The 57,671-nt window shown below is 63.4% G+C and carries 49 protein-coding genes, 1 other RNA gene, 1 pseudogene and 1 riboswitch (3 of these 52 running past the window's edge); of the genes and pseudogenes, 9 read left to right on the plus strand and 42 right to left on the minus strand.

Annotated features, from left to right (window positions below; all coding sequences use genetic code 11):
• A protein-coding gene (locus B9N72_RS11350; RefSeq protein ID WP_327078292.1) for a cytochrome D1 domain-containing protein crosses the window boundary here: on the minus strand, positions 1-23 show its 5' end (the start). 1,213 nt of this gene lie to the left of the window's left edge; the window shows 23 of its 1,236 coding nt (coding positions 1-23); the start codon lies at positions 21-23; its stop codon lies beyond the left edge, outside the window.
• On the minus strand, positions 1-346 hold the 5' portion of the coding sequence (locus tag B9N72_RS11355) for a c-type cytochrome (RefSeq protein WP_234985956.1). 5 nt of this gene lie to the left of the window's left edge; the window shows 346 of its 351 coding nt (coding positions 1-346); the start codon lies at positions 344-346; its stop codon lies off the left edge, out of view. The genes B9N72_RS11350 and B9N72_RS11355 overlap by 28 nt, the downstream gene beginning before the upstream one ends.
• A complete protein-coding gene (locus tag B9N72_RS11360; RefSeq protein ID WP_085276513.1) occupies positions 328-639 on the minus strand; it encodes a c-type cytochrome in 312 nt (103 codons plus the stop codon). Before B9N72_RS11360 ends, B9N72_RS11355 begins: the two co-directional genes overlap by 19 nt.
• 62 nt (positions 640-701) lie before the next feature.
• Complete coding sequence (locus B9N72_RS11365) at positions 702-2,429, minus strand: nitrite reductase (protein ID WP_085276514.1); 1,728 nt, start codon at positions 2,427-2,429, stop codon at positions 702-704.
• A gap of 269 nt (positions 2,430-2,698) precedes the next feature.
• On the minus strand, positions 2,699-4,534 hold the full coding sequence (locus tag B9N72_RS11370; RefSeq protein ID WP_085276515.1) for a nitric oxide reductase activation protein NorD: 1,836 nt from the start codon (positions 4,532-4,534) through the stop codon (positions 2,699-2,701).
• 2 nt (positions 4,535-4,536) lie between these two features.
• The gene (locus tag B9N72_RS11375) at positions 4,537-4,932 is read right to left on the minus strand and encodes a hypothetical protein (protein WP_085276516.1); all 396 of its coding nucleotides are present in this window, start codon (positions 4,930-4,932) and stop codon (positions 4,537-4,539) included.
• A 1-nt stretch (position 4,933) separates the two neighbouring features.
• A complete protein-coding gene (locus tag B9N72_RS11380) occupies positions 4,934-5,740 on the minus strand; it encodes a CbbQ/NirQ/NorQ/GpvN family protein (protein ID WP_085276517.1) in 807 nt (268 codons plus the stop codon).
• A 9-nt stretch (positions 5,741-5,749) separates the two neighbouring features.
• The gene (locus tag B9N72_RS11385; RefSeq protein WP_014086629.1) at positions 5,750-6,010 is read right to left on the minus strand and encodes a cytochrome C oxidase subunit IV family protein; all 261 of its coding nucleotides are present in this window, start codon (positions 6,008-6,010) and stop codon (positions 5,750-5,752) included.
• A gap of 157 nt (positions 6,011-6,167) precedes the next feature.
• Positions 6,168-6,758 carry a cytochrome c oxidase subunit 3 family protein gene (locus B9N72_RS11390; RefSeq protein WP_085276518.1) on the minus strand — a complete coding sequence of 197 codons (591 nt, stop codon included), beginning with the start codon at positions 6,756-6,758 and terminating at the stop codon, positions 6,168-6,170.
• Positions 6,759-6,871: 113 nt separating this feature from the next.
• Positions 6,872-8,317 carry a cbb3-type cytochrome c oxidase subunit I gene (locus B9N72_RS11395; protein ID WP_085276519.1) on the minus strand — a complete coding sequence of 482 codons (1,446 nt, stop codon included), beginning with the start codon at positions 8,315-8,317 and terminating at the stop codon, positions 6,872-6,874.
• Between the two features lie 45 nt (positions 8,318-8,362).
• A complete protein-coding gene (locus B9N72_RS11400) occupies positions 8,363-8,788 on the minus strand; it encodes a c-type cytochrome (protein WP_008953030.1) in 426 nt (141 codons plus the stop codon).
• Positions 8,789-8,941: 153 nt separating this feature from the next.
• On the opposite strand from B9N72_RS11400, the gene cobA reads away from it, so the two are divergent.
• The 3 genes from cobA to B9N72_RS11415 all read left to right on the plus strand — a co-directional run bounded on the left by cobA (position 8,942) and on the right by B9N72_RS11415 (position 13,248).
• Positions 8,942-9,781 (plus strand): uroporphyrinogen-III C-methyltransferase, encoded by an 840-nt coding sequence (gene cobA / locus B9N72_RS11405; protein ID WP_085276520.1) that lies wholly within the window; start codon positions 8,942-8,944, stop codon positions 9,779-9,781.
• A 263-nt stretch (positions 9,782-10,044) separates the two neighbouring features.
• A riboswitch (glycine riboswitch) is annotated at positions 10,045-10,133 on the plus strand.
• A 253-nt stretch (positions 10,134-10,386) separates the two neighbouring features.
• Positions 10,387-11,643, plus strand: coding sequence for a serine hydroxymethyltransferase (gene glyA, locus B9N72_RS11410; RefSeq protein ID WP_085276521.1), 1,257 nt, complete (start codon positions 10,387-10,389; stop codon positions 11,641-11,643).
• 204 nt (positions 11,644-11,847) lie between these two features.
• Positions 11,848-13,248 (plus strand): L-serine ammonia-lyase, encoded by a 1,401-nt coding sequence (locus B9N72_RS11415; protein ID WP_085276522.1) that lies wholly within the window; start codon positions 11,848-11,850, stop codon positions 13,246-13,248.
• 74 nt (positions 13,249-13,322) lie between these two features.
• Here B9N72_RS11415 and msrA read toward each other — a convergent pair whose 3' ends face one another.
• The 23 genes from msrA to B9N72_RS11530 all read right to left on the minus strand — a co-directional run bounded on the left by msrA (position 13,323) and on the right by B9N72_RS11530 (position 41,862).
• Positions 13,323-13,967: a peptide-methionine (S)-S-oxide reductase MsrA gene (gene msrA / locus B9N72_RS11420; protein ID WP_085276523.1), complete on the minus strand. Its 645-nt coding sequence runs from the start codon at positions 13,965-13,967 to the stop codon at positions 13,323-13,325.
• A gap of 207 nt (positions 13,968-14,174) precedes the next feature.
• Positions 14,175-15,914 carry a cytochrome c biogenesis protein DipZ gene (locus tag B9N72_RS11425; protein WP_234985957.1) on the minus strand — a complete coding sequence of 580 codons (1,740 nt, stop codon included), beginning with the start codon at positions 15,912-15,914 and terminating at the stop codon, positions 14,175-14,177.
• Positions 15,915-15,942: 28 nt separating this feature from the next.
• On the minus strand, positions 15,943-16,500 hold the full coding sequence (gene msrB / locus B9N72_RS11430; protein WP_085276525.1) for a peptide-methionine (R)-S-oxide reductase MsrB: 558 nt from the start codon (positions 16,498-16,500) through the stop codon (positions 15,943-15,945).
• A 178-nt stretch (positions 16,501-16,678) separates the two neighbouring features.
• Positions 16,679-18,037 carry an MFS transporter gene (locus B9N72_RS11435; protein WP_085276526.1) on the minus strand — a complete coding sequence of 453 codons (1,359 nt, stop codon included), beginning with the start codon at positions 18,035-18,037 and terminating at the stop codon, positions 16,679-16,681.
• 851 nt (positions 18,038-18,888) lie between these two features.
• Positions 18,889-19,827, minus strand: coding sequence for a choline ABC transporter substrate-binding protein (locus tag B9N72_RS11440; RefSeq protein ID WP_085276527.1), 939 nt, complete (start codon positions 19,825-19,827; stop codon positions 18,889-18,891).
• Positions 19,828-20,039: 212 nt separating this feature from the next.
• Positions 20,040-21,023 carry a GlxA family transcriptional regulator gene (locus B9N72_RS11445; RefSeq protein ID WP_085276528.1) on the minus strand — a complete coding sequence of 328 codons (984 nt, stop codon included), beginning with the start codon at positions 21,021-21,023 and terminating at the stop codon, positions 20,040-20,042.
• 147 nt (positions 21,024-21,170) lie between these two features.
• Positions 21,171-22,043 (minus strand): ABC transporter permease, encoded by an 873-nt coding sequence (locus tag B9N72_RS11450; RefSeq protein ID WP_085276529.1) that lies wholly within the window; start codon positions 22,041-22,043, stop codon positions 21,171-21,173.
• Between the two features lie 64 nt (positions 22,044-22,107).
• Positions 22,108-23,286, minus strand: a complete 1,179-nt coding sequence (locus B9N72_RS11455; RefSeq protein WP_085276530.1) for a quaternary amine ABC transporter ATP-binding protein — start codon at positions 23,284-23,286, stop codon at positions 22,108-22,110.
• Between the two features lie 369 nt (positions 23,287-23,655).
• Positions 23,656-24,759, minus strand: a complete 1,104-nt coding sequence (locus B9N72_RS11460) for an FAD-binding oxidoreductase (RefSeq protein WP_085276531.1) — start codon at positions 24,757-24,759, stop codon at positions 23,656-23,658.
• Positions 24,760-24,905: 146 nt separating this feature from the next.
• Positions 24,906-26,165 (minus strand): aromatic ring-hydroxylating oxygenase subunit alpha, encoded by a 1,260-nt coding sequence (locus tag B9N72_RS11465; protein ID WP_085276532.1) that lies wholly within the window; start codon positions 26,163-26,165, stop codon positions 24,906-24,908.
• Positions 26,166-26,244: 79 nt separating this feature from the next.
• The gene (locus B9N72_RS11470; RefSeq protein ID WP_085276533.1) at positions 26,245-27,018 is read right to left on the minus strand and encodes an electron transfer flavoprotein subunit beta; all 774 of its coding nucleotides are present in this window, start codon (positions 27,016-27,018) and stop codon (positions 26,245-26,247) included.
• On the minus strand, positions 27,015-28,142 hold the full coding sequence (locus B9N72_RS11475; protein ID WP_085276534.1) for an electron transfer flavoprotein subunit alpha/FixB family protein: 1,128 nt from the start codon (positions 28,140-28,142) through the stop codon (positions 27,015-27,017). Before B9N72_RS11475 ends, B9N72_RS11470 begins: the two co-directional genes overlap by 4 nt.
• A gap of 155 nt (positions 28,143-28,297) precedes the next feature.
• Positions 28,298-30,199 carry a DUF3483 domain-containing protein gene (locus B9N72_RS11480; protein WP_085276535.1) on the minus strand — a complete coding sequence of 634 codons (1,902 nt, stop codon included), beginning with the start codon at positions 30,197-30,199 and terminating at the stop codon, positions 28,298-28,300.
• A gap of 1 nt (position 30,200) precedes the next feature.
• Positions 30,201-32,261, minus strand: coding sequence for an NADH:flavin oxidoreductase (locus B9N72_RS11485; RefSeq protein ID WP_085276536.1), 2,061 nt, complete (start codon positions 32,259-32,261; stop codon positions 30,201-30,203).
• A 9-nt stretch (positions 32,262-32,270) separates the two neighbouring features.
• Complete coding sequence (locus B9N72_RS11490; protein ID WP_085276537.1) at positions 32,271-32,804, minus strand: DUF5943 domain-containing protein; 534 nt, start codon at positions 32,802-32,804, stop codon at positions 32,271-32,273.
• Positions 32,805-33,101: 297 nt separating this feature from the next.
• Complete coding sequence (locus tag B9N72_RS20790) at positions 33,102-33,593, minus strand: hypothetical protein (RefSeq protein ID WP_143477813.1); 492 nt, start codon at positions 33,591-33,593, stop codon at positions 33,102-33,104.
• Positions 33,594-33,749: 156 nt separating this feature from the next.
• A complete protein-coding gene (locus B9N72_RS20795) occupies positions 33,750-34,334 on the minus strand; it encodes a hypothetical protein (protein ID WP_143477814.1) in 585 nt (194 codons plus the stop codon).
• Complete coding sequence (locus tag B9N72_RS11510; RefSeq protein ID WP_143477815.1) at positions 34,331-34,858, minus strand: hypothetical protein; 528 nt, start codon at positions 34,856-34,858, stop codon at positions 34,331-34,333. The genes B9N72_RS20795 and B9N72_RS11510 overlap by 4 nt, the downstream gene beginning before the upstream one ends.
• A gap of 107 nt (positions 34,859-34,965) precedes the next feature.
• Positions 34,966-35,463, minus strand: a complete 498-nt coding sequence (locus B9N72_RS20800) for a hypothetical protein (protein ID WP_143477816.1) — start codon at positions 35,461-35,463, stop codon at positions 34,966-34,968.
• An 8-nt stretch (positions 35,464-35,471) separates the two neighbouring features.
• Positions 35,472-36,374: a glycoside hydrolase family 19 protein gene (locus tag B9N72_RS11515; RefSeq protein WP_085276542.1), complete on the minus strand. Its 903-nt coding sequence runs from the start codon at positions 36,372-36,374 to the stop codon at positions 35,472-35,474.
• Positions 36,361-39,240: a type VI secretion system Vgr family protein gene (locus B9N72_RS11520; RefSeq protein ID WP_085276543.1), complete on the minus strand. Its 2,880-nt coding sequence runs from the start codon at positions 39,238-39,240 to the stop codon at positions 36,361-36,363. The genes B9N72_RS11515 and B9N72_RS11520 overlap by 14 nt, the downstream gene beginning before the upstream one ends.
• A gap of 520 nt (positions 39,241-39,760) precedes the next feature.
• Entirely contained in the window at positions 39,761-40,609 is an 849-nt protein-coding gene (locus B9N72_RS11525) for a glycine betaine ABC transporter substrate-binding protein (RefSeq protein ID WP_085276544.1), read from the minus strand.
• Between the two features lie 197 nt (positions 40,610-40,806).
• Positions 40,807-41,862: an HAD family hydrolase gene (locus B9N72_RS11530; RefSeq protein ID WP_085276545.1), complete on the minus strand. Its 1,056-nt coding sequence runs from the start codon at positions 41,860-41,862 to the stop codon at positions 40,807-40,809.
• A 448-nt stretch (positions 41,863-42,310) separates the two neighbouring features.
• Between B9N72_RS11530 and B9N72_RS11535 the strand changes: the two genes are divergently transcribed.
• Entirely contained in the window at positions 42,311-42,964 is a 654-nt protein-coding gene (locus B9N72_RS11535) for a peroxiredoxin (protein WP_085276546.1), read from the plus strand.
• A gap of 245 nt (positions 42,965-43,209) precedes the next feature.
• Entirely contained in the window at positions 43,210-43,758 is a 549-nt protein-coding gene (locus B9N72_RS11540) for a ComEA family DNA-binding protein (protein ID WP_234985958.1), read from the plus strand.
• Positions 43,759-43,996: 238 nt separating this feature from the next.
• Here B9N72_RS11540 and B9N72_RS11545 read toward each other — a convergent pair whose 3' ends face one another.
• A complete protein-coding gene (locus B9N72_RS11545; protein ID WP_085276548.1) occupies positions 43,997-44,965 on the minus strand; it encodes a dipeptidase in 969 nt (322 codons plus the stop codon).
• A gap of 273 nt (positions 44,966-45,238) precedes the next feature.
• On the opposite strand from B9N72_RS11545, the gene B9N72_RS11550 reads away from it, so the two are divergent.
• Positions 45,239-45,324, plus strand: a non-coding RNA gene (locus B9N72_RS11550) — sX9 sRNA.
• Here the strand turns inward: B9N72_RS11550 and B9N72_RS11555 are convergent.
• From B9N72_RS11555 to B9N72_RS11570, 4 genes are read right to left on the minus strand one after another with little or no spacing between them, the layout of a single operon-like run.
• Complete coding sequence (locus B9N72_RS11555) at positions 45,319-45,993, minus strand: sarcosine oxidase subunit gamma (RefSeq protein ID WP_085276549.1); 675 nt, start codon at positions 45,991-45,993, stop codon at positions 45,319-45,321. The two genes, B9N72_RS11550 and B9N72_RS11555, sit on opposite strands and share 6 nt — an antisense overlap.
• Positions 45,986-49,003 (minus strand): sarcosine oxidase subunit alpha family protein, encoded by a 3,018-nt coding sequence (locus B9N72_RS11560; RefSeq protein ID WP_085276550.1) that lies wholly within the window; start codon positions 49,001-49,003, stop codon positions 45,986-45,988. Before B9N72_RS11560 ends, B9N72_RS11555 begins: the two co-directional genes overlap by 8 nt.
• A complete protein-coding gene (locus B9N72_RS11565; RefSeq protein WP_024302089.1) occupies positions 49,000-49,296 on the minus strand; it encodes a sarcosine oxidase subunit delta in 297 nt (98 codons plus the stop codon). Before B9N72_RS11565 ends, B9N72_RS11560 begins: the two co-directional genes overlap by 4 nt.
• 10 nt (positions 49,297-49,306) lie before the next feature.
• On the minus strand, positions 49,307-50,560 hold the full coding sequence (locus tag B9N72_RS11570) for a sarcosine oxidase subunit beta family protein (RefSeq protein WP_085276551.1): 1,254 nt from the start codon (positions 50,558-50,560) through the stop codon (positions 49,307-49,309).
• Positions 50,561-50,934: 374 nt separating this feature from the next.
• Here B9N72_RS11570 and purU point away from each other — a divergent pair, with 374 nt between their 5' ends.
• Together purU and B9N72_RS11580 are read left to right on the plus strand one after the other, a co-directional pair.
• A complete protein-coding gene (gene purU / locus B9N72_RS11575; protein WP_085276552.1) occupies positions 50,935-51,798 on the plus strand; it encodes a formyltetrahydrofolate deformylase in 864 nt (287 codons plus the stop codon).
• A 131-nt stretch (positions 51,799-51,929) separates the two neighbouring features.
• Entirely contained in the window at positions 51,930-53,906 is a 1,977-nt protein-coding gene (locus B9N72_RS11580; RefSeq protein ID WP_085276572.1) for a helicase-related protein, read from the plus strand.
• A 110-nt stretch (positions 53,907-54,016) separates the two neighbouring features.
• Here the strand turns inward: B9N72_RS11580 and B9N72_RS11585 are convergent, their stop codons facing one another.
• Together B9N72_RS11585 and B9N72_RS11590 are read right to left on the minus strand one after the other, a co-directional pair.
• Positions 54,017-54,793, minus strand: a complete 777-nt coding sequence (locus B9N72_RS11585; RefSeq protein ID WP_200810954.1) for an ABC transporter substrate-binding protein — start codon at positions 54,791-54,793, stop codon at positions 54,017-54,019.
• A 31-nt stretch (positions 54,794-54,824) separates the two neighbouring features.
• Positions 54,825-56,060, minus strand: a complete 1,236-nt coding sequence (locus B9N72_RS11590; RefSeq protein ID WP_085276554.1) for a M20 aminoacylase family protein — start codon at positions 56,058-56,060, stop codon at positions 54,825-54,827.
• 144 nt (positions 56,061-56,204) lie between these two features.
• On the opposite strand from B9N72_RS11590, the gene B9N72_RS11595 reads away from it, so the two are divergent.
• Positions 56,205-57,158, plus strand: coding sequence for a LysR family transcriptional regulator (locus B9N72_RS11595; RefSeq protein ID WP_085276555.1), 954 nt, complete (start codon positions 56,205-56,207; stop codon positions 57,156-57,158).
• A gap of 90 nt (positions 57,159-57,248) precedes the next feature.
• Here B9N72_RS11595 and B9N72_RS11600 read toward each other — a convergent pair.
• Positions 57,249-57,671 (minus strand): annotated as a pseudogene (locus B9N72_RS11600) (transposase) (its annotated part continues 54 nt past the right edge of the window); the annotation flags it as partial.

Genomic DNA, 57,671 nt, shown 5'->3' on the forward strand with positions numbered 1-57,671 from the left:
CGGGAGCGCCGTTTCTCAGCCATTGAATCACCCATTTGGCTTCTTCTTCCGTCAAAAACGGCCGCCATGGCGGCATCGCGGTACCGGGGCGACCGTTCAATATCGTGGCCAGCAGCGCCTCGTCCGAGCGGCTGGCCAGGGCCTCGGCGGTGAGCGGGCTGCCCAGCCCGCCCTTGAGCGTGAGGCCGTGGCAGGAGCCGCAATCCTGGCGCACCAGATGGCGGATCACCGCCGCGCGCTCCGGCGACGGCGACGGCGCCGAGACCGGCGCCGCCGCCATCGCCAGGTTGGCCGAAACCAGCAGCGCCAGCCCGGCCAGGACGTGTCTTACTGGCTGAGTACCCACTTCACCAGTACCTTCAGGTCAGCATCGGGCACGCTGGGGTTGGGCGACATCGGGATCGGTCCGAAACTGCCGGAGCCGCCCTTCTTCACCTTGTCCATCAGCTTGGCTTCGACGTTCTGCCCCTTGTACTTGGCGGAGACGTCCTTGAAGGCCGGACCGACCACTTTCTTGTCGACGCTATGGCAGGCCAGGCAGTTGTACTGCTTGGCCATGTCCTGCGGGGTGGCGGCCAACACGTTGGCCGAAGCCAGACCGGCCAGCACGGCGGCCATAATCCATTGATTGGTTTTCATGTTGTGACTCCTTCTGCCGTGGCCAGCGGTGAACGCCGGCCACTGATCAATAATTGCTGCGCTCAGTAAATATCGTGCTGGGTGTTAAACACGTTGAACTTGCCGGTCGGCGTCACCAGGCGCGGGTCCTTGATCACGGCCTTCAGCTTGCGCGTCTTGTCGTCCACCACCACGATGGCCGACTGCTTGTCCTTGGCGCTCCACACCGAGAACCACACCTCGTCGCCGGCCTTGTTGTACTCCGGCTGCACCACGCGCTTGGCGCCGTCGCCGAGGCCCGCCCACTCGCCCACCGGCAGGCGCACGAGGCCCTTGTCGAGGTGGTCGATGTCGTACACCGCGACCGACTGGCTCACCGCCGGGTCCGGGTTCAGCGTGGTGTCGACCCACAGGTTCTTCGACTTGGGATGGGTCTTGATGAACAAGGAACCGCCGCCCTGGCCCTGGATGCTGGCGACCATCTTCCAGGCGTATTGCTTGTGCTTGACCGGGTCGGAGCCGATCAGCGCGATGCTGTCGTCGCCGAGGTGGCCGGTGGCCCAGACCGGACCGAATTTAGGATGCACGAAGTTCGCGCCGCGGCCCGGGTGCGGGGTCTTGCCGACGTCGACCAGGCCCGCCAGCTTGTCTTCCTTGGTGTCGACCACGGCGATCTTGTTGGAGGCGTTGGCGGCGACGAAGAAGTAGCGGCCTGTGCGATCGAAACCGCCGTCGTGCAGGAACTTGGCGGCGTTGATGGTGGAGGTCTTGAGGTTGTTGAGGTCGGAGTAGTTGACCATCATGATCTTGCCGGTTTCCTTGGCGTTGATCAGGAACTCCGGCTTGTAGTGGCTGGCCGCGATCGAGGCCACGCGCGGCTCGGGATGGTACTCGTTGTCTACCGTCATGCCGCGCGTCGACACCACTTTCTGCGGCTTGAGGGTGTCGCCGTCCATGATCACGTACTGCGGCGGCCAGTAGGTGCCGGCCACGGCGATCTTGTCTTCCCAGCCCTTGAACTTGGAGGTCTCGACCGAGCGCGCTTCCAGCCCGACCTTGACCTCGACCACGGTGTCCGGGTGCTCCATCCACAGGTCGATCAGGTTGATCTTGGCGTCACGGCCGATCACGTAGAGGTAGCGGCCGGAGGCCGACACGCGCGAGATGTGCACCGCGTAGCCGGTCTTGATGATGCTGATGATCTGCTTGCTGTCACCGTCGATCAGCGCGATCTCGCCGCTGTCGCGCAGCGTCACCGAGAACAGGTTGTCGAGGTTGTACTTGTTCATCTTCTTGGTCGGACGCTTGTCGACCGGGATCAGCACCTTGCGCGTCTTCTCGATGTCGGCCAGCGAGTATTCCGGCGGGGTCGGCGGTTCCTGCTGCACGTAGCGCGCCATCAGGTCGACCTGGGCATCGGACAGCTCGCCCGAGGTGCCCCAGTTCGGCATGCCGGCGGGCGAGCCGTACTTGATGAAGGTCTTCAGGTACTCAGTGCCGCGCTCCAGCGTGATGTCGGTGGTCAGCGGCTTACCGGTCGCCCCCTTGCGCAGCACACCATGACAGCCGGCGCAGCGCTCGAAGTAAATCTGGCGTGCCTGCGCGAATTCCGCCTTGGTCATCGGCGGGGCCTTGGGATTGATGTTCTGGTGCATCTCCTCGCCGGCCAGGGGTGAGCCGCCGGCCTGGTAGGCCAGCTCCGGCGCGCTGCTGCTGGCGCCGGGCGGGGCGGCGAACGCCGCTGTCACCGCCAGCGGCAGCGCCGCCATAACGGCTCTTTTGACCAGTACGGACATCCTCGGTGTGCTCATGGTGCATACTCCTTTGAAGGGTAAGGAATTGACACCGGCATCATCTGCCTGCCGCCCCTCCCCCTCCTTGATGCGCGTCAACGCTTGCTCAGGCAAATATGCAAAAAGGGTGAACCTTTACGAACTCAGAACCTGTTCACGATCTGTCGCGAGCCGCCCTCAGCGGGGTGAAGAGCAGCGCAGGAACCGGAATGTACTGGAGTACATGAGGATTCCGAGCAGCACATGAGCCCCGATCAGGGAGGCGCAGCAAGATCGGGAACAGGTTCTCAGCGCGTCAGCTGCGCGTACAGCGTAGTCAGCACCTGCGGCAGGGTCTCGGCACGCTGCACCACCACGTAGCCGCGGCTGCCGAACAGGTGCGGCAGGTAGTCGCCGGCCTCGCGGTCGATGGTGACGCAGAACGGCGTCACGCCGTCGCGGCGCGCCTCGAGGATGGCCTGGCGCGTGTCCTCGATGCCGTAGCGTCCCTCGTAGTGATCCATGTCGTTGGGCTTGCCGTCGGAGACGATCAAGAGCAGGCGCCGCTGCGCCGGCTGCTGCGCCAGGATGCGCGCCGACTGGCGGATGGCCGCGCCCATGCGCGTGTAGTAACCGGGACGTAGCGCCAGGATGCGGCCGCGCGCGGCGTCGTCGAAGGCGTCGGCGAAGTCCTTCAAGAGCAGGTAACGCACTTCGTGGCGCTTGAGCGAGGAGAAGCCGTAGAGGCCGAAGGCGTCGCCGCTGGCCGAGAGCGCCTCGGCGAACAGCAGCAGGCTGTCCTTGATGACGTCGATCACCCGTCCCGCCTCCCCCACCCAGCTCTCGGTGGAGAGCGACAGGTCGGCCAGCAGCAGGCAGGCCAGGTTGCGCTCGCCCGGCGGCCAGGCCTGGTACAGCCCCGGTTCGCCCTGCGCCACGCCGCTCTGGCGTTCGGCCATGAAACGGATGACGCGGTCGAGGTCGATGTCGGGCCCGTTGGTTTCGCCGCTCTTGCGCGTGCGTTCCGGCGCCAGCGCCTGGAACTGGCGGCGCAGCCGCCGTGCCAGCGGCAGCAGTCGATCCGGCAGCGGCGCCGGGCTGGCGTCGCGCGGGTGCATCGGCAGCAGACGGCAGTGGTCGTCGATCAGGCGTTGCCGTTTCCAGTCCCATTCCGGCAGCAGCAGGCCGGGGCCGAGCGGGGTGTCGTCGTATTCGGCGGAGGGCAGGTCGAGGTCGAACTTGAGGCGGCTGCCGCGCGTCTTGCCGTCGGCGGCGATGCTGAGTTTGTTCATGTCCTCGGCGGCGGCGGCGTTGTCCTCGTCTTCATCCTCGTCGTTGTGACGGTTGACCTTGACGTACTCGTCCCAGGTGAACAGGCTCTCGGCGCGGAACACCATCAGCATGCCGTCCTTCTTGTCCTCCGGCACGATACGCTGGGCGCGGTAGCGGCGGCGCTTCTGCGCGCTCTCACGCGCCTTGTGCTCGCTGTCGTCGTCGGCCGGGGAATCCCCCGCGGCACCGCCGTTCTCGGCACCGGTGGGCGGTGCCGGGTGCAGCCACAGCGGTACCGGCTGCGGCGGTCGCTTGACCTCGGGCAGTGTCACCTCGCGTTCGGGGTGCTGCAGCGCCTGGCGGATAGCCTGCTCCACCGCGGCCTCGGGTGCCGCCAGCCGCGCCGGGTCGGGGCGCAGGGCCAGCAAGGCGCCCACCAGCTGGTGGTAGCTGGCGGCGAGCCCGGGCATGCGCTCCAGGCAACGCTGCGTCGCCAGGCGGTTGCGTGTCAGCCAGTCGCCGCGTGGCGCCGGTTCGGCGGCCAGCGCCATCAGCCAGAAGTACAGCGCGCGGTTGAGCGTGGCGGACGGGAACAGATCGAGTTTCTCCGGCAGATACAGCGCCTGGCGGTCGCTCCAGGCCAGCTCCACCTTCTCGCCGATGCCGGCCACGCGCTCGAGCAGCGAGCGGCGCGCGCCGTGCTCGGTGCCGACGGTGGAGCGCAGCACCAGCGCCGGGTCGCCGCCCATGGCGCGGAAAAACGGCGGCGCCAGCCGGGTCACGCCGGCCAGCGTCACGGCCGCCTGCGGGTGGCCGCGGTAGGCGGCGCGGGTGATCAGCCGGTCCCACCAGCCTCCGACAATATCTTCCATCGTCAATGCTCCTGACGGTGCCGCCACAAGCCGGGCAGCGGGTAGCAGAAAGGCTGGTCGGCCAGCACCCGGGCCAGCGCCGCGATCCCCATCAGCGCCAGCACGGCGTGCAACGCAAGGAAGGAGAGGATCAGCGGCAGCCAGCCGGCGGCCCGGGACGGGTCCAGCAGCAGGCCGCTCAGGGCCAGCGGGACCAGCAGCAGGCCGGCGCGCCAGGAGGCGCCCCAGGACTGGTGCAGGGCTTCGGCCAACCTGGGCGTGGCCTGGCCGTGCCAGCGCCGGCGGCACCAGCACAGCAGCAGGAAGGCGATGCCGGGGGCCAAGAGCAGGTTGGCGAGATACAGCGCGTGGGCCAGCACCACCTTGTGCTGTTCGTCCTGCCGTTCGTCGTCGCCCATGTCAGGCGGCGAACTGGGTGTCGATGACGGTCAGCAGCGCCGCCAGGGTGTCGGCGTCGTCGGTCAGCGGCTCGGCCAGCGCGGTGCGGCAGGCGGTGAGCGGCGCCATGCCGGCGGCCATCAGCTTGGCGGCGTAGACCAGCAGGCGGGTGCTGACCGATTCGTCCAGGTCGTAGCCGGTGAGGCGGCGCAGCTGGCCCGCCAGCGTCACCAGCTGCTTGGCGCGCCCGGCGTCGATGCCGCTCTCGCGCACCACCACGGCGTGCTCCACTTCGGGCTGCGGGAAGTCGAACGACATCGCCACGAAGCGCTGCCGCGTCGACGGCTTGAGGGTCTTCAGCACGTGCTGGTAGCCAGGGTTGTACGACACCACCAGCATGAAGTCGGGCGAGGCCTCCAGCACCTCGCCGGTGCGCTCGATCGGCAGGATGCGGCGGTCGTCGGTGAGCGGGTGCAGCACCACGGTGGTGTCCTTGCGCGCCTCAACCACTTCGTCGAGGTAGCAGATGCCGCCCTCGCGCACGGCGCGGGTGAGCGGACCGTCGCTCCAGTAGGTGGCGCCGTCGCCGATCAGGTGGCGGCCAACCAGGTCGGCGGCGGTCAGGTCGTCGTGGCAGGACACGGTGATCAGCGGCAGGCCGAGGCGCGCCGCCATGTGGGCGACGAAGCGGGTCTTGCCGCAGCCGGTGGGGCCCTTGATCAGCACCGGCAGCTGCTGGCGCCAGGCGGCCTCGAACAGCTCGCATTCGGAGCCGACCGGCTGGTAGAAAGGAACATCAAGTTGGGCCGAAACGGTGGGTGCGTTCATGGCGTTCTCTCACAGGAAACTGAAAATCAACACGGCGCTCACCAGCGCCAGCCAGCCGTGCACCGTCAGCCGCAGCCAGGCCGGGGCGTGGCGCAGGGCCATGTAGTGCTCGACGATGGCCAGGCCCTTGAGCCAGGCCACCGACAACGCCGCCAGCGCGAGGTGGCCGGGGGTGAGGTGAGCGTCGGCAAGAAAAGCCGCCAGCAGGGTCAGCGCGGTCAACCACAGCCACACCCGCCAGACGGTAGGAAAATCTCTCAAAGCGTTCATAGTCATCAACTTACGCGTCGGGCCCCGGCCTCACCTTGACCGAGGGCAAGCAATAAAAATCACTCAGAACCGGTTCAGGATGTGTCGCGGGCGGCCCTCGGCAGGGCGACGCCATGACGTCCCGATCAGGGACGTGCAACACGATCGTGGACAGGCTCTAACGTGCCACGTACACCAGCGCGAACAGCACCACCCACACCAGGTCCACCATGTGCCAGTAGGCGGCGGCGGTCTCCACGCCGGCGAGCTGGCCCGGCCGGTAGCGCCCGTCGCGGGCGTACACTGCCACGGCGCCGACGATCACCATGCCGAGGATGACGTGCAGGAAGTGGAAGAAGGTGAGCGACAGGTAGAACATCCAGAAGGTGTCGCTCGACAGCGTGATGCCGGCGGCGAGTTTGCCGGCAAACTCGCCGCACTTGAGCACCACGAAGCCCATCCCCAGCGCCACGGTCAGCCACAGCAGACGCCGGGCGGTGCGCTGGCGATCGAGCGCGAAGGCCCGCACCGCCGCCGCCACGCTGGCGCTGCCGGCAATCAGCAGCAAGGTGTTGACGGTGGGCACGCCCAGCGCCAGTTGGCGCTGGCCGGCGGCGAAGGTGGCGGGGTCGTGCGCCCGGGCGTAGCCGTAGGCGAGAAAGAACACCCCGAACACCAGCAACTCGGCGAGGATGAAGAACCACATCGCCAGATCGCCCGGCACTTCGCGCGGGTTGGTCGAAGCCGACAGGGTTACGCTCTGGTTCATGTTTGCCTCCCTGGACCCGGCCCGGCACCGCAGCGCCCACGCGGCGGGCCAAACCGGCTTCCGATAAAAAAAGGCGACCCGAATCCTCCCGGGCCGCCTTCAGCTACACACACTCAGTGGGCGGCTTCGTCGGTCTTGCCCTTGACGAAGAAGCTGATGATGTAGAGTGCGAGACCGATGAAGAACACCACACCGCTGGCTTCACGCAGCCAGTAGTAGGTCGCAGCCTGGTCCTGGGCGGCCATGAACGGCATCGGCGTGGTACCCATGCGCTGCAGCGATACCTGCACGTAGCCAGCGGCGGTCAGGAACAGCGTGATGGCCACCATGGCGAGGGTCATCAGCCAGAACGACACCATCTCCAGCTTCTGGGCGCCGCGGCTGTTGGCCTCGCGACCGCGCAGCTTGGGCATGGTGTAGGAGATCATCGTGATCACCACCATGGCGTAGGCACCGTAGAAGGCCATGTGACCGTGCGCGGCGGTGAGCTGGGTGCCGTGCGTCAGGTAGTTCACCGGAGCCAGCGTGTGCAGGAAGCCCCACACCCCGGCGCCGAGGAAGGCCATTACGCCGGTCCCCAGGGCCCACAGCACGGCGGCCTTGTTCGGGTGTTCGCGACGGCGACGGTTGACCATGTTGAAGGCGAACAGCGTCATCATGAAGAACGGGATCGGTTCGATCGCCGAGAAGATCGAGCCCCACCACTGCCAGTACCCCGGGGTACCGATCCAGTAGTAGTGGTGACCGGTGCCGATGATGCCGGAGATCAGCGTCATGGCGATGATCACATACAGCCACTTCTCCACCACCTCGCGGTCGACGCCGGTCACCTTGATCAGCACGAAGGCCAGCATGGCGCCCATGATCAGTTCCCACACGCCTTCCACCCACAGGTGCACCACGTACCACCAGAAGTACTTGTCCAGCACCAGGTTGGTCGGGTTGTAGAACGAGAACAGGAAGAAGATCGCCAGGCCCCACAGCCCCAGCATCATCACCAGGCTGACGCTGGTCTTGCGGCCGGACAGCACGGTCATCGACAGGTTGTAGAGGAAGGACAGCGCCACCAGCACGATCCCCACCTTGGTGATGGTGGGCTGCTCCAGGAACTCGCGTCCCATGGTCGGCAGGATCTCGTTGTGGGTCAGCTTGGCCAGCGTGGCGTACGGTACCGACAGGTAGCCGACGATGGTCAGGGCGCCTGCCACCAGAAACACCCAGAAGGTGATGATGGCAAGTTTAGGACTGTGCAGCTCCCGTTCCGATTCTTCCGGAATCAGGTAGTAACCGGCGCCCATGAAGCCGAACAGCAGCCACACGATCAACAGGTTGGTGTGCACCATGCGCGCCACGTTGAACGGAATTTCCGGGAACAGGAAATCGCCGATCACGTACTGCAGGCCCATGATCAGGCCGAACACGATCTGGCCGAAGAACAGCCCGATGGCGGCAATGAAGTAAGGCTTGGCTACCGCTTGCGAGCGGTATTTCAGCCGGGTGGCGGCGTGTTCCTCCACACCCCGAGGGGTGTCGAGAACCGCCGTGGTCGAGGTACTCATGCGAATCTCCCTAAATCTGACAAGAATTCATCCCGCTCGGCAGCCTTAGCCTTCGATGTTGGGCGGCCAGTTGTTGGTATTGATCTCGGAGCTGTACTTGAGGAAGGCGACCAGGTCGTCCAGTTCGCCGTCGGTCAGATGGAACTGCGGCATCTGGCGACGACCCGGGGCGCCGGTCGGCTGACCCTTGATCCAGGCCTTGATGAACTCCGGCCCGCGGCGCTGGTAGACGTTGCCCAGTTCCGGCGCAAAGTAGGCGCCCTCACCCAAGAGGGTGTGGCAGCCGATACAGTTGCGCGTCTCCCAGATGTTCTTGCCGCGCGCGACCTGCTCGGTCAGGTTGACGCGGTTGTCGCGCTTGGGCAGCGCCTGGGTGGTATCGAACGTCAATGCAAGAAACAACAGAAAGAAAAACACCGCCCCACCATAGAAAATATTGCGGGCGGTCGACTTGGTGAAGCTGGCGCTCATACGGCCTCCTATCACATATCACCGGAAACACCCGGTGCCTGGGCTAAACTGTATGGGCGATACATGTTTACGACATTGATGCGAATCAACGATTTCCGGGCCGCGTCATTCCTACACTTGCGCCATTGTCATCGCCTTGCTGCAGGAGTTCGCATGAACCACCCCGCCTCTCCCCCCCTCTCGGCAGCCGTCGCAAGCGCCGCTCAGACCGCCTCCACCAACGACGACTTCCCTCCCGGCTCGGTCTGCCTGATCGGCGCCGGGCCGGGCGATCCGGAGCTCATCACGGTCAAGGGATTGAACCGGCTGCAACGGGCCGAGGTAGTGCTGTACGACCACTTGGTCGATCCCGCCGTGCTGGCGCTGGCATCGCCCTCGGCCTGGCGCATCGACGTCGGCAAGGAGGCCAGCCGCCACACCCTGCCGCAGGACGAGATCAACGCCCTGCTGGTACGGCAGGCGCGCCAGGGGCGGCGCGTGGCGCGTCTCAAGGGCGGCGACCCGTTCCTGTTCGGCCGCGGCGGCGAAGAGGTCCAGGCGCTGGCCGAGGCCGGCATTCCCTGCGAGGTGATCCCCGGCATCACCGCCGCCTGCGGCGCCGCGGCGCGCGGGCTGATCCCGCTCACCCACCGCGACTACGCCCAGGGCGTGAGCTTCGTCACCGGCCACCGCCGCGACGGCGAAGACGAACTCGAGTGGACACGCCACACCGGCGCCGAGGAAACCCTGGTGATCTACATGGGCCTGGCCGAAGCGGCGCGCATCTGTGCCGAGCTGATGCGCCACGGCCGCCCCGGCACCACCCCCGCGGCCGTGATCGAGCGCGCCACCACGCCGCAGCAGCGCATCGTCAGCGCCGACCTGGCCACCTTGCCGGCGCACATCGCAGCGGCAGGGGTGCGTCCGCCAGCCTTGCTGATCATCGGCGAGGTGGTGCGGCTCTACCCGACGCTGAACGCCGCCTCGGTGCCCACGGCAACCTGGCCGGCGTGAGCCTGCCGACGCGCGATGAAAGTGTTGCATCGACCCGACACCGGCCGCGAACGGGGCCGGTGGGCGTCGCTCCGGCCGTGACCGCTTGGCAGCTCAACAGCCGACCAGTTTCGTCACCAATGCGACTATTCTCCCCGCCGACTCCCCGTGTCGGCGGGCGCTGTCAGCATCCGGCCCGATACGCCGTGCCAGCGCCGCCGCCGGCGCGTAACGAATCACGTTGACAGGCCGCGGCGGCATCTCTAGATTCGGCACCAGCCGCGTCAAACATTGCGGGAGAGACCACCTTGAGCGGTGGCGCCGAAGGGGTATCGCCCCAGAAACTCTCAGGCAAAAGAACCGCAATGTCATTCGGCTCTCTGGAGAGTAGGCCCGTGAGGCCTCGCCGAAGGAAGCATGGCCGGGTGCCCGTCACCCCACCGTAATCTCTCAGGCAAAAGGACAGAGGGGGCGTCATCTGACCTGTGTCGGATGGGGACCCGCGTCCGTGCCGTTGCACCCGCCCTTTTCCCCTTCCCTCGCCCGTGCGGGCCACAGGTCGACACCAACGACCGGGTACGCGGCGGCCCCATTGGCCGCCGGCCCTGCAACAACAAGGACAGATCATGTTTACCCAGGATATGCAGATTGCCGGCTTCGACGACGCCCTGTGGAACGCGCTGGAGGCCGAGCGCCAGCGCCAGGAAGACCACATCGAGCTCATCGCCTCCGAAAACTACACCAGCCCGCGCGTCATGCAGGCACAGGGTTCGCAGCTCACCAACAAGTACGCCGAAGGCTACCCGGGCAAGCGCTACTACGGCGGCTGCGAACACGTCGACGTGGTCGAGCAGCTCGCCATCGACCGCGCCAAGCAACTGTTCGGCGCCGACTACGCCAACGTGCAGCCGCACTCGGGCTCCCAGGCCAACGCCGCGGTCTACATGGCACTCTTGGAACCGCACGATACCGTGCTCGGCATGAGCCTGGCCCACGGCGGCCACCTCACCCACGGCGCCAAGGTCAACTTCTCCGGCAAGATCTACAACTCGGTGCAGTACGGCCTCAACCCGGAAACCGGCGAGATCGACTACGACGAAGTGCAAAGGTTGGCCGAAGAACACAAGCCGAAGATGATCGTGGCCGGCTTCTCGGCCTACTCCCTGGTGCTCGACTTCGCCCGCTTCCGCGAGATCGCCGATAGCGTCGGCGCCTACCTGTTCGTCGACATGGCCCACGTTGCCGGCCTGGTTGCTGCTGGCCTGTACCCGAACCCGGTGCCGTTCGCCGACGTCGTCACCACCACCACCCACAAGACCCTGCGCGGCCCGCGCGGCGGCCTGATCCTGTGCAAGAGCAACCCGGATCTGGAAAAGAAGTTCAGCTCGCTGGTCTTCCCCGGCATCCAGGGCGGCCCGCTGATGCACGTCATCGCCGCCAAGGCCGTGGCCTTCCTCGAAGCGCAGCAGCCCGAGTTCAAGACCTACCAGCAACAGGTCATCGCCAACGCCCGCGCCATGGTCAAGGTGTTCCAGAACCGCGGTTACAGCGTGGTGTCCAACAAGACGGACGACCACCTGTTCCTGCTGTCGCTGATCAACCAGGGCCTGACCGGCAAGGCGGCCGACGCGGCACTGGGCGCGGCGCACATCACGGTGAACAAAAACGCCGTGCCGAACGACCCGCAAAGCCCGTTCGTTACCAGCGGCATCCGCATCGGCACCCCGGCCGTCACCACGCGCGGCTTCAAGGAAGCCGAAGTGGAGCGCGTGGCCGGCTGGATTTGTGACATCCTCGACGACATCGAGAACCCGGCGGTGATCGAGCGCGTCAAGCATCAGGTGGCCGAGTTGTGCGCGGCTTTCCCGGTGTACCGCGGCTGAGCCCAGAGACACGATCCGGCGCGAGCGGCCTGGCGGATGGGTGGCGCGCAGCGACACCCCATGAAAGAGCCCCGACCAGGGCCGCAACGCCGCGCAGGATCGTGACCTAATAAAAAGTTTTACCCCGGCCGGAAACGGCCGGGGGTTGTCCCCCGAATTCATCAGGCCCCCGCCCCGTGGGGTGCCGTAGCAAGAGAAGCAACCATGGCAATCAGCGTCTTTGACCTGTTCAAGATCGGTATCGGCCCGTCCAGTTCGCACACCGTGGGGCCGATGCGTGCCGCGCGCCAGTTCATCGCCCGGCTGGAGAAAGACGGCCTGCTGGAACGAGTAGCCAGCGTGCGCAGCGAGCTGTTCGGCTCGCTCGGCGCCACCGGCAAGGGCCACGGCTCGGACGTGGCGGTGCTGCTCGGCCTGCAGGGCGAACTGCCGGACGAAGTCGACACCGACGCGGTGCCGGCCATGGTGGCGGCGATCCGCAGCAACAAACGGCTGTCGCTGCTCGGCCGCCACGAAGTGGTGTTCAGCGAGCCGGAGCACCTGGTGCTGCACAAGCGCAAGTCGCTGCCCTTCCACCCCAACGGCATGACCTTCGAGGCGCGCGACGACGCCGGCGATGTGCTCGACAAGCGCGCCTACTACTCGGTGGGCGGCGGCTTCGTGGTGGACGAGGCGGCGGTGGAAGCCGGCTTTGTGCCGCCCGGCGCCACCGAGCTGCGCCATCCCTTCAACAATGCCGCCGAGCTGCTGGCGCTGTGCAAGGAACATGGCAAACCGATCAGCCAGATCATGCTGGAGAACGAACTGGCCTGGCGCAGCGAGGAAGAAGTGCGCGCCGGCCTGCTCAACATCTGGCACGTGATGCAGGCGTGCGTGAAACGCGGCTGCGCCCACGAAGGCATCCTGCCCGGCGGCATGAAGGTCAAGCGCCGCGCCGCCGACATGCACCGCAAGCTGCTGGCGGCACCGGAAGCCAGCCTGCGCGACCCGCTCACGGTGATCGACTGGGTCAACCTCTACGCCCTGGCGGTGAACGAAGAAAACGCCGGCGGCGGCCGCGTGGTCACCGCGCCGACCAACGGCGCGGCCGGCATCGTGCCTGCGGTGCTGCACTACTACTCCCGCTTCGTGCCAGGCGCGAACGAAGACGGCGTGGTGCGCTTCCTGCTGACGGCCGGCGCCATCGGCATCCTGTTCAAGCTCAACGCCTCGATCTCGGGCGCCGAAGTCGGCTGCCAGGGCGAAGTCGGCTCGGCCTGTTCGATGGCGGCGGGCGGGTTGGCCGAAGTGATGGGCGGCACCCCGGAGCAGGTGGAAAACGCCGCCGAGATCGCCATGGAACACAACCTCGGCCTCACCTGCGACCCGGTCGGTGGCCTGGTGCAGGTACCGTGCATCGAGCGCAACGCCATGGCCTCGGTCAAGGCGATCAACGCGGTACGCATGGCGCTGCGCGGCGACGGCCAGCACTTCGTCTCGCTCGACCGCGTCATCAAGACCATGCGCGACACCGGCCGCGACATGAGCACCAAGTACAAGGAAACCGCCCGCGGCGGCCTGGCCGTGAACATTGTCGAGGTGCCGGTCAACATCGTGGAATGCTGACCGCGTGCCCTCGGCACCCGTCCTCTGACGTCCCTTCCCCCGCTAGCCGGGGGTTCTTTTTTGTCTGGCCCGCCTCAGCGATACAACGCCGGAAGAGAGCGGCGCAGGGCGTCGAGCTTGGGCAGATCGTTGATCACGATGTAGGGATTGTCCGGGTGCAGCGCCAGGAAGTTCTGGTGGTAGCCCTCGGCCGGATAGAACGCCTTGAGCGGCACGACCTGAGTGACGATAGGTTGGCCGAACACGCGCGCCTTGTCCAACTGCGCGATATAGGCCTGCGCCACCTGTTTCTGGCCGGCGTCGCCATAGAAGATCGCCGAGCGGTACTGCGTGCCGTGGTCCGGCCCCTGGCGGTTCAGCTCGGTCGGGTCGTGCGCCACCGCGAAGAACACCTGCAACAGCTGGCCGTACGACACCTTGGCCGGGTCGTAGGTGATCTTCACCGATTCGGCGTGGCCGGTGGTGCCGCTGCTGACGGTCTCGTACTGCGCGCTGGCGGCGTTGCCGCCCGAGTAGCCCGACACCACGCTGGTGACGCCCTTGACGTGCTTGAACACCGCGTCGACGCCCCAGAAGCAGCCCCCGGCGAGCACGGCGACCTGGCTGCCGTGGGCGGGGGGAAGCGCGCCGGCAAAGGCGGGTACGGTCTGGGCACGAGCCGGCATCAACAGGCCGCTGCTAACCCCAAGCACCAACAACAGGGTACGGATGCGAATCATGGTCTTCCTCCTCAGCAAGAGGGATGGGGACGTGACGCCGTGGCCGCCGACAAAACCCCCTGGTGTCGTTGCTCGCATGCGAATCCTTAGGTTCACCCTGCAAGCCTCTGCCACACGACGTGCACTGCGGCTTTGCAGCAACGTCGGCCACGCCGCGTTTTCTGCCGCCCGGCCAGGATCGCGGCACCGGTTTTTTATCAGCGCCGTTTAGCCGAAGGTAAACGCGAACGCCTGCACCCCGGCGTCGAGAAACTCGATCTGGAAGGTGCGCTCCCGAGTGCCCGCCTGCTGACGCACCAGCTGGTACAGCCGGTTGCCGTCGACCGTACCGCTGCCGTCGGCACCGACGTCGGCGCCGTGGTCGACTCCCGGTGCGGCACCATCCAGCGTGACGCGGAAGCGCACCGGGGCACCGAGCGGATTACCCAGCACCAGATGCAGGTCGCGGCCGCGGAAGCGATAGACGATGGCCCCCTGCGGGCGCGCCAGCGTGGCCGATTCGCCCCCCACCTTCCAGCGGCCGGCCAGACCCCATTGGTTGAGCGCCAGCGCGGGTGGCGCCGAATACAGGGCAACACGATCCGGCCGGAAGCGCTCGGGCGAGGCGAAATGCTCGGCACGTTCAGTGCCGATATAGGTTTCCGGCGAGACATTGCCGTCGCCGCCCGCGGCCGCCATCACGCCCTGGGCGGGCAACGGCAGCACCCGGGCCATCGAGCCGGACATCTTGGGGTGGGCCTCCGCCAGCAACTGGCGGATCGCCGCTTCGGTGTGGGCATAGTCGCCCTCGCCGAACGCGTGGTCGCGTACCCGGCCCTGGGCATCGATCAGGTAGTGCGCCGGCCAGTACTGGTTGCGGTAGGCGTTCCAGATGGTGAAGTCGTTGTCCATCGCCACCGGGTAACGGATGCCGAGGTCGCGGATGGCTTTGCGCACATTGCCCTCGTCGCGTTCGAAGGCGAACTCCGGGGCGTGCACGCCGATGATCACCAGCCCCTGGCTTTGATAGTTGCCCCACCACGCCTTCACGTAGGGCAAGGTGCGCAGGCAGTTGATGCAGGAGTAGGTCCAGAAATCCACCAGCACCACCTTGCCGCGCAACGCGGTCAGGCTCAGCGGTGGCGAATTGAGCCAGCGCGTGGCACCGTCCAGCGCCGGCGCCGGCCCTTCATCCGCCAGTTTGAGCGTGCCCGCCACCGGCATCATGCCGACGTTGGGCGCAGGCGCGACGGGCGGCGTGGTGCGAGCCGACAGCGTGGCGATCAGCGCCTGCTCGGCATGCTCGGTGCCGGCGTAGGAAATCCTGGCCAGGTACTGGGTATCCAGCCCGAGGGCGATCGCCGTCACCCCGGCCAGGACCGCGACGCCGAGCCCGCGGCGAATCCACTCCTCGGCCCCCAGCCCGCGCTTCATCCATGCGAAGAGACGGCGACCAGCGAGCAGCGCCCCGGCCAACGAGGTGCCGGCACCGGCGGCAAAGGCGAACAGCAATAGCGCCGTGTGTGCGTTGGCGCCGTTCAGCGCGGCGCCGGCCAGCACCAGCCCCAGGATCGGCCCGGCACACGGCGCCCACAGAAAGCCGATCGCCACACCCAGCAACAGCGCCCCCTTGACGCTGCCCTGGTGCTCGGCCTGCTGCTGCAATTGTCCGCCCAGCCGCACCAGCGGCCGCATCACGCGCTCGGCCAGCGTCGGCAGCAGCAGGGTCAGTCCCAGCAGCGCCATCAGCACCATCGCCGCGATGCGGCCATATTGATTGGCCGCCACCACCCAGCTGCCGCCGACGGCGGCGAGCGTGGCCACCACAGCGAAGGTGAGCGCCATGCCGAGCAGGATCGGCAGGCCGGCGCGCCGGAACGGCTGGTCGGCACGGGCAAATACGAACGGGATCACCGGCAGCACGCACGGGCTGAAGATGGTCAGCACACCGCCAAGGTAGGAAAGCATTAGCAATAACATCGCACCACCTCCGCTTTCAGGAAGCCTTGGTCTGCGGAACGAAACGCAGCGCCACGGTATTCATGCAGTAGCGCAGCCCCGTTGGCGGCGGGCCATCGTCGAACACGTGACCCAGGTGCGCCTCGCACAGGGTGCAGCGTACCTCGGTGCGCACCATGCCGAGCGTCACGTCGCTGTGCGTGGCGATGTTCTGCGAAGCGATCGGCTGCCAGAAACTCGGCCAGCCCGTGTGCGAGTCATACTTGGTGCGGGAGCTGAACAGGGCATTGCCGCAACAGACACAACGGTAGAGTCCGGCATCGTGCCGGTCGTAGCCGGGGATGGAAAACGGCGGTTCGGTGCCTTGCCGGCGCGTCACGGCATACGCCAAGGGCGACAACACGCGCCGCCATTCGGCGTCCTTCTGCACCAGCGGCAGGGTAACCGGGCCGAGCGGCGTTCCCGCATCCGAGAACTTGATCACCGTCACCATCCGCGGCACGAGCGCGGAGGTGGCGGCACGGGCGGCGCGATGCATCGCGAGCAGCGCAACGCTCCCCCCGCCCAGGCAGCGCAGAAATTGTCGACGTTTCATGACCAGGACCTCCCTTCCCCTTTTAGTCGCGCCGGAAGGTCATTCCTTACACTCCGACCGGCTGACCAAACGATAAAAGGTGTACTGAGAGGACACGCACATGCCGAAAAGACATCCCGTCTTTCCGGAAAGTTTCCGGCTGCTCCGAACCCAGCTTTGCCGGCAATACCTGCTGGTGCTAGTGCGAAAACCCCGAGGCCGTTTCGCTGAGGCTCTTGCCCTTGGTTTCGGGGGCCAGCCATTGCGACACGCCTGCACCGACAGCGGCGATGCCGGCCGCGATCAGAATGGTCACCGAGGGGCCGAGATTGCTCATCGACCAGGGCATCAGGAACGTACCGAGGCCGGCCCCGATCCGGCTGAAGGCGGCGGCAAAGCCCGTCCCTATCCCGCGGATCTCGGTCGGGAATACTTCACCCGGGTAGATACAGGTCAGCGTACCGCAGCCTGCGTTAAAGAACGAAAAGGCGAGGAACAGGCCCAGCACGGCCATCCCCGGCGCCTCTGCCCACAAGCCGAGAATCACGAGGATCACGGTGATGATCCACTGCGGCGGCACCGTGAGCACACGGCGGCCTGCCTTGTCGATCAACAGGACCGTGGCCACACTGCCGGCCAACGCCACCGCTGACAGCCCGACGCCACCAGCGAGACCGCCGCCGAGACCGAATTTCTGCAGCACGGTGTCGGCGAACGTGGCTATTGCGAAGTACGGCGTGACGACACAGAAAAAGAACAGCGACACGAACAGCGTGGACCGCCAATACTGACGGGAGAACAGCTTCCGGAAGCCACCGCCCGAGTGGGCCACCTCCTTCTCAATGTCGGCCAAGTCGGAGGCACTTCCCATATACCGACGCGCCACGGAGCGCGCCTGGTCGGTACGGCCCTTGCTCCACAGCCAGCGCGGCGATTCGGGCATGCCAAGCCGGCCGAGGAACAAGGCCACCGCGATGAACGTGCTGGTGCCGAGAATGTTCCGCCAGCCGAGGTCCGTATACTGGTTCAGCAGATAGCCCACGACGAAGGCGAACATAAACCCGGCGTACCAGGCAATGAGGGTCAGACCCATGAGCCGTCCACGGAGCCGGGCGGGGGAGAATTCCGACAACATCGGCCAACCGACGGAGTATTCTGCGCCGATCGCGACGCCCATCAGCAACCGCACCACGAACAGTTCCAGAGGAGAGTTTGTGAAAAACTGCATGACCGACGCGATCACGAACAACCCGATATCGAGCATGAACAGCGGTTTGCGGCCGAACTTGTCGCCCGCCCACCCGCCCAGCGGCGAGCCGAAGAGAATTCCGAACAGCGCGCCAGCCGCGATCAGGCCCTCCCAGACCACCGATATGCCGAGTTCGGCGGTCATCTTGCTGGCCACCGGGCCGACAATCCCGAGGATATAGCCATCCAGAAACGTACCGCCGGTAAGGACAAGGATCATTCTTATCATGAAGCGCCGCTTGAACGCTGCCGATGTCTCATCCCCAATCGCTACGGCGGAAACAACCGCTTCCTTTTGTAACGAGGTCATCCATATCTCCTTTGTTTTGCGGCATGCCAGGGACCGGAAAACGGCGCACACCCGCTCTGTCGGTCGCGACAAACACACCATTTTTTTAAAACTGCACAAGCCACGACCACCGGCTTTCTCCAGGCCGGTGGTGCATTACATCGATTGATCGTGCCCCGATCGCCGGAAGAGGAAAAAGGGATTTGTGCCGTCGCAGCGGCGACAGGTCGTGAAGCACAGTTGCGGTTCGATTGACCGCTTCCTGCGACTCGCACGGGGCCACAGAGCGCTTACCCTAGACTCTGACCGGCCAGCATTCCATGGTCTTCGCCATGCTCATCCATGCTGTACCGACCCTTCAACGAGCACGAAACGCGCCAGACGACATTACTTGAGCAGTGGAGTGTATTAATTCACACAAGTCCGGACGCTAACCCACACGTCTGGAATTCGACAGCAAACGACACCGGCACGAGGGTTTGGCGAGCAACGCGAGAGGTCAGAGGGGATCGATTGGCGTCTGACAAAGCGATTGCTGCTGGGTCAGATCGGTTGGATAAGCAAAGGTATCGCATTTCATGCGAGGGTGAATCGATTCTCTTGCCATTTGATTTTCAAGACAGTCTCCCGGAGCCTGTTCAAGGTCTGTTGGCGGTTGCGGCCGAGCACGGCTGGATGCAGCGCTAGACGAGAGTCCCACCGGGAAGGAAGGGATACGGAACCGCTCAGCGCACCCAGCCCGGTCCGGGGAAGAACGGCTGCTTGAGGCCCTACCCCAAAGCACCTTGCCTTCTTTCGGGACACGGCAGACAAAAAAAGCCGGCCCTCCTGGTGGAGGAACCGGCTATTAGGAGCGCTTTATACGCCCGTGCTTACTTCGCCAAATACTGATTGACCTTGGTCAGACCGTCCTTGCCGTCAAAAGTTTTCACGCCGGCCAGCCAGCCCTTCAGCACGCCCGGGTTTTTCTTCAGGTACTCGCGTGCGGCCTGCTCCGGCTTCACCTTGTCCATGATCGGACCCATCACGCGGTTTTCCATGTCGGTATTGAACTGCAGGTTGGTCAAGAGGCGCGCCACGTTCGGGCAGCGGGTCTGGTAGTCGGTGGCCATCCCGGTGAACACCTTGGCTTCGCCGAAGTTGGGCCCGAAGACGTCATCCCCACCCGCCAGGTAGTTCATCTTGAACTTGACGTTCATCGGGTGCGGTTCCCAGCCCAGGAACACGACCCATTTCTTCTGGCGGATGGCACGTTCCACTTCCGCCATCATGCCGGCCTCGCTCGACTCGACCAGCTTGAACCCGGAGAGCCCGAACTGGTTCTTCTTGATCATGTCGTCGATCAGCTTGTTGCCGTCGTTGCCCGGTTCGATACCGTAGATCCTGCCATCCAGCTTGTCCTTGAACTTGGCAATGTCGGCGAAGGTCTTGAGGCCGCCGGCGGCGACGTAGTCAGGCACCGCCAGGGTGTACTTGGCGCCGACCAGGTTAGGTTTGTCCAGCACCTTGATCTGGCCCGCCTTGACGAAGGGCTCGATCATCGGGGTCATGCTGGGGTTCCAGTAACCGAGAAAGGCGTCGATCTGCTTGTTCTTGATGCCGGCGAAGGTGATCGGCACCGAGGCGATGGTGGTGACCGGCTTGTAACCCAGCCCTTCCAGCACCACGCTGGCCATGCCGGTGGTGGCGGCGATGTCGGTCCAGCCGACGTCGGCGAAACGCACCTTCTGGCATTGGGCCGGATCGTTCGCCATCGCCATGGTGGTGAACGCACCCAGTGCGAGCGCTCCTGCAATCTTGTACAGCTTCATGACTCACCTCTCCGATGCAATTTATAAGAATTTTCCGACGCGCTCTGCGCCGTGTTCAGGCCGCCAACAACAATGCGGGCTGATAGCAGATTGCCATGCTGGCACCGGGTTACTTGCTTGATGGCGACCGCGATTTGTCATGAGGCGTCGCCCAATGGACGACGGCCCCGGCCAAGAAATGCTCCTCGGTCGGGGCCGTCGAGCTTGAAGCATCACATGATGGCGGCTTCGAGCTGCACCTGCTGACGCTCGCGGCTCGGCGGATAGCCAAACAGGCTGCGGTAGGACTTGGAGAAATGCGACGAGGACAGGAAACCGGTGGCGACGGTGACTTCCATCACGCTCATATTGGTCTGCAGCAAGAGTTCACGCGCCCGTCGCAGGCGCAGGTCGAGGTAGTACTGTGCCGGGGTGCTGCCGAGATAGCGCTTGAACAGCCGTTCGAGGTGGCGCAGCGATACGCCGAGCTCGGCGGCCAACTCATCGAGCGAGCGCGGGTTCTCGATGTTCATTTCCATCGCCAGCGCGGCGTCGATCAGCGATTCGTGACCGGTGCCCACCCGAGCCAGGAGCGGGATGTGCTGGTGGTCGTGCTGGTCGCGGATGCGGTCGACGATGAACTGCTCCGACACGTCCGCCGCCAGACTCTTGCCGCCCTTGAAGCGGATCAGGTTGCACATCAGGTCGAGCGGCGCGGTGCCACCGCTACAGGTGAAGCGATCGCGGTCGATCACGAACAGTTCACTGGAGAACAGTACCTTGGGGAACTCCTCGCGGATGGCCGAAAGGTTTTCCCAGTGGATGCTGCTGCGGTAGCCGTTGAGCACGCCAGCCTTGGCCAGCGCGAAGGAGCCGGTACAGACCGCTCCCAGCGGCACGTCGGCAGCGGCAAAACGGCGGATCACCGACAGCACCTGATCCGTCACCGCCTCGCGCACGTGGATACCGCCGCAGACGATGAGCAGATCGTACTCCGACGGGTCGGCCGGCGCCGTGATCGGTGCCACCGACAGGCCATTGCTGGCCGCCACCGGCTGACCGTCACAGGACAGCGCCGACCAGCGGTAGAGCTTCTTGCGCGACAGGTGGTTGGCCATGCGCAGCGGCTCGACCGCGTTGGTGAAGGCGATCATGGAAAAGTTGGGCAACATCAGGAAACCGATATGTGCCAGCGAACCGAGTTGTTGCGGGCTCATGGTGACCTCCTACGATTGGTGAGTGTGCGGACATTCGGGGCGCCTCGTAACGGGCGCTGCTAAATCAATTGGAATTCTTCTGATACAGCAAAAAACAGGCCAGCCCCACCGCCGGCTGGCCGGCAGCGGGGCTTGGCTGGACTACGTTTAACCCTGGCGTGCCGCTTGGCCTCGGCCGAAGCTCTCGGTCAGGCGGTCCAGGATGATCGCGAGCAACACCACAGCCAGACCGCTCTCGAAACCGAGACCGACATCGAGACGCTGGATGCTCGACAGCACGTCGTTACCCAGACCGCCCGCGCCGACCATCGAGGCGATGATCACCATCGACAGCGCCATCATGATGGTCTGGTTCACGCCCGCCATGATCGCCGGCAGCGCGATCGGCAACTGCACCTTGAACAAGAGCTGGGTCGAGGTACAGCCGAAGGCATGGCCGGCCTCGACCTGTTCCTTGTTAACCTGACGAATCCCCAGGCTGGTCAGGCGCACCGCCGGCGGCACGGCGAACACCACGGTCGCCAGGATGCCCGGTACCCGGCCCAGGCCGAAGAACATCGCGGCCGGGATCAGGTAGACGAAGGCTGGCATGGTCTGCATGAAGTCGAGCACCGGGCGCACCAGGGTATTAACGCGCTTGTTGCGTGCACACCAGATGCCGGTGGGGATGCCGATCATCAGGCTGATCAGCGTGGCCGACAGGGTCAGCGCCAGCGTCGACACGGTCTGCGGCCAGAAGCCGGTGCCGAAGATCAGCGCGAAGGCGGCCAATACGAAGCCGGCGAAGCGCCAGCCCAGGCGCCATACGCCGAGGCCGATGAAGAAACCCATGATCAGCCAGGGCGGCAGCGACAGCAGCGCCACCTCGATCGACTCGGCGAACAGGTCGACCGCGCGGCCGAAGGCGTCGAAGGCTCCGCCGTTATGGTCCAGCAGGAAATGGATGAACTGGTTGACCCATTCGCCAATGGGCAGGAAATCGTGCGGGTTGCTGATGAGGCGATGCAAGAAGTCGGACATGGCTGGATGCTCCATTCAGGGACGCGCAGTGGGCGCCGTCCACAAGATTTGTTCGGGACGACGGTCAGTGGGCGCTTTGCAGGCGGTGTGCAGACAGTTTCGACAGCACGCTGGTGGCGGTAATCACGCCGAGGTAGCGGCCCTCGCCGTCGGCCACCGGCAGCGGCTCGCTCTGTCCCAACAGGCGCTGCAGCACATCCGGCAGACAGGAAGCCGGAGCGACCGGGGAGACCGGCACACAGCGCTCGCTCGGCACACAGCCTTCGCTGCGCAGTTCGTCGCGTCCAAGCAGGCCCAACAGCTTGTGGTCCTTGGAGACACAGGCCACCCAGCTGTGCTTGTCCAGCTCGGCGTGGTTGGCCGGATAACCGTTCACCACCAGGCCAGCCGCGCTCGGGTCAATCAGGTCCTTGGCCTGGAGGTAGCGCGAGGTATCGACGCTCTTGAAGAACTCGCGCACGTAGTCGTCGGCCGGGTTCTCGATAATCTCTTGCGGCGTGCCCACCTGCACCAGCCGACCGCCTTCCATGATGGCAATACGGGTACCGATGCGCAGCGCCTCTTCCAGATCGTGCGAGACGAAGAAGATGGTACGGCTCTGGCCGCGCTGCAGGTCGAGCAGGATGTCCTGCATCTCGGCGCGCTTGAGCGGATCGAGCGCGGAGAACGCTTCGTCCATCAGCATCAGCGACGGGTTGACCGCCAGCGCCCGCACCAGGCCGACACGCTGCTGCATGCCGCCCGACAGTTCGTGCGGGGACTTGCGGGCAAACGGCGCCAGGCCGACCTGCTCCAGCACCTTCATGGCACGCGTTTCGCGCTCCTTGCGGCCGACACCGGCGATTTCCAGACCGAAAGCGGCGTTCTCCAGCACCGAGCGGTGCGGCATCAGGGCGAAGCTCTGGAACACCATGCTCATGTCGCGGCGGCGCAGGGCCACCAGTTCTGGTTGCGACAGCCGGGTGATATCCTGGCCATCGAGCAGGATGCGTCCGTCGGTCGGGTCCATCAGGCGGTTAATCAGACGGATCAGCGAAGATTTGCCCGAGCCCGACAAGCCCATCAGCACGAAGATTTCGCCCTCGTCGACCGAGAACGACACGTTGTTGACGCCGACCACCTGGCCGGTTTTGGCAAACACGGTTTCCTTGCTCTCACCCGCCTTCAGGAGCCGCATGGCGTCCTGCGGCTTGTCGCCGAATACCTTGTACAGGTTCTCCACAACGATCTTGCCAGACTGCATCGCTTTCTCCTTTGCCTCGGCGGGCCGATGTACGATGAAACAGCACCGTGCCGGACACCTCACCCACGACAGGTGGGAAAGGGCCAGATTCGCCTCAACAGTTGTAATAATTGATCTGTATCAAGGCAAAAGATAGGGGGGTTCGGCTAGGGAAAACAATCGACAGTCGACGGCGACTTGTCTTTAAACGACATCCGAGTCACCTGCACCAGAACGGTAAGACATTGAAGAAAAAGGGCTGTTCGTGCACCACGAGCAGCCCTTTTTCTGTGCATGTGCACTGGCAGCAATACAACACTAAGGCAGGTCAGAGCGGCCCTATACTGCCAGTAAAACAAAGCCGGCACGAAGGCCGGCTATGATGATCAGTTAACGATCGAGCACGAGAGGTGTCAGCGGGATGCTGCAGCACGGCAGTATCCAGCCTTGGTCGATCTCGCGCTGGCGGATGCCGCCGCCGTGCTTCATGTCGACCTTGCCTTCCAGCAGCTTGGTCTTGCAGGTACCGCACACCCCTTGCGAGCACGAGGACGGCAAGCGCAATCCCTGTTGCTGCGCGGCGGCCAGTACGGTCTGTCCCGGTGCGGTGGTAATGACGTCGCCGAGCTTGGCGAAACGGACTTCGAAACCGCCCTCGCACTCCGCCGTCTCGGCCTGACACCCGGCCTCCTCCACGACGGGAGACGCCGCCAGTTCGGCGAAATTGAAACTTTCCTCGTGATACAGCGCCATGTCGTAGCCGGCGTCGGTCAGCAGTTTGCGCACGGCGGACATGTACGGCGCCGGGCCACAGCAGTAGACCGCACGCTGGCGGAAATCGGGTACCAGCCGCTCCAATGCAGCCAGATCGAGGAAGCCTTCCAGGCCATGCCACTCCGGCTCGGGGTGGCGGCTTTGCACAATGGCCGCCTGACGGAAGCCGGGGCGCATGCGTGCGATCTGCACCAGTTCATGGCGGAAGATCAGGTCGGCCGGGGTACGCGCGCTGTGCACGAAGGCGATGTCGAGCTGCGGGCCGAGGTCGGCGAGCGCTCGGCTCATCGACATCAGCGGGGTGATGCCGCTGCCCGCCGACAGGAACAAGTAAGGCCGGACTGGGGCGGAGGCGTAGCTGAATTCGCCGGAGGGCCCCAGCACGCTGACGTGCTGCCCCGGCTTCATGTTGTCGTGCAGCCAGTTGGAGACCTGACCGCCCGGCACGCGCTTGACGGTGATGGTGACGGTGTCGGGCCGCGTCGGCGTCGACGACAGGGTGTAGCAGCGGTTGACGGTTTCGCCGTCGATCTCCAGTTCCAGCGTGATGAACTGGCCCGGCAGATAGGCGAAGCGGCGCGCCGGCACGGCACGGAAAGTGAAGGTGCGCACGTCGTGGGTTTCGTCGTGCACGGCCACGCATTCGAGCGTGTCGTCCACCCCGGGCTGCCAGTACGGTGCCGGTTCGGTGAAGATGGCGGAGTGGATGGGTGCATTCATGATCGTGCCCTACCTGTGTAAGCCTGCGTCACGTCTTGCCGCCTGACCCGGCTTGGAAGCGCCTCCCGCCCAGCCCGCTCGCGACAGATGGTAAACAGGTTCGAAAACGTTAAAAACGGGCCGGCGGCGCCGGCCCGTGGACGGATTTACTCCAGCCCGGCGCTCAAGCGGTTGATGTACCACTCGGAGAACTTCTCCACCAGCGTCTCGGTGTACGGCGAGTACGGGCCGGGCTGGTAGGCCGAGCTCTTGGCGCCTTGATGGGACTCTTCCACCAGGCGGCGGTCCTGGTCGTTGGTGGCGTTCCACACCGCGGTGAGGTTCTTGACGTCGTAATCGACGCCTTCCACGGCATCCTTGTGCACCAGCCACTTGGTACGCACCAGCGTGGTGTCCGCCGTCAGCGGAATCACGCTGAAGGTGACGATGTGATCGGCCATGAAGTGGTGCCAAGAGTTGGGCTGGGTCCAGAACGACAGGCCACCGATCGAGGCGTCCTTGAAGTCGGCCAGGAGTTTCTTGCACGCGGCCTTGGTGTCCAGCGTCTGCGACTGGCCGGCGCGGTCGAGCGGCATGCGCATGGTGCGGAAGCCGGTAACGTCGCTGAGGCGTTCGACTTCGGTCGAGGGCAGGCCACAGGACTCCCAGTGCTGGTGGCGGTCAGCGACCATCTCGTCATACTGACGGAGCCCCTCGGCGGTTTCGGCCTTGGGCGCGAAGCCGTAGCTGTAGGCGAACAGCGACACGGTCAGTTCGGGATGGTTGCTAGTGCAGTGGTAGCATTCGCGGTTGTTTTCCAGCGTCAGCTTCCAGTTGCCTTGTTCGATGATGTCGACCTGCTCCGCCACCTTGCAATCGTCGATCTTGTGCGGGGCGATGTACGGGGTCATGGTCTCGGCCATGACGTCGAAGTCTTCCGGCGGATTATCAGCCAGGCAAATGAACAGCAGGCCGGCCATGTTGCGCAGGTGCACCGGCTTGAGGCTGTGGTGCGACAGATCGAAACCTTCGGCCATGTGGTCGGCGAAGATCAGCTTGCCGGTCAGGTCGTAGGTCCACTGGTGGTAGGGGCACACCAGGTTGCCAACGGTGCCCTTCTCTTCTGCGCACAGACGCGAGCCGCGGTGACGACAGACGTTGTGGAAGGCGCGGATTTCGTTGTCGTCGTCGCGCACGATCAGGATCGGCTGCGAGCCGATCTGCACGGTCATGTAGTCACCCGCCTCCGGCACGTCGATCGACACGCCGACATAAATCCAGTGCTTGCCGAAGATGTGCTCCATGTCGGCGTCGAATACGGCCGGCGAGGTGTAGAACGGGGCTTCCAGGCTGTAGCCCGGCACACGGCGGGCCACCAGTTCGCGCAAGTTCAGGCTCGGATGAAACGCGATCGTGCTGCTGGTCATGATGATAGTTCTCCAAAAACAACGCTGCTTCGGGTTATAAAGCCGCCCCCCGGGTGGGGCGGGTGGCGGCAAGTTGTTGTCAGAAATCGACGAGCTGATGGTCGCGCAGGTAATCGAGCAGAACTTGTGCTTTTTCGACTGGATCACCTTGTTTTACGACCAGGCCAGTCGTTTTTCCGTCATCGGCAGCGATCGCCCCCAGCATGCGTTCATGCCCGCTGGCGCGGCTGGCGGCGACCAGCGGACGGGCACGACGGCCGCCCGGCTCATAGCGCCACTCGGCAGCCTTGGCGGCCACCGGCATCAGCCTGCGCACCTTGCCCGCTTCCTTGCGTGCATGGGAGTACGGCAGGGCCGGCGTGGCACGCTCGTGCACCGTGACCACTACCGGCAGCGCGGCAGCGAGCGAGCGGCGTTGCCCCTTGGGCAGGAATTGCTCAATTTCGACCGAGCCGCCCTTGATCGCCACCGAGAGCGCATCGGGCAACAACGGGGCCTCGAGTTCTTCGGCCAACTGGTAGGGCAACAGCGCACTGCCCTGCCCGCCGCCGGCGCGGGTACCGCACAGCACCAGCTCGGCGTCGGCGATCTGCGCCGCCAGAAGCGGGGCGATGTCGGCGTCTTCGGCGGTGGGCAGCACCGTGACACACGACGCGCCCTGAGCCAGATAGCCCGCCAGCGCCTCGTCCGCGGCGGCGCCGGCGTACAGCACGGTGAGCCGCTCGGATGATCCGGCGAGCTTGAGCCCCAGCGCCAGCGCGGCGCTGTCGGCGGGATGGGTACACGGGCGGCCGCTCACCGGGTGAATGGCCGGGGCCACCAGCACGGCCACTTTCAGCATGGGGGTGCTCATCGGGTGTTCTCCGTCACGGGTCTGGCCGAGCGTTCGGCGGCCAGCAGCTTGTTCAGTGCGGCGATCAGGGCCTGGCAGTCTTCCACCAGGGTCAGGTCGGCGCGTTTGACGATGGGCGCCGAGGCGTCCAGGTTGACGGCGATGACATGCCGGCACTCCTTGATGCCCTGCAGGTGCTGCACCGCGCCGGAGATGCCGAACGCCAGATAGGCGCTGGCCTGCACCGTCTTGCCGGTGGCACCGACCTGCTTGTCGCGGGTGAAACGGCCGTCGTCCACCGCCACGCGCGAGGCGCCGACCGCCGCGCCCATGGTTTCGGCCAACTGGCGCAGGCCGGCGGTATCCTGCACACCGTTGCCGGCGGAAACGATCAGGTCAGCTTCTTCCAGCGCGAGCTGCGAGGCCGGGCAGCTGCGGCTGCCCAGGTCGCGGATGCGTTCCTGCGCCACCGGCAGTTTGAGGTCGGGCATCGCCACGCCGGCGCCGCGGAACGGCAGCCTGGCGTCGGCCACCTTGCGCGCCAACAGCAGCACAGGCGGAATGTCGCGCACGGCGAAGCGCCCGCCTGGCGCCAGCCGGCGCACTTCGTGTCCGGCCACCACCTCGATCACGTCGCTGGCCATGGCCAGGCGCTGACGACAGGCAAAGCGCCGTCCCAGGTCGGCATCGGCGCCCCGGTCCGGGAAGCACACCTGCTGGGGCGCCTCCTGCTTCCACAGCTGGGCGAGCAGCGCGAGCTTGCGCTCCGGGGCATAGCCCGGGTCTTCCACGCACAGCACGCGGTCGGCACCAGCCAGCGCCGCGGCATCGCCCAGCGCCTCGGCCTGCGCACCGAACAGGACGACCAGCACTTCCGTGTCGGCCGAGGCCATGATGGCGGCGGCGGCCAGCGTTTCGCGGGCGGCTTCGTCGAGCGCACCGCGGTCGGTATGGATCACCACCAGCGAGCGCTTGGCGAAGGGGCCGGCGCTGCGCTGCGGTTTTTGCTGGCTGTGAGCGTGGCCGGCGAGCAGCGGTTCGCGGCTGCCGACGCTCTCGCCCAGCACGATGCGCTTGAGTCCGGACGGCCCGATCACATAGGGCCGGCGCGGGTCGATGCGCGGAATGGGTCGATCGTTGTACATGTTTTAATCTCCCGGAAATCGTTTTAGCACTTGGCGAGCGGCTTCAGGGCAAGGCGCCCGGCGCACAGGAACCGGAGTGCACATGGAGTGCATGAGGATTCCGAGCACCGCACAACGCCGCCATGAAGCTCGCGCAGCCAGGGATAAAGCGATTTCTAAACGGCCAGCCGTGCGGCCACTAGTTCAGCCAACTCAACCACTTCCGGTCGCGGCCCCACCACGCCTTCCAGCATCGCGGTGCAGTTGGGGCAGGCTACCGCCACTTGTTCGGCACCGGTGGCGCGAATGTCGTCCATGCGCATGTCAGGGATGCGACGCTCGCCCGGAATGTCGGTGAACGACGCCCCGCCGCCCCAGCCGCAGCAGCGGCCCTTGCGCCCGGAACGCTCCATCTCCACCACCTTGATGCCGATGCCCTTGAACACGCGGCGCGGCGCATCGGTCTCGCCGTTGTAGCGGCCGAGGTAGCACGGGTCGTGGTAAGTGGTGGCCGGCAGCGGCGCCGCGTCGGCCTTGAGCGGTACGGCACCGCGTTCCAGCAGATCGGCCAGTACCTGGCTGTGATGCTCCACGTCGTAGCGCCCACCCAGCACCGGATACTCGTTCTTCAGGCAATGGAACAGGTGCGGGTCGGGGGTGACGATGCGGTTGAAGCGATAGCGCCCCAGTGTGTCCATCATCTTGCCGGCGAGCTGCTGGAAGGTCGCCTCGTCACCGAGACGGCGCGCCAGATCACCGCAATCGGGTTCCACCTCGCCCAGCACCGCCACTTTCAGGCCGGCGGCCTTGAGCACCTTGACCAGGGCACGCAGCGCGCGCTGATAGCGCATATCGAAAGCGCCCTCGCCCGCCATCAGCAGCCAGTCGGTATGCTCGCCCGGCAGCAGCACCGGCACGTTGAGGTCGATCGCCCAGTGGTAGCGCGCGGCCAGCGGGTAGCCACCGACGGTATCGGTATCGCGCAGGTTGGCCAGCGCCTCGCGGCCCTTGCCCGGCACCTCGCCACGCGTCAGCGTGACGTGACGGCGCAGGCTGACCACGGTGTCGACATGCTCGATCAGCATCGGGCATTCCTCGACGCAGGCGCGGCAGGTGGTGCACGACCACAGCGTTTCCGGATCGAGCAGGCCGCCGACGATGGGCTGGTGCGGATCACCCTGGCGCACCTTGCCTGCCTGGCCCGGGTGCGGGTTACCGGCGTAGGCCGGACCGCTGCCGGCGGCCATGCCGGTGACCATGTCCTGGATCAGCTTCTTCGGGTTGAGCGGCTGGCCGGCGGCGTAGGCCGGACAGGCGGCTTCGCACTTGCCGCACTGCACGCAGGCGTCGAAGGACAACAGACGGTTCCAGGCGAAGTCGGACGGCTTCTCGACACCGTAATCCTTGGCGGCGAGGTCGAGCGGTTTCAGGTCGGTAGAGCGCTTGTCACCGCTGAAGCGGTCCTGACGCGGGTGGAAGGCCAAGTGCAGCAGACCGGCCACAGCGTGCTTCATCGGCCCGCCGAGGCCGATGCCGAGCGCCAGTTCCGCCCCGCCCAAGGCCAGGCCCGCCAGCGCCAGCAAGGCCAGACCTTGCGCGGCAGTGCCGAAAGCGTCACCGCTCAGCGCCAGCAGAGCGGCCAGCGCACCGCCGATGGAGAACAGCAGCAGGCTCTTGGGCAGGCGGTTCCACGCCCCCTTGGAGAGCCGGGCCGGCGGCGCCTTGCGGCGGGCACGCACCAACATCGCGCCGGCCAGCATCAAGAGCGCGGCCAGCAGCATCAACGCATCGAGCGCCGGCAGGTACAGCATCAGACCGTAGTTAAGCGCAGCCAGCGCCAGCACCGCCACCGCCCCGCCGGCCACGGCCACGTGGGCCTTGGCGATGAAGGGATCGCGCGCCACCACGTGGTGCAGATCGACAAAATAACGCTTGGGGATGGTGATGAGCCTGCCCAGCGCCACGGGGGCGGCGCGCCCCTGCCGCCACAGCGCGGCCCGGCGCACGAGCCCCAGCGACAGCAGCGCCGCGCCCAGCCAGAACAGGCCGGTGAGTGCATAAGCCAGGGTGAATGTCATGTCAGAAGTCCTTCACCAGACGCAGTGCGTCGTAGATCGCACCGTGAATGTTGTGCATGGAGATGCAGTCGCCAACGCGGAACAGCAGGAACTCGTCGCCACTCAGCGGTTCGGACAGGCACGGCTGCGGCTGCGAAGCGAACAGCGTGTGCACGTCGGTAACGCCCAGGTTCTTCGAGCGTTCCTTGAGCGACCAGTACAGCGTGTCGTTCGGCAGGATGCCGTTCTCGATCACCACCTGGTCGACCGCACGCTCTTCCAGCGCCTCGGTGTACTCGTTGCGCAGCACCGCGATCAGCTTGTCCCCTTCCTGGTAGACCTTGTCCATCCAGTAGTTCGGGGTCGGGATCATGCCCTGCGCGTAGAGACGGCGATAGAAGATCGGGAAGGTGGTGCCGCCGGTGTCGTCACCCACTTTCACGTCCGGGGTGACGATCTCGACCTGGCTGCCACGGCTCGCCAGGAAGTCGGCCACGCCGAAACCGGCATGGCTGCTGACAGCGTCGTACACCAGCACATTCTTCTTCGGCTCGACCTTGCCGGACAGGATGTCCCAGCCGGTCACGGCCAGGCCCTCGGCCACACCCCAAGCCGGCACCATGCCGCTGTTGGGCACGCCACCGGTGGCGAGCACCACGATGTCCGGCTGCTCGGCCAGGATCATGGCTTCGTCGGCGGCGGTGCCGAGACGACGGTCCACGCCCAGACGCTGGGTTTCCATGTCGAGCCAGCGCACGATGCCCGCCATCTGTTCGCGCTGCGGCGCCTTGGCGGCGAGCACGATCTGACCGCCGACCACGTCGTTCTTCTCGAACAGCACCACGTCGTGGCCGCGCTCCTTGGCTACGCGGGCGGCTTCCAGACCGGCCGGGCCGGCACCGACCACCACCACCTTGCGCTTATGCTTGGCCTTTTCGATGGTATGCGGCATGGTCGCTTCGCGGCTGGTGGCGGCGTTCTGGATACAGAGCACGTCCTGGCCGAAGTACTGGCGATCGATACAGTAGTTGGCGCCGACGCACTGGCGGATCTGGTCTTCCTTGCCGTCGCGAATCTTGATCACCAAGTGCGGGTCGGCGATGTGGGCTCGCGTCATGCCGACCATGTCGACCATGCCGGAGGACAGGATGCGCTCGGCCTGGTTCGGGTCGCGGATGCTCTGGGCGTGCATCACCGGCACTTTGGATACCGACTTGATGCCGGCGGCCAGATGCACGAACGGTTCCGGCGGCAGCGCCATCGGCGGCATGCAGTTGGCCAGCGTGTTATGAGTGTCGCCACCGGAGCCGACCACCGACAGGTAGTCGATCAGGCCGGTTTCCGACATCGCCTGGGCGATGTCCTTGAGCATGTCGTGGGTCAGGCCATCTTCATGGAATTCGTCGCCGCACATGCGCAGGCCGACGCAGAAGTCGGCGCCGACTTCCTCGCGGATCGCCTGGAACACCTCAATGCCGAAGCGCATGCGGTTTTCCAGCGAACCGCCGTAGGCGTCGCTACGGAAGTTGGTACGCGGGCTCCAAAACTGGTCGATCAGGTGCTGGTGCGCAGCCGACACTTCCATGCCGTCGAGGCCCGAGGCCTTGATGCGGCGTGCAGCCTGCTTGAAGTCACCGATGATGCGCTTGATCTCGTGCGGCTCGATGATCTTGGCGTTACCACGGTGCACCGGCTCGCGGATGCCGGACGGGCTCACCAGGTGCGGCCAGTGCTCGCCGTAGTAGCTCGAGCGGCGGCCCATGTGGGTGGCCTGGATCATGATCTTGGCGCCGTGGCGGTGCATGGCTTCGGCCAAGCGCGCCAGCGGGTCGATGATCTTGTCGGTGGACAGGTTGACCGACTTCCACCAACTTTGCGGGCTGTCGATCGAAACCGGGCTCGAACCGCCACAGATGGCGAGCCCGAGGCCGCCCTTGGCCTTTTCCTCGTAGTAGCGGATGTAGCGTTCGCCGGGCAGACCGCCGGGCTCGGCGTACACCTCGGCGTGCGCGGTGCTGACGATGCGGTTGCGCAGCGTCAGTTTGTTCAGCGTGATCGGCGAAAACAGGTGCGGATAGCGCATGATGCCCCCTTACTTCGGCTCGACGGTGAAAACGCAGTAGTCGGCGCCTTGGCCGGCGCACTGGGTTTCGGCACTGATGGTGTGGTAGTCGTAGCCCAGCTTCTCCCCCACCCAGTCCATCGCCCCGGCGAACCAGCCGGCGAACATGTAACAGGCCATGCCTTCGCTCTTGGGCGCACCGGCCATGCCCTGCGCCAGCACGAAGCAGGAATGGTCGAGGCGGATCTTGGCGTGGCCGGTGGCGGCGTCAGCCTCGATGAAGGAGAACAGGCCCCAGCCGCGCTGCGACAGGCGATTGAGGTAATGCTCGAACACGGCCATGCCTTCCAGGCCGTGGGTGCGCGCTTCGCTGTCGCACCAGAAGTAGGCGGAGCGGTAGCCGGCGTCGTACAGCGCCTCGGAATAAGTACCCTTGCCCAGCGCCGCCTCAACAGCCATGTGGTTGTTGACGAAGAAGTGGCGCGGCACATACAGCATCGGCAGGCCGTTGGTGGTCCACACACCGGAATCCGGATCTACATCGATGGGAACGAGTGGTTGCATCAGAATCTCCTGCACGTTGTCGTGGCACGGCGCACAGGGGGCACGCCGTCAGTCAGGAGAAATGGTGCACGAGGCGGTTTCGGCCAACGTCGGCAGTGGCGACCGGTTTTTGCCGCATACCGACACGGGGTGGCGTAAAGAGACTACTGAGGAAGGGGTGCAGCAGGCTTGGGAGGATGGGGAAGCGCTAGGGCTTGGCTATGGCAAGGAGCGTTGTTGCAGAACTCCGCTCCGCCTCTGGGCACTGGAATCCTGTAGGCTTGCAGCGTGAGTTAAGCCGCCTTCCGTCTGCTGCTTTCAGTACTTCCATGCTTCCGGGTCGTTGGGAAGCACATCTTCCAATGACATCAGGCTGCCCACGGCATTCGGGGCGCAATACATTTTCTTACCTGCGACAGAAATTTCGATAAAATCTACCGAATCGAAACCTTCCTCATACTCTTGATCACTATAAATCTCATAATCATATCCGTTATTTTTAAAACTCAGGCTGACTCTAGAAACCATAGGACGCGTATAACGCGAGTAGACAAATCGATTTTGACTACCCTCCCTTTTCACTGGGAAAACAAACTCTACTTTCCCCGGCAACCCGAACCTATATTGAACATAGCCAGTGGATTCGCTCAATTTGCTTGATGCGCATATCGAAACGATCTTTTTTGGCTTTTTCAATATGCAACTGAACGCCACCGTCTCGTTGAGCCCGCAAAGTGTCGGCGTTACCGCATGCGATGTGGAGGCCATCATGAACAAGAAAGGCGCCAATATAAATTGTTTATTTTTCATGACAATGCGAGGTTATTGAGCTTGTGAATTGGATTTGATGCATGTCGATAGTCTCTTGCGTGCCGTCGGGATGTCTTTTTAGCGATTGGGATTGCCCAGAATTGAGCAATCAGAAGGAATACCCTCTTCCGCCGCTGCCAGTGGTTTTGTTGAATTCTAATCTGGGCACTTCTGGTCTATCAGTTTTTCGGTGTTGTTGCCATCCTTGTTCAAATAGCTCAGCTTCAACTTCCCATCAGTTTGGAATTTTCCCTTGATGGTGGAAAAGATCACTGCTGACTGGGTATAAAAACCGAACCTGGGATCACTATATCTGGCCTGCCAATAATATTTGGCACCGCCTTCATAGAAAATTGGTGCTAACGCAATACCCTTACCATCATCCGTCGGCTTTAACACGCAGGCACGCTGGGCGTCCAACGCCAACACGTCGTGCACAGGTTTGGAGACACCGTTTCCTTTCTGATAAAAAAAACTGATATTACATGGGCTGCCGCAGGAAAAAGACACTCCAGCCAACCTAGGAGAGTGCCATTTGGCACTAACGGTGCTGGTCGGTACATCCTTGAACAGGCTGATCTTGCCTGTGTCAGAGTCAATCCAGGCAGAGCAACCATCATCGGCGCAACTGTAGTTGATACTTTCTGTCTTGTCGGGTGAATTAAGCCTTACTATCTCTGCAAAACATGGGATAGATACGGCATACAGTGCAACAACAAAGATTTTTCTCATGATTTTCACGGCCCCTCATTCCCTTCTGCGTGAGCCTGCAGAAGGGTCTTTTTATCTTTCTTTAAGATCTCAACTTCCAGACTGACATTCTTGCTACTAGAGAGGGGAATAGTCCATCCGTTGATCTTGTAGGACCCACCGGACTCATCTATCTTATAACCCTTGCCATTTTTCTCTTGAATTTTACTGAAAATTCTGGAATACAACTCTTCCGGAGCCAAAATGGCAAAATATTCGGTTGTCCTGGTTTTCTTCTGTAGATTAATACCAACCATGACATCTTTCTCATCCAGCTTGCACTCGTAAATTTCGCTGTAGTTGCCTCTTAGCTTGCCCCCATCAGCTTTCTCAAGCTTACAGTTTTTTTCCAGGAATAAGGTCAACGACTTGCTATTTCTACCCACAAGACTCTTGGGGTTGGAAAGGAAGGAATAAAGATTCGCATTGTCAGCTGCAGCGACAGCCACATTTAGGCTAGCTGTTGTTGCAATCACCAAAATCAATTGCGTCGCTTTTTTAATCATCTGCTGCATCCAGTGTGGCTACTGGGTTAACTGCGCAAAACTGAGGAGAACAAGGGCTAATTTAAGCTTTCTCATAGCCCTTGCCCCATTAGGAATGATCTGAACAAGCCCCACCCCTAAAGGCAGCCGTTACGTTCAATTATGGAATTTAAGAGTTTCGATGTTTGTTTTTTTGATTTCTTCATTTCGGCAGTGATTTTTTCTTGGTTTTGGCAAATATGAAAGCTGTTTTTTGTTAAATTCATAACGACATAGCCGTCAATGAATGACCCCCTAGTTTCTTCTTCACTATATCTGTATGCGGCATAATATTGCCCTTTTATCTTTGTTATTATTGGCGGGTATATTTTATTGCAATTTGAATAATCTTCACTATCGTCCGATTCAAAAAATACAACCTTATATTCATTGTTTTTTAATATGATTGAGCAAGATGGCGTTCTCTTTCCGTTTTGCATGTATTGCATGAAGCTTGGCGTGGTAATATTTTCGTCTATTTCTTCTGATGCTATACTACTTATTAATTGATATTGCTGATTAACGCCGATAGCGTTGGTGGCATTAGCGACTACAGAAATTACAACGAGTGCAGCAAGAGTTAATGGTTTTTTCATGATCCTGATTAATCCTTTTTCTGCATTGCGTCTTTTGCTATTTTTTCCATTTGAATTGGAGTTAGCCCAAAGGCCTTTTTCTTAAAAGGCTTTTTCTCGATTAACTCTAAGAATCTTTGATAGCCTGCAATTGATGTTTCTTTGTCTTTTTTTGTTCCTGATCGCTTGCTATTTGGGTCGTGCCAGTATCCCCATGCAAATGCACTTCGTGGATTGTTAAACGCGATGCTGTCTTTGAGCTGATATTCATCAACGGCGAGCGCTTTCTTCGCTTCATCAGGCATACTCTCACGCAGAACTGCCAAGTTTTTGCACGCGGTCACATTCAAGGAATCGTATGAATTTTTTAATAATGATTTTCTATGTTCGAATCCATTAAATCCGCCATTAATTGCAATGGTAATTGCTATAAAATCGTTTGGGTCTGCCGTGGTGTTCATATTAAAAACACCTCCGTTTGTCCAAAACCATCCTGCGGAGTCTGTTGCTAAATCTTCAGCCTCTAGTTGAGATTTGTTTTTTTCGAGAAGCTCTTTCCCGATAAAGTATCCATATTTTTCATAATTTGCCTTCCATGTTATTTGAATAAGCCCCCTTCCCTTGTATCCGTCATATACACTACTCTCAGATACCCCTTTGGGCAGTATTTCTGCTGTATATTTCAGGCAGCCTGACTCATGGCCGACCTGTGCTAGAAAGTGCATGCGCCGCATGCAGGTTTCTATTTCATATTTGCGAAAGGCATTATTGATATGTGGTAGAAATCGTTCTAATATGGATTTGCGCTGACTTGGATAGCAATCAATCAACTCTTCTATGGTTATATCCCTGCCGCACGTACAATCGAGCTTTACTCTTTCATGGTGTGCATGGTCATTTTTAGGATTGGCTTTACCCTTATTCTTCATCATCAAAGACCCTTTTGCTTGCTGGTTGTAAATCCTCTTTTTTCACTCTGTTGCTTGTGTACTTGCTGATTGTAAAGCTCTCTTTTATTGCAGCATAAATACGCTGAGTGTATCCATTTTCATCAGTTAAGCCTTTATACATTAATCCAGTTTTTGTTTGTAATTTGTATTGAAAATTTGAAACTGGTTTGCCCGCAGAGTCCAAAATTTGGTACTGGATACTACTATCGTGCGTTTCTTTAAACCATGGCATTGGTATGCCTAGAGAGTCTCCACTGTTCACCACATGCTCCTCCCCCTTCACGCTCACCGTCCCCGGGCAATGCACCTCGATGTTGCCGCCCGCCATGCGGATATAGGCACCACCACCGACGTTGAGCAGGATTTCCTGAGCGGCAGCAATATGGACCTTGTCCTTGCACGAGGTGACGGTCACGTCCTTGTCCGCTGTCAGCTCCATGGCGTCGCTCTGCGCCTGGACCTGCACCTTGCCCTTGGCGGCGATCAGCTTCAGGCTGATCGTGTCCTTCACCCCCGCCACGAACAGGCTGATGTGCTGCCCCACGTTGTGCAGCCAGCGCCGGCCCGAGGTTTGGTTCGTGTCGCGCTGGGCAACCTGGTCGATATTCGTCCCGGCGGCCAGGGTGAGGCTGTTGTCGGTTGTCGCGGCCAGGCCGGCGGGGGCTGTCAGGATCATCAGCGGCTGCTGGCCGGCCTGACCATTGGCGGCGGTCTTGGATTCTTTATCGGTATTCGTTCCCGCTTCCCAGGCTTTGAGCGCCGCGACGTGGTGCTGCAGGTGGCCGTCGGACTTCTTCTCCCCCTTGCCGTTGTCCGGCTGGACCGTCTCCGGTCCAGTTTCGACGGTATCGGCCAGTTGGGTGGAGGCGGTCTCGCCGAGGGATTGGCTGAGCGCCAGCGCGGCATCGAGCTGACCTTGCGCGCCGTCGCGCGCCAGTTGTTTGCCACTGGCGCGGTTCTGCGCCTCGGTGCTCAACAGCAGGCCATGGCCGGCGCGGATGGCGCCGTGGCGGTCGGTGCGCAGTTCAAAGCCGTCACCACGCGGGGTGGCCTTGCCGTCGGTGCGTGGATGAGTGAGGTAGCCCTGGTTGAGCTGGGTGCCGCCGTGTTCGGACGAGAGTTTGGCCCGCACCTCGCCGGGGGTGTCGTCGAACAGCAGTTCGTTGTATTGCCCGCCCTGGTGTTCTTTCGACTTGATACCGGACAGGGTCTTGTTGGCCGGCAGGCTGCCGGCGCCGCTGAAGGCGGGCAGCGGGTGGCTGCCGTTGTACAGCACGCCGGTAATCACCGGCCGGTCGATATCGCCTTCGAGGAAGTCGACCAGCACTTCCTGCCCGAGGCGCGGAATGAATTGATGCCCCCAGCCGGCCCCGGCCGAGGGCAGGGCCACGCGCAGCCAGCAGCTGGAAGTGTCGTCGAGGTTGGCACCGATCGTCGGGTGTTCGTCCGGGCGCTGCCAGTGGAACTGCACCTTGATGCGGCCGTGCTGGTCGGTGTGGACTTCCTCACCCTCTGGCCCGACCACGGTGGCGGTCTGGGCGCCGCGGGCGGTGGGCTTCGCCAGCGTCGTGCCGGCGTAGGCCGGGGTAAGCGGGATGCCCCGGCGCTGGGCGCGGAAGGTGGTGTGGTACGGGGCGCTGGTGGTGGCATCCACCTGGCCTTCTGCGGTGGCCGACATGGACCGCAGCAGCGCCGGCAGCGCCCGTGCCAGCTCTCTCGGCAGGTTGTTGCGGGCGCTGAAGGTCTGGTGCGTGACGACGAATTCGCGCTGCTCGGGAGCCTCCCCCTCGTGTGCCGGGTGGTCGTCGAGGCGGAACCACTGCCCGGCAATGAGGCCACGTACTGAGCCGCCGCCGTCGAAGCGCTTGGCTTGCCCGTCGTGTGCCTGCTGACGCAGCCGGGCGTAGTGGGCAAGCTGGTCGGCGTCGCCAGCGTAGTACGGGCCGGGGACGTCGTAGTCCTGCAGGCTGCTTTGCAGCCGGGCGCCGTCGGTGCCTTGGTCGACGGCGCTAGTATCCCCACTGTGGCCGGTGGCGACCGGCTGGTAGTTGAAGCTGGCCAGCGCCACGCTGCCACTGACGATCTGGCGCGTGCTGTCCCAGCGGGTGAGGCCGTCCTCTGCCTCGGTGGCGTCGCTGCGGTGGAAGCGCACCCGTTCCACCCCGGCGGGCGGCGGAGAATAGGGATCGTCGAACGCCACCAGTGTCACTTGGGGCGTATTCCCGCGCGACGCGGCGCTACCGCGCTCGGTCGCTCCCTCTCCCTGTTCGAAGCGCCAGGCCAGCCCTTCTTCATGCAGTAGGCGCACGACGAAATCGTAGTCGCTCTCGCGGTATTGCAGGCAGTAGCTTCGTGGCGGCAGTTCGCCAGCGAGGGCGAAGTCGAGCGACTGCACCGCGGCGAACACCGGGTTGGCGGCGGCGTGTTCGGCGAACACCTGGCGCACGATGTCAGGTACCGAGAGGTCCTGGAACACCCGCGACGTCTTGCGCAGGCGCAACAGCGCGAACGGCGGTTCGACGGTCAGTACGTACTTGGCGAAGCCACCATCGCTGCCCACCGCCTCGGCGGCGCTGACCACGCCGCAGCGCACCTGCTCGGTGCCGTCCGCCCCCGCGATGCCGAGCCGTACCGGCACGCCGAGCAGGCTCTTGAGTTCGAGGCCGGTATCGGGCGACAGGCACTCGACGCGATAGCGGTAGCTGTCGGACACCGCCTCGTCGCCATGCACGGCGAGCGGCAACAGCGTCTCGCCCCAGCGCCCGCCGTCGCCCAGTTGCAGGGTCAGGAGGCGCTGGTGCTGGGTGAAGGCGGCGGCGAAGCTGGCGAGGAGGGAGTCTAAGGTCATGGGGAATCAGATAAGTAGGCGGGGTGTCGCCTGATGGCAGACATGACAATTGGGAATGCAGCATTTTCCGCAATATTTATGCCGTTGGCAATTCAATGTGGCAAGCTGGAATGAATGGAGAAGCGGGGACTATCTATCTCCCATCTATGGGACGGCTGTGCTTTGGCGGTCATTTGTCCGCACTGGATTGCCTGACCGGTGGCATCCGACGAACACCTGTCACCATGATGGCGCCCACAAAATTGATGACAATGTTTTTTAGAGAAAGCTAGCTTGGTGCTGATGACACCAAACCATCCTCTTCTTCCTCCCTCACCATCAGCTCAACGGTTTCAGCCTGAATGACGGGTTGAGAAACTGCTGGGCAATACCGCACACCTGCCCCGCTTTCAGGTTCAAGCCATCACAAAAACCCAACAATGCGCGGCTTGTCTGGCGGGTAATACGCCAAATCGACGGTGCCATGAAAAAAGCCCCCGAAGGGGCGTCAAGAGATGGTATTCACCACCCGGGAACAAATTTACAGCCAGCCGGCCACGCGCTTGCCGTTGGCGCCAACCCACTTCTCGGCCGCCGCCGCCGGCTTGGCACCGTTCTCGACTTCCAGCATCACCGCGCCAATTTCCTCCGGCTTCCAGGAGAATTTCTTCAGGAAGCTCACCACTTGCGGTGCCTTGGCGTTCAGGCCGGGGTTGATAACGGTGTCGACGTGTTCTTCCTCGCCGTACACCTTCTTCGGATCCTCCAGGAAACGCAGCTTCCACTTGGCGAACATCCAGTGCGGAATCCAGCCAGTCACCGCAATCGGCTTCTTGGCGTTGATCGAACGCGCCAGTTCGGACGCCATGCCCGGGCCGGAGCTCGGCATCAGCTTGTAGTCGAGGCTGTAGTCCTTGATCGCCAGCTCGGTCTTCTTCATCACGCCGGCGCCGGCGTCGATGCCGACGATGCGGCCCTGGAAGGCGTCCTTGTATTTGTTGAGGTCAGCCAGGCTCTTGGCCGGCACGTACTCGGGCACGATCAGGCCGATCTTGGCGCCGGGATAGTTGGGCCCCAGATCGGTGACCTTGTCCTTGAGCTGCTGGTAGTAGTCGCCGTGCGTCACCGGCAGCCAGGCCGACAGCGTGACGTCGAGATCGCCGCGCGCTACGCCCTGCCACATGATGCCGGCGGCAACCGGCACCAGCTCCACCGGGTAGCCCAGCTTGGTTTTGATGATGGCAGCGGCGACCTGCGTGGTGGCCACGCTGTCGGCCCAGCCTTCGACGTAGCCGATCTTGATGAGCGGTTTGTCGGCTGCCCAACTGGCGCTGGAACAGACCAGGCCGATGGCGGCCAGCAGCTTGACACTGTTGCGAACTTGCTTCATGCCAACTCCTCTACATGGATAAAAGATGGGAATAGTCCCGTTCTGCTGCTTTACGTGCTACTGCGGGTGGTCCCGCTTATCGTTGGAGTCGCTAACAAAACCCAGCACAGCGGTCTTGGCTAGGCGTGCGGCTGCAGACAGTACAAGCAGTACGGCCAAGCCGCACAACAACGCCAAGAGGGTTTTGTTAGCGGCGCTTATTGGATGTCTTCCGGCTTGACCACCAGCCAGTTCTTGTCGGCGGTCACCGTCTGGCCCAGCGACGCTTGGCGCTTGGCCGATTCTTCCCACCACGACTGCATGGCCGGCATGTACTTGGCCTTGCGGTTGACCCACACGCGCATCCCGCCCTTCTCCACGTCGGTGCTGTTGAGCAGCATGTAGCCATCGGAGATCGGTGTGTCTCCGCCTACCAGCACCGGCTTCTTCCACTGGTCGATCCAGCCGACGATGGAGCCCAGCTTGCCCTCGTACCACGTCATTGGGTTCATCAGGTAGGGGGTCAGTTCCAGATCGAGGTTGCGGGCCTGATCGTACTTGCCCTTCTTGATCTGCAGCCGCGAGCTGGTCAGCTCGCCGCTCTTCTTGTCCTTGAGCAGCATGTTGACGCCGATGACATTCTGCGGCTTGACGTTGTAGCCGTACTTGGGGTCGCTCGCGACCATGCGCACCAGTTCCTCGCTCGCTGCGGTCATCACATAGACGTCGATGCCGTTTTCCTGCAGGCGGTTGTAGAGCTCCTGCATGCCGGTGTAGATGTGCGGCCGGTTAACCGTGCCCTCCACCACCTTGTCGCCACTGTAGTACTTGATCGGGATCGGCTTGTCGTAGGCCATCAGCTCGTCGACGTAGCCCTTGAGCTGCTTCAGTGTGAAGCCGGAGAACACCTGCGCCACCCACGGGTAGCACACTAGGTCGTCCACTTCACACAACCGGTAGTAATAGCTGTTCAGGCTCTCCTTGAAGCCCGGAGAATCCTTGAACGGAATCAGCTTGAGCGAGGGGTCGAGTTTCTCGCGCGTCAGCACACCCTTCATCTCGAGAAACGGCAGCAGCGACTCTTCCAGGTCGTAGCGGTAACTGGTGTTGTCCATGTCGAACACCGCGTAGGCGCCCTTGTGGGCGTTGGCGGCGATCATGGTGTTCAGCTTCTCGGCAACGTCCGCCGGCCAGTGCTTCAGCTCGGTGGCCTGGGCTGCCGCCGTGGCCAGCAGCAAGGACAACGATAATGCAACGCGTTTCAAACGACTCATCCGCTCACTCCTGTGGGTTGGACCGACACTGATGAAACAAAAAAACCCGGCATGCCTCGCACGCCGGGTAACTCACGACTCACTCTCCCCTTACCTTCGCGAGCACGCGCACGTCGTGCTCACCCAGCAACTGGTGCTGCCTGGCCTCGTCCCAACCGGTCTCCGACATGTACATGGGCATACCTGAATATGTGGGCTGGGCCGTCGCCGCGCATGGCAATCGCAGGCCTCGTCGAACTTTCCTTGTGCACCATGGTGCCGAACCCTCTTCCAGCCCAGCGGCATTGTGACGACCTGTTCTTGTTGGTGAACGACATGGTGAAGATGGTCCGGTATGCAGCACCGCAGTATCTATACTGACTCCGCCTGTTGCGATATCAGCGCGCAGCAGGCATCCGTCCGCGGCCGCTTCGGCGGCTCCAGCCCGACGTACACAAGGAGGAAGATCATGGCAATCCGCATTGGCGATGAAGCGCCCGATTTCACTGCCGACACCACCGAAGGCACCATCCGCTTTCACGAATGGATCGGCGACAGTTGGGCCATCCTGTTCTCGCACCCGAAAGACTTCACCCCGGTCTGCACCACCGAGCTGGGCTATATGGCCAAGCTCAAGCCGGAATTCGACAAACGCCACACCAAGATCATCGGCCTCTCGATCGACCCGGTCAGCGACCACAAGGCCTGGGTCGGCGACATCGCCGAGACCCAGGGCCACGCCGTCAACTACCCCATGATCGGCGACGCCGACCTGAACGTGGCCAAGCTCTACGACATGATCCACCCCAACGCCAGCCCCGGGCCGCGCACCGCCGTCGACAACGCCACGGTGCGCTCGGTGTTCCTGATCGGCCCGGACAAGAAGGTGAAGGCGATGCTGGTCTACCCGATGAGCGCCGGCCGCAACTTCGACGAAGTTTTGCGCCTGCTCGACGCGCTGCAGCTCAACGCCAAGCACACCGTCGCCACGCCGGTAAACTGGCGCCCGGGCGACGACGTGATCATCCCGACCTCGGTATCGGATGAGGAGGCGAAGAAAAAATATCCAGAGGGCTACAAGACACTGAAGCCCTACCTGCGCATGGTGGCGCAGCCGAAGTAGACATTGATACTGAACGGCGCCAGGGGCCGCCACAGGCGACCCCTGGCATACCCTTCGGCCGTTATCGGGCAGCGGCAGGCCGCCGGTCGGCGCGATGTGTCGACGTAGGGAATTGACGTGCACGTGGCTATGCCGCAGCCGTGGGTGATGGACGGTATCCGCGGGGAACGGAATCGGCCTTCAGCGTCACCAAGCAAAGAAACTTAACAAAATGAAGGAATTGATTAACAGTTTTGAACAACCCCTTGGCTACCATCAAGGTCCCTTTGAAAACCCATCAGGGAAAAGGAGCCTTAATGAAATACCATCCGATTCGTTCCCACCTCGTTGGTGCCCTGCTTCTCGCGGTGAGCAGTTCCGCCGCTCTAGCACTGGATATCAATGCCGCCAGTTCTACCGAGCTGGTGCAAGCCGGCTTCAGCAAGACGCAGGCCGAAAGAATCGTGGCTTACCACAAGGCGCATGGCGATTTCCGGTCGCCGTCCGATTTACTCAAGGTCAAAGGTGTCACCAAGGCCACGCTCCAGAAAGTGAGCGCAAAACTCAATAGCGGCGCCAGCGCGGCGGCCGGTGGCGATGCGGCGGCCGAGGCCGCAGGTCAAGCCACGGCAGGCAAGGCCGGCAGCGCAGGCTCCGGCAGCGCCACGACAACTCAGCGCCCGGCAGAGGCTTCCAGTGGCTCCAATGCTGGAGCTGGGGTCGGCGTGGGGGTCGGCGTCGGTGCAGGGGCCAGCAGCAGCGGAGCTGCAGGCGTCAAAACCCAAGGTGGTGTTGGTATCGGGATCGGCCAGTAACCCCACCCGTCGGTAACGGGGCGCACTGACACGAGTGCCTCGCCCTTGACCCGGATACGGCCCGGCCAAGCCCTTGGAGCATGGCCGGGCTTTTTAACGCCAGCACGGTGCCTGTTACTGGCGGGTTTCTTCTCCCCCGCATTGGCCCCGGCATTTCACGACCGGCCACAGCAAAAACGGCGCGGGTGCGACATCCATCGCCACCCACGCCGTTCTTCTTGCGTGATCGGAACCGGGGTCAGGCGCCCCACACCTCGCCAAACACACGCAACCAGTTCTCGCCCAGCACCTTCTGAATCTTGCGCTCGCCCCAGCCGGCCTTCTCCATCGCTGTGGTCAGGTTCGGCGTTTCGCCAATGGTACGAATGCCTTCCGGGTTCAGAATGGTGCCGAAATTGGTCAGGCGGCGGTAACGGCCCTTGTCGTGGGTAATCCAGTCAAAGAAGCCCTTGTCGTAACCCTGGGTGAAGTCGGTACCGAAACCGACGCAATCCTCACCCACCAGGTTGATGATGTAATCCATCGCCTCGACGTAGTCGTCCACCGTGGCCTCGATGCCGCGCTTGAGGAAGGGCGGGAACATGGTGACGCCGATGAAGCCGCCGTGGTCGGCGATGAACTTGAGTTCCTCGTCGCTCTTGTTGCGCGGGTGCTCTTTCAGGCCGGACGGCAGGCAGTGTGAGTAGGTCACCGGCTTCTTCGACTCGAGGATCGCTTCCTTGGAGGTGTTGCTGCCGACGTGCGACAGGTCGACCATGATGCCGACGCGGTTCATCTCCGCGATCACTTCGCGGCCGAAGCCCGACAGGCCGCCGTCGCGCTCGTAGCAGCCGGTGCCGATCAGGTTCTGCGTGTTGTAGCACAGCTGCACCACGCGCACGCCCATGTCGGCGAAGGCCTCGATATAGCCGATGTTGTCCTCGAAGGCGTGGGCGTTCTGGAAGCCCAGGATGATGCCGGTCTTGCCGTCGCGCTTGGCCTGGCGAATGTCCTCGGTGGTGCGGACCAGCGACAGGATGTCGCTGTAGTCGCGGATCTTCCGCTTCATGTCGGCGATATTGTCGACGGTGTCGGTAAAGCCCTCCCACACCGACACGGTGCAGTTGGCGGCGGTGAGGCCACCCTTGCGCATGTCGTCGAACACCGAGCGTTCCCACTTGGCGATGATCAGGCCGTCGATGACGATGCTGTCGTTATGCAGTGACATTTTTTCTCCTCGCGGGCACCCCACCCGCCTCAAAGAAATGGTGCACGAGGCGGTTTCGGCCAACCTCGGCAGCAGCGACCGGTTTTTGCCGCAGACCGACATGGCATGGCGCAGATCGATAACCAGCACGCGTATGCCACGCCAAATGGAAAAAGCCCCCGAAGGGGCATCAAGTGATGGTAATAACCACCGGGAACAGATAGGAAGGTCAGAACCTGTTCACGATCTTGCTGCGCATCCCTGATCGGGGCTCATGTGCCGCTCGAAATCCTCATGTACTACTTGTACATTCCGGTTCCTGCGCTGCTCTTCACCCCGCTGAGGGCTGCTCGCGACTGATCGTGAACGGGTTCTCAGGCCGCCACCGGGCGCTTGGCCGGGCTGCCGGCGTCGACCAGCCGCAGGAACGGGCTCTTGCCGGCCGAAGGCAGCTTGGCCACGGCGAAGCGGTACGGTATCGCCGCCTTGGTGATCAGCAGCCACAGGTAGTCGGCGAAGCTGCGGCGGATCACCAGGAACACGCCGTCGCCATCCACCCGGCACACCAGCGCGCCGGCCTTGCCCAGCACGGTGCTGACTGCGTCGCCCGCCTCAACCGACTCGAAGTCGTACACGCCGAGGTGACGCAGCAGCGTGACGTGTTCGACACCGGACAGGTAGACCGTGGTCAGGCCGCCGCTGTTGTCCACTGCCTGGGCAAACAGCCCGGCGAAGGCATCGGCGCAGGCCGCCAGCAGCGCCGGCACGGCGGCACGGGCGGTCACCAGCAGGCATTCGTCCGGTGATTGCCAGATCAGCACCCCGGCCTCGCCGCTGCTGAAGCGGCTGGCTGCGGGCACCGCCAGACCGGTGGCCTTGGTGATGGCCTGAGCCACGGCGGCGTCGGCCAGTTCGCCGCGCAACACGATGTAGCCCAACAGCGGCAGCTCGTTGGCGCGCACCTTCTGGCTGGCGTCGGCCGGCACCGTCTGCGCCGGCAGGTTGAAGTTGACCAGCGGCGACTGGAGGTAGGGTTGGAAGTTAGCCATGTTGACGCACCCCTTCTTGATCGACGAATACGGAGGAAACCACCTTGGCCGGGTGCATCTTGCCGTGCGCCCACACGTAAACCGTGTCGCCTTCGCGCTTCAGACCACCCTTGACCACCGCCATCGCGATGGAGCGGCCGAGGAAGGCACTGTGGTAGCTGGAGGTCACATGGCCCTGCATGTCGGCCGGCGCCTGCGTGTTGCGGCTCGACAGAATCTGCGCACCTTCGGCCAGCACCACCTTCGGGTCTTCGGTATAGAGGCCCACCAGTTGCTTGCGGTCGGAACGCGTGGTGTCGGAACGCGACAGCGAACGCTTGCCAAGGAAGCTGAACGGCTTCTTCATGCCCACAGCCCAAGCCATGTTCAGGTCGATCGGGCTCATCGAGCCGTCGGAGTCCTGGCCCACGATGATGAAGCCCTTCTCGGCACGCAGCACGTGCATGGTCTCGGTGCCGTACGGCGTGATATCGAACTCCTTGCCGGCCTCCATCACCTGTTCCCAGATGTAGTGGCCGTAGCAGGCATCGACGTTGATCTCGTATGCCAGTTCGCCCGAGAACGAGATGCGGCACACGCGGGCCGGCACGCCGGCGATGGTACCGTCACGCCAGTCCATGAACTTGAACGCGTCGGCCGACAGATCGATGTCGCCGCACAGCTTCTTGAGCACGGCGCGGCTCTTCGGGCCGACCACGGCGGTAGTACTCCAGTGGTCGGTCACCGAGGTGAAGCGCACCTTCAGTTCCGGCCATTCGGTCTGGTGCCAGCGCTCCAGCCAGTTCAGTACACGGGCCGCACCGCCGGTGGTGGTGGTCATGTAGAAGTGATCGTCGGCAACGCAGGCGGTCACACCATCGTCCATCACCATGCCGTTCTCGTCCAGCATCAGGCCGTAGCGGCACTTGCCCGGGTCGAGCTTGCTCCACGCGTTGGAGTAGATGCGGTTGAGGAATTCGCGCGCGTCCGGGCCCTTGATATCGATCTTGCCGAGCGTCGAGGCGTCCATCACGCCGACACTGTTACGGGTAGCCAGGCACTCGCGGTCCACCGCCTGGTGCATGGTCTCGTTGCCCTTCGGGAAGTACCACGGGCGCATCCACTGGCCGACGGTCTCGAACAACGCACCCCGCGAAACGTGCGACGACTGCATCGCGGTGTAGCGGCGCGGATCGAAGGTGTCGCCGACGTGGCTGCCCGCCAGCGCGCCGAACGTCACCGGGGTGTACGCCGGGCGGTAGGTGGTGGTGCCCACTTGCGAGATCGGCATGCCGAGCGCCTCGGCGGCGATGGCGAAGCCGTTGACGTTGGACAGCTTGCCCTGGTCGGTACCGAAGCCCAGCGCGGTGTAGCGCTTGACGTGTTCGATCGAGCGGTAGTTCTCGCGCACCGCCAGGTGGATGTCGGCGGCGGCCACGTCGTTCTGGAAGTCGACCAACGCCTTGGCGCCGTGCCCTTCCGGCTTGCCGTCCGGCACGCGGAACACGCGGCGGGTCGGCTGGATGTCCTGGTCTTCGCTCACCGGGCAGGTGCTGGACGGATTGCGGCCGAAGCCGATCAGCATCGCGCTCACCGAGGCGTGCGTCTGCGCCAGCGCCTCGCCCAGGCCCCAGCGGCCGGTGACGGCGCCTGCCACGCTGATGCCCTGGCGGCCTTCGTCCGGGGTGACGAACGACAGGCGCTCCTCGTTCCAGTACGGGCGGCCGTTGTTGTGGCAGAACAGGTGCACGGTCGAGGTCAGCCCGCCGGACGACAGGATGGCGTCGGCCGACAGGGTCGGGCCCTTGCCCGTTACGGTCAGGCAGCTCGGGTCGAGCTTGACCAGCTTGGCGCCGCTGGCGGCCTTGCCGCCCTGCACCTCGGCGATGCCGTAGCCGAGCAGCAGCTCGACGCCGGCCTTCTTCGCCGCGTCCAGGCGCCAGGCGGCGGCGCCGCGCTGGCGGGTGTCGATCAGCGTCACGCGGCTGCCGGCCTCGGCCAGATCCAGCGCGGTGTCGTACGACGCGTCGTTATGGGTGAGCAGCAGCACCTTGCGGCCCACCGCCACGCCGTAGCGGTTCAGGTAGGTCTGGCCGGCGGCGGCGGTCAGCACGCCCGGGCGGTCGTTGTTGCCGTATACCAGCGGACGTTCGATCGCGCCGGAGGCGAGCACCACGTGGTGGGCGCGGATCTTGTGCAGGCGCTGACGCGGCGTGGTGGCGACGCGCTGCGCGATCGGCAGGTGGTCCTGCACCAGCTCGACCGCCTGCACCAGGTTCTGCTCGTGGTGGGCGAACGCGGTGGTGCGGGTCAGCACGGTGACGTTGGACAGGCTCTTCAGCTCGGCCAGGCGCTCGCTCACCCACTTCATCGCCGGCTTGCCGTCGATCACGGCACGTGCGTCGGACAGCATCCAGCCGCCCACTTCGCTCTGCTCGTCGACCAGCAGCGTCTTCAGGCCAGCGCGGCCGGCCAGCGTCGCGGCCCACAGGCCGCAGGCGCCGCCGCCCACCACCAGCACATCCACGTGGTGGTGCAGGTGGTCGTAGAATTCCGGATCCGGATCGACCGGGGCGCGGCCGTAGCCGGCAGCCTTACGGATGATCTCTTCGTAAAACGGCCAGGCTTTCGCCGGACCCATGAAGGTCTTGTAGTAGAAGCCGGGCGGCATGAAACGGCTGAACTGGCCGGCCAGCCCCTTCAAGTCGAAATTGAGCGACGGAAAGCCGGTAGTGGTGGTGGCGGACAGCCCTTCGTACAGCTCCACCTGGGTCGCTTTCAAATCCGGCACGGTATGGCCGCCGGTCTCGAGCTGGATCAGCGCGTTCGGCTCTTCGGCGCCATGGCCGACGATGCCGCGCGGACGGCCGTACTTGAAGCTGCGGCCGATCAGTTTCACGCCGTTGGCGATCAGAGCCGAGGCCAGCGTATCGCCGGCGAAGCCCTTGTATTTCTTGCCGTCGAAGCGGAAGGTCAGCGGCGCCTTTTCGTTGATGCGCTGGCTGGCGCGGGATACACGGTAAGCGCTCATGCTTCGCTCTCCTTCAGATACAGCTCTTTGCCTTCGGCCAGCGTCCAGGTGCCGGCGATTTCATAGCTGACGGTGTTGCGCTTGACCGCGAACACCTTGCGGCAACCGGCAGTGTGCTGCCATTGCTCCCAAAACCAGCCGCGCGTGTTCTTGCGCATGAACAGGTAGTCGCCCCATTCGGCCTCGGTCGCCTCTTCCGGCTTGGCCGGGCGGGCGATGTAGGCCTCACCGGCGTAGCTGAATTCTTCTTCCTCGCGGGTTGCCCCGCAGTGCGGACAGTGAATCTGGAACATCTGCGGCTCCTTAGTGTGCAACGCCGGCGGCGCCGTGCTCGTCGATCAGATGACCGGTGTTGAAGCGGTCGAGCGCGAACGCCTTGTTGAGCGGATGCGCCTCGTCGTTGGCGATGGTATGCGCGAACACGTGGCCCGAACCCGGGGTGGCCTTGAAGCCGCCGGTACCCCAACCGCAGTTGAAGTACAGGCCCTTGACCTTGGTCTTGCTGATGATCGGACACGCATCCGGCGCCACGTCCACGATGCCGCCCCACTGGCGGTTCATACGCACACGCGAGAAGCTCGGGAACAGCTCGATGATGGCGGCGGCGGTGTGCTCGATCACGTGCGGGCTGCCGCGCTGGCCGTAGCCGAGGTAGCTGTCGATACCGGCGCCGATCACCAGCTCGCCCTTGTCGGACTGGCTGACGTAGCCGTGCACGGCGTTCGACATCACCACCGTGTCCAGGCACGGCTTCATCGATTCGGACACGAAGGCTTGCAGCGGGTGGCTTTCCAGCGGCAAGCGCACCCCGGCCATCTTGGCCAGCGGCGTCGAATTGCCGGCGGCCACACAGCCGACGCGGTCGGCGAAGATGTCGCCACGCGTGGTCTTGACGCCCTTGATGCGGCCGTCTTCGATGATCATGTCAACGACTTCGCACTGCTCGATGATGTCGACGCCCAAGTCGCTCGCGCCGCGGGCGAAGCCCCAGGCCACCGCATCGTGGCGCGCCACGCCGCCGCGCGGCTGGTAGCTCGCGCCCATCACCGGGTAGCGCGTCTTGGCGCTGATGTCCATCAGCGGCACGATGTCCTGAATTTCCTTCGGCGACAGCACCACGCCGTCGATACCGTTCAGGTTGTTGGCGTTGACGCGGCGCTCGATGTCGCGCATATCCTGCAGGGTGTGGCCGAGGTTCATCACCCCGCGCTGGCTGAACATCACGTTGAAGTTCAAATCCAGCGACAGGCCTTCCCACAGTTTCATGGCGTGTTCGTACAACTGCGCCGCCTCGTCCCACAGGTAGTTGGAACGCACGATGGTGGTGTTGCGCGCGGTGTTGCCGCCGCCGAGGTAGCCTTTTTCGAGTACCGCGACGTTCTTCACGCCGTGGTTTTTGGCCAGGTAATAAGCTGTCGCCAGACCATGGCCGCCGCCACCGACGATGATGACGTCGTAACGGGGTTTCGGCTGCGGACTGCGCCAGGCAGGCTGCCAGCTTTCATTATGTTTGAGCCCGTTCTTCAACAGGCTCCAGAGGGAGTAACGGTTTGCCATGGGACGGGTCCGTATTGAGGTGCCAAGGTGAGTTCATTCTTGGCGAGCCGGCCCCGTTCCGATTGACTGGAAAGGACGATCACTTGCCGATTTACGACAAAGCGCCCTTGACCCAGATCATTTGCCGGCCATTTACCCCCTCGCCCCCTTGAAAGCCTCGGCAAGGCACCCCAAGTTGGCCGAAACCCCCGCCCTGCCCCGCCAGAATTCCATGTCCAAAAAACGACAAAACCTGGCGGCTGACGGCCAGAGACCCCTACTCGCGCGCGCTAAGGTGAAGCAGCGTCGTCGGTAACAAACCGACCAACGACCGCGTCGATCAACGGATAGCCAAAGGAGCGGCACACCGCCAGCCGGTGACCGAGAAAACGAACATGTCCCAGTCCCAACTCAGATACATCTTGGCCTTCACCTGTAAAAGCGCACCGGGCCAGATCGCCCGCGCCTCGCAACTGCTCGACGCGCACCACTGCTATATCGACGAGTTGGCGGTCTTCGACGACGAGGACACCCAGCGCTTCTTCGTGCGCTGCACCTTCCACTCGCTCGGCGACGGCTTCGACCGCACCGCACTGGAAGCCGGCCTCGCCGACATGGCAGGCCACTACGACATGCAATGGACCTTGCACGACACCCACACCCGTCCGCGCGTGCTGATCATGGTGTCGAAACTCGACCACTGCCTGAACGACCTGCTCTACCGCTGCAAGATGGGCGACCTCGACATGGAAGTGACCGCGATCGTCTCCAACCATGCCGACCTGGCGCCGATCGCCGCCGCGCACGGCCTGCCCTACCACCACCTGCCGGTCACTCACGATACCAAGCCGCAGCAGGAAGCGGCGCTGCTGGACCTGGTGCGCGAAACCCACTCCGAGCTGGTGATCCTGGCGCGCTACATGCAGGTGCTGTCGCCGGAGATGTCCAAGCAGCTCTCGGGGCGCGCCATCAACATCCACCATTCCTTCCTGCCCGGTTTCAAGGGCGCCAAGCCCTACCACCAGGCACACGAGCGCGGCGTCAAGCTGATCGGCGCCACCGCCCACTACATCACCGACGACCTCGACGAAGGCCCGATCATCGAGCAGGTGGTGGAACGCGTCGACCACGCCTATCGCCCGGAACAACTGCTGGCCGCCGGGCGCGACATGGAATGCCTGGCGCTGGCGCGCGCGGTGCGCTTCCACCTCGAACGGCGCGTGTTCCTCAACGGCAACCGCACCGTGGTACTGCGCTGACCCACCCGGCCCCGCGACGGCGCCGACACGTCGTCCGCGGGGCCATGCACCACTTTTGCTGCAACGCACTGTTCGCGCACGGCATCCTGCCCTATCATGCCGGTCATTTGCCTCATTCCCTCCCCTGCTCCATGACCGACACGTCCTCCGATATCGCCGATATCACCGCCCTCGACGCCTACCTCGACGCCCACCAGGCCAAACTGGTCACCACAGACGGCAGCTACGCCCTGTCGGTGCACGGCGACATCATGGTCGGCACACGCCGCGTGCCTTATCACCTGGTGCCGGACGAAGGCTTCCTCGGCAAGACCGCCAAGTGGCGCAAGCTCGACGATGCGGCGCGCCTGGCGCTGGTGCAGGAACGCTGGAACAGCGCGACGCGCGCCCGGCTGGAAGCGCACGTGCGCGAGTGCGCCGAGCGCGTGCTGACGTTGGCCGAACAATACGAACTCGATCCCACCGGCGCGCTGCAGGCCTTTCTCGCCAAATACGAGCTGGCCAAGCGGCGCTGCTCGCTGGCGCTTGACCGCATCGCCGCGCTGCGCGACAGCCACGCCGCCACGCGCCAGGCCGAAAAGACCCGCAACGCGGTCAACCTGTCGCTCTACCCGGAATCGTTCACGCTGGCGCAAAGCATGCGCCGCCACTTCATCGCCGTGCTGGGCCCCACCAACTCCGGCAAGACCCACGCCGCGATGGAACACCTGGCCCAGGCCGGCACCGGCGCCTATCTCGCCCCGCTGCGGCTGTTGGCGCTGGAAAACTACCAGCGCCTGCTCGACGCCGGCGTCGCGGTCAGCCTGATCACCGGCGAACAGCGCAAGCTGCACCCGGACGCCACCCACGTGGCGAGCACGGTGGAGATGCTCAACCCCAACCGTCCGCTCGACGTGGCGGTGATCGACGAAATCCAGCTGCTCGACGACCCCGACCGCGGCGCCGCCTGGACCGCCGCGGTATGCGGCGTGCCGGCCAGCACCGTGTACCTGTTGGGTGCGCTGGAAGCCGAGCCGGCGATCGAAGCCCTGGTCAAACGCGTCGGCGGCACGCTGGAAGTGAAGAAGCTGCAGCGCAAATCGCCGCTGGTGATGGAAAAGAAACCGCTGGGCTCGCTCAAGAACCTGCAGGCGGGCGACGTGCTGATCGCCTTCTCGCGCCGCGAAGTGCTCAACTGGCGCGACCAGGCCATCGAACAGGGCTTCGCCGTGTCGGCCATCTACGGCAACCTGTCGCCGGAAGTGCGCCAGGCCCAGGCAGAACGCTTCATCGACGGCGAAACCAAGATCGTAGTCGGCACCGACGCCATCGGCATGGGTCTCAACACCCCGGCGCGGCGCGTCATCTTCACCACCGCCAGCAAGTGGGACGGCTACAGCGAAGGCGAAATCCCCGCTGCGCTGGCCAAGCAGATCGCTGGACGCGCCGGCCGCTTCGGCGCGCACGAGGCGGGCTACGTGGCCGGGCTCGACAGCCATACCCACCAGATCATTGCCAACCTGCTCAAGGAAACGACCGAGCCGCTGCCGGCCTCCGGCTTCTACGTCGCCCCCAGCCTCGACTACCTGCAGCAGATCGCCGCCGCCACCGACCAGAACAAGCTGCAGGCGCTGCTCGAACTGTTCACCAAGCACATCAACGTGCACGACGAATTCTTCCTGCCCGCCAACCTCGCCGACCAGATCGAGAAAGCCCGCTGGCTCGACGCCCTGCCGCTAACCCTGGCCGACCGCTTCACCTTCAGCCTGTGCCCGGTATCGACCAAGATTCCGATGCTGGAACGCGCGCTGCAGGACTGGGCACAGTACCGCGCCGATGGCCGCGTGGCGCCGCTGTTGCGCATGGAGGGCATGGGCGGGCGCAACGAACTGCAATACCTCGAGGACACCTGCAAGCTCTACGCCGCCTACGCCTGGCTGGGCTACCGCATGGCCGACACCTTCCCGCACGGCGAGATGGCGCAGACGCTGATGCAATCGACCTCCGACAAGATCGACGCGCTGCTCCAGGCCCAGAACACCCGCCGCCACGGCCGCCGCCCATCGCAGGACAAACGCCGCCAGCCGGGCAACGGCAAGCCCAGGCAGTTCAAGCCGGGGCGGCGCTGAGCCCGGATACCGTGACATGTAAATATTACAGATGGCAATCAATATCTCTTGCCCTCCTTTTTACACGGGCCGCTCGGACTGGCCGGCGGCCTTCTCGGCGAGTCAGAGGCTCACTTACCGCCGTAAATGTCGAAGTCGAAGTATTTGTCGTTTATCCGCTTGTAGGTGCCGTTCGCACGGATAGCGGCGAGCGCCTTGTTCAAGTCCTCGCGCAGGGCGACATCTTCCTTGCGTACACCGATGCCGTCCCCCACTCCAAAGAACTTGGGATCGGTGAACTCCGCGCCGGCAAAGGTGAAGTCCTTGCCTATCGGACGCTTCAGGAAGCCACTGTCGGCCTGGATCGAAGATTGGAACGATGCGTCCAGCCGGCCGGTGACCAAGTCGTTGTAGACCAGGTCCTGGTTCTGATAGGTGACGATCTCGACGCGAGCCGGCGCCCACATCGCCTTGGCGTACGCTTCCTGTGACGAGCCCTGCTCCACACCAACCCGCTTTCCCGCCAGCGAGGCTGCCGTCGGCTGCAACGGCGAACCTCGCCTGACCACCAGGCGCGAAGGCGCGTTCGACACCTTGTTGGTAAAGGCGATCTGCTCCATGCGCTTGGGAGTGATCATCATCGACGAGGCGATCGCGTCGATTTTCTTGGCCAGCAGCGCCGGAATAATGCCGTCCCAGCTGCTTTCCACCCACACGCACTTGGCACGCAATTGCTGGCACAGCGCTTCGGCAATATCGATACCGAAGCCAGTCAGCTTGCCGGACGGCGTCTTGTATTCCAGCGGCGGGTAAGTCGGATCGACCCCAAGGCGAATCACCTTGCCGGACCAATCCGCGGCACTGGCCATGCCGGAAACCAGCAGCAATGCCAATGCTGCCTTCATCATTTTTGTACTCATCGTCTCTCTCCTGTTGTTACTACACTGTTGCTGCATTGTGCGCGGAGCCTTGACTCCACGTGCTTGGTGCACCTTCAAGAACACTCTCCGGTGCCAAAAACCGTTCCGTCAGCTTGACCCAATAGCTCGCGCCCAGCGCCAAGCAGTCATCATTGAAGTCGTAACCCGGGTTGTGCAACTGACACCCCCCTTCACCCGGGCCATTGCCGATGGTCACGTAACTGCCCGGACAGCGTTCCAGCATGAAGGCGAAATCCTCGCTGGCCGTAATCGGCGGCATCTCGTGGACCAGTTCCTCTCCAACCCAGTCCAGCGCCACTTGCCGAGCCAGCGCTGTGGCCGCGGGATGGTTGATCAGCGGCGGGTAAAGGCGCCGGTAATCGATTTCCAGGCGGGCGCCGAAGCTCGCCGCCTGGGCCTGTGCCAATTCGGTAATGCGCTGCTCCAGCAGATCACGAATGGCCGGCGTCATCGCGCGCACGCTCAGGGTCAGCTCGGCTTCGGCAGGAATCACGTTATTGACGGTGCCGCTATGGAAGGAGCCGACCGTCACGACCGCCACCTCTTGCGGATCGACATTGCGTGCCACGACGCTCTGCAAGGCCAGTACGATGGAGGCCGCGACCACCACCGGGTCGACCGTCTTATGCGGCATGGCACCGTGCCCTCCCTTGCCCAATACCTTGATGGTGACGGTGTCGGCAGACGCCATGCAGGCGCCGCTGACAAAACCGAAGCTCCCCGCCGGATACCCCGGCACGTTGTGCGTGGCAAACACGGCATCACAGGGAAAGCGCTCGAACAGGCCGTCCTCCATCATCTTGCGCGCCCCGCCCAAGCCCTCTTCTGCCGGCTGGAAAATCAGGTGCAAGGTGCCGCGAAACGAACGGGTTTCAGCCAGGTAGCGGGCCGCGGCCAACAGCATCGCGGTATGTCCGTCATGACCACAGGCATGCATCACCCCCTCGACCCGGCTGGCATGGGGCAGCCCGGTGCTTTCCTGAATCGGCAGCGCATCCATGTCCGCACGCAGACCCAGAGCGGGGCCGTCACCGTTGCTCAGCGTGCCGACCACCCCGGTCCCGCCCAGTCCGCGTGTCACTTGGTAGCCCCAGGCTCGCAAGCATGTGGCGACCAGATTGCTGGTGGCGACTTCCTGGAAGCCCAGTTCCGGGTTGGCATGGATACGCCGGCGCAGCGCGACCATTTCCGCTTCGATGGCGGCGATGCCGGGCAGGACAAAGTCCGCGTGCATAAAGAATCCTTGCAAAGGTCAATCAACGGCACCACGTGGCTATTGCCCGCGTGGTGATGGAAGCTCATGGTAGGGAAGCGGAAATGGCCGAGGAAGCCGCAGTTTGGTTATGATGACAACCATTGGTTGTCAAGCAGGTGCACAGTGAAACTACATCAATTGCAGGCCTTGGTAGCGAGCGCCGAAGCCGGCAGCATCCGTGGGGCGGCACGGTCATTGGGCATCTCGCAGGCGGCCGTCACCCGCGCCTTGCGTGAACTGGAGGCCGAGCAGCAATTGCCTCTGCTGGTGCGCAGCCCCAGCGGCTTGAGCTTTACCGAGTACGGCAAAACACTACTCAAGCATGCCCGGCTGATGCTGAGCCAACTTGCCCAGGCACAGGACGACCTGTCACGCTTGCGGGGGCAGAATGTGGGCCGGTTGAGTGTCGGCGTCACCCCATGGATCATGCTGACCTTCTTGCCCGAGGTGGTGCCGCTGTTTCGCCAGCGATTGCCTGAAGTGCGCCTGGAGTTGTATGAAAGCCTGATGGCGGTGGCTCAGCCCCTGCTGCGGGATGGCAGCATGGATTTTGCGATTGGCCAGTTGCAGCCCTCGGCCACATCGGTCGAGTTCAGCAGCGAAGCGCTGTTCGACTATCAGACCGCCGTCATGGTCAAACGCGGGCATGCCTGCCAGGACTGCCGCTCGATCCACGACTTGCTGGAGCAGAACTGGACGCTGAACTATGCCCCCGATGGCCACCAAGCCTTGATGCACGAAGTGTTCTGGCAGCATGGCGCCAGCATCGAGGAGCATCGCATCGTGCGAGCGCATTCCTTGGCGATGCTGCAAATCATGGTCGAAATGGCCGACATGTGCACCTGGGGCCCCTCCATCTTGAGCATGGCCCCGTCCTTCCTCGGCCGCCTGCATGTCATCCCCTTGGCCGAGACGTTTACCCCCCGTCAATTGAGCATTGTCCGGCGACGCAACAGCACGCTCAGCGGTGCGGCGGAATGCTTCATCGACTGCCTGCTGCAAGTAATTCGCCGCCACTCCCGATCCGCCAAGAAAGAAGATCAGCAACTGTTCGAAACCCTGACCCTGTTGGTGTGACGGAAATACTAACCTTTTAGTGTGAAAGAAGTGGTGTTCAGGACGAGCGCACCCCTGGCCTGCGAGCCATGACGGAAGGAATGTTGAAGATCAGGCGTTGGTGGGTGTTATGAAGCCGAACTTGGTCAGTGCCTTGATCCAGCGCGGAGCGTTGCGTTGAACGGAGAGCGCTTCATAGTCGGTGGTGGAATCCCGGTAATATTCGCGCCGCTTGAGCATGAAGAAGATGGTGCGCAGGATTTGGTGGCCGATGGCGACAATGGCGCGTTTATGACCGCGCCGAACGACAAGGGCCTGGAACTTCGACTTGAATACCGAGGTAGTGCGACTGGCGGCATGAGCAAATTCGCAGAGCAGACGGCGGACGTAGAGATTGCCCTTGCGGATGTGGCCGGACTTTCGCTTGCCGGCGGATTCGTTGTTGCCTGGACAGATGCCGACCCAGGAGGCCAGGCGATCCGGGCTGCCAAAGGCATCCATGTCGGTGCCAATCTCGATCAGCAGCATGGCGGC

The sequence above is a fragment of the Pseudogulbenkiania subflava DSM 22618 genome (assembly GCF_900177275.1).
Classification (GTDB): Bacteria; Pseudomonadota; Gammaproteobacteria; order Burkholderiales; family Chromobacteriaceae; genus Pseudogulbenkiania; species Pseudogulbenkiania subflava.

Coding starts and splice junctions, on each gene's coding strand:
- B9N72_RS11360 (WP_085276513.1), bottom strand. CDS start 639: ATGAAAACCAATCAATGGATTATGGCCGCCGTGCTGGCCGGTCTGGCT.
- B9N72_RS11365 (WP_085276514.1), bottom strand. CDS start 2,429: ATGAGCACACCGAGGATGTCCGTACTGGTCAAAAGAGCCGTTATGGCG.
- B9N72_RS11370 (WP_085276515.1), bottom strand. CDS start 4,534: ATGGAAGATATTGTCGGAGGCTGGTGGGACCGGCTGATCACCCGCGCC.
- B9N72_RS11375 (WP_085276516.1), bottom strand. CDS start 4,932: ATGGGCGACGACGAACGGCAGGACGAACAGCACAAGGTGGTGCTGGCC.
- B9N72_RS11380 (WP_085276517.1), bottom strand. CDS start 5,740: ATGAACGCACCCACCGTTTCGGCCCAACTTGATGTTCCTTTCTACCAG.
- B9N72_RS11385 (WP_014086629.1), bottom strand. CDS start 6,010: ATGAACGCTTTGAGAGATTTTCCTACCGTCTGGCGGGTGTGGCTGTGG.
- B9N72_RS11390 (WP_085276518.1), bottom strand. CDS start 6,758: ATGAACCAGAGCGTAACCCTGTCGGCTTCGACCAACCCGCGCGAAGTG.
- B9N72_RS11395 (WP_085276519.1), bottom strand. CDS start 8,317: ATGAGTACCTCGACCACGGCGGTTCTCGACACCCCTCGGGGTGTGGAG.
- B9N72_RS11400 (WP_008953030.1), bottom strand. CDS start 8,788: ATGAGCGCCAGCTTCACCAAGTCGACCGCCCGCAATATTTTCTATGGT.
- cobA (WP_085276520.1), top strand. CDS start 8,942: ATGAACCACCCCGCCTCTCCCCCCCTCTCGGCAGCCGTCGCAAGCGCC.
- glyA (WP_085276521.1), top strand. CDS start 10,387: ATGTTTACCCAGGATATGCAGATTGCCGGCTTCGACGACGCCCTGTGG.
- B9N72_RS11415 (WP_085276522.1), top strand. CDS start 11,848: ATGGCAATCAGCGTCTTTGACCTGTTCAAGATCGGTATCGGCCCGTCC.
- msrA (WP_085276523.1), bottom strand. CDS start 13,967: ATGATTCGCATCCGTACCCTGTTGTTGGTGCTTGGGGTTAGCAGCGGC.
- B9N72_RS11425 (WP_234985957.1), bottom strand. CDS start 15,914: ATGCTTTCCTACCTTGGCGGTGTGCTGACCATCTTCAGCCCGTGCGTG.
- msrB (WP_085276525.1), bottom strand. CDS start 16,500: ATGAAACGTCGACAATTTCTGCGCTGCCTGGGCGGGGGGAGCGTTGCG.
- B9N72_RS11435 (WP_085276526.1), bottom strand. CDS start 18,037: ATGACCTCGTTACAAAAGGAAGCGGTTGTTTCCGCCGTAGCGATTGGG.
- B9N72_RS11440 (WP_085276527.1), bottom strand. CDS start 19,827: ATGAAGCTGTACAAGATTGCAGGAGCGCTCGCACTGGGTGCGTTCACC.
- B9N72_RS11445 (WP_085276528.1), bottom strand. CDS start 21,023: ATGAGCCCGCAACAACTCGGTTCGCTGGCACATATCGGTTTCCTGATG.
- B9N72_RS11450 (WP_085276529.1), bottom strand. CDS start 22,043: ATGTCCGACTTCTTGCATCGCCTCATCAGCAACCCGCACGATTTCCTG.
- B9N72_RS11455 (WP_085276530.1), bottom strand. CDS start 23,286: ATGCAGTCTGGCAAGATCGTTGTGGAGAACCTGTACAAGGTATTCGGC.
- B9N72_RS11460 (WP_085276531.1), bottom strand. CDS start 24,759: ATGAATGCACCCATCCACTCCGCCATCTTCACCGAACCGGCACCGTAC.
- B9N72_RS11465 (WP_085276532.1), bottom strand. CDS start 26,165: ATGACCAGCAGCACGATCGCGTTTCATCCGAGCCTGAACTTGCGCGAA.
- B9N72_RS11470 (WP_085276533.1), bottom strand. CDS start 27,018: ATGAGCACCCCCATGCTGAAAGTGGCCGTGCTGGTGGCCCCGGCCATT.
- B9N72_RS11475 (WP_085276534.1), bottom strand. CDS start 28,142: ATGTACAACGATCGACCCATTCCGCGCATCGACCCGCGCCGGCCCTAT.
- B9N72_RS11480 (WP_085276535.1), bottom strand. CDS start 30,199: ATGACATTCACCCTGGCTTATGCACTCACCGGCCTGTTCTGGCTGGGC.
- B9N72_RS11485 (WP_085276536.1), bottom strand. CDS start 32,261: ATGCGCTATCCGCACCTGTTTTCGCCGATCACGCTGAACAAACTGACG.
- B9N72_RS11490 (WP_085276537.1), bottom strand. CDS start 32,804: ATGCAACCACTCGTTCCCATCGATGTAGATCCGGATTCCGGTGTGTGG.
- B9N72_RS20790 (WP_143477813.1), bottom strand. CDS start 33,593: ATGAAAAATAAACAATTTATATTGGCGCCTTTCTTGTTCATGATGGCC.
- B9N72_RS11510 (WP_143477815.1), bottom strand. CDS start 34,858: ATGCAGCAGATGATTAAAAAAGCGACGCAATTGATTTTGGTGATTGCA.
- B9N72_RS20800 (WP_143477816.1), bottom strand. CDS start 35,463: ATGAAAAAACCATTAACTCTTGCTGCACTCGTTGTAATTTCTGTAGTC.
- B9N72_RS11515 (WP_085276542.1), bottom strand. CDS start 36,374: ATGATGAAGAATAAGGGTAAAGCCAATCCTAAAAATGACCATGCACAC.
- B9N72_RS11520 (WP_085276543.1), bottom strand. CDS start 39,240: ATGACCTTAGACTCCCTCCTCGCCAGCTTCGCCGCCGCCTTCACCCAG.
- B9N72_RS11525 (WP_085276544.1), bottom strand. CDS start 40,609: ATGAAGCAAGTTCGCAACAGTGTCAAGCTGCTGGCCGCCATCGGCCTG.
- B9N72_RS11530 (WP_085276545.1), bottom strand. CDS start 41,862: ATGAGTCGTTTGAAACGCGTTGCATTATCGTTGTCCTTGCTGCTGGCC.
- B9N72_RS11535 (WP_085276546.1), top strand. CDS start 42,311: ATGGCAATCCGCATTGGCGATGAAGCGCCCGATTTCACTGCCGACACC.
- B9N72_RS11545 (WP_085276548.1), bottom strand. CDS start 44,965: ATGTCACTGCATAACGACAGCATCGTCATCGACGGCCTGATCATCGCC.
- B9N72_RS11555 (WP_085276549.1), bottom strand. CDS start 45,993: ATGGCTAACTTCCAACCCTACCTCCAGTCGCCGCTGGTCAACTTCAAC.
- B9N72_RS11560 (WP_085276550.1), bottom strand. CDS start 49,003: ATGAGCGCTTACCGTGTATCCCGCGCCAGCCAGCGCATCAACGAAAAG.
- B9N72_RS11565 (WP_024302089.1), bottom strand. CDS start 49,296: ATGTTCCAGATTCACTGTCCGCACTGCGGGGCAACCCGCGAGGAAGAA.
- B9N72_RS11570 (WP_085276551.1), bottom strand. CDS start 50,560: ATGGCAAACCGTTACTCCCTCTGGAGCCTGTTGAAGAACGGGCTCAAA.
- purU (WP_085276552.1), top strand. CDS start 50,935: ATGTCCCAGTCCCAACTCAGATACATCTTGGCCTTCACCTGTAAAAGC.
- B9N72_RS11580 (WP_085276572.1), top strand. CDS start 51,930: ATGACCGACACGTCCTCCGATATCGCCGATATCACCGCCCTCGACGCC.
- B9N72_RS11585 (WP_200810954.1), bottom strand. CDS start 54,793: ATGATGAAGGCAGCATTGGCATTGCTGCTGGTTTCCGGCATGGCCAGT.
- B9N72_RS11590 (WP_085276554.1), bottom strand. CDS start 56,060: ATGCACGCGGACTTTGTCCTGCCCGGCATCGCCGCCATCGAAGCGGAA.